The sequence below is a fragment of the Nitrospirota bacterium genome, from assembly GCA_015233895.1.
In the GTDB taxonomy this organism is placed as follows: Bacteria; Nitrospirota; Thermodesulfovibrionia; order Thermodesulfovibrionales; family Magnetobacteriaceae; genus Magnetomonas.
Genome location: JADFXG010000005.1, coordinates 57,672 through 115,342, shown reverse-complemented (window position 1 = coordinate 115,342; position 57,671 = coordinate 57,672). Strand labels below are relative to the sequence as shown.

The 57,671-nt window shown below is 42.1% G+C and carries 60 protein-coding genes (2 of these 60 cut by a window edge); 20 read left to right on the top strand and 40 right to left on the bottom strand.

From position 1 onward, the window contains the following. Positions 1-290: the 5' portion of a hypothetical protein gene (locus HQK88_06005; protein ID MBF0616356.1), read on the bottom strand. Its footprint begins 1,672 nt before the window's first position; only the first 290 of its 1,962 coding nucleotides appear in the window; it begins with the start codon at positions 288-290; its stop codon lies beyond the left edge, outside the window. 75 nt (positions 291-365) lie between these two features. Continuing rightward, entirely contained in the window at positions 366-2,870 is a 2,505-nt protein-coding gene (locus HQK88_06000; GenBank protein MBF0616355.1) for a glycogen/starch/alpha-glucan phosphorylase, read from the bottom strand. A 328-nt stretch (positions 2,871-3,198) separates the two neighbouring features. Between HQK88_06000 and hemG the strand changes: the two genes are divergently transcribed. From hemG to ilvD, 3 genes are read left to right on the top strand one after another with little or no spacing between them, the layout of a single operon-like run. Further along, a complete protein-coding gene (gene hemG / locus HQK88_05995; GenBank protein MBF0616354.1) occupies positions 3,199-4,557 on the top strand; it encodes a protoporphyrinogen oxidase in 1,359 nt (452 codons plus the stop codon). A 40-nt stretch (positions 4,558-4,597) separates the two neighbouring features. After that, positions 4,598-4,822, top strand: coding sequence for a YdcH family protein (locus HQK88_05990; GenBank protein MBF0616353.1), 225 nt, complete (start codon positions 4,598-4,600; stop codon positions 4,820-4,822). Positions 4,823-4,840: 18 nt separating this feature from the next. Continuing rightward, entirely contained in the window at positions 4,841-6,514 is a 1,674-nt protein-coding gene (gene ilvD / locus HQK88_05985; protein ID MBF0616352.1) for a dihydroxy-acid dehydratase, read from the top strand. 97 nt (positions 6,515-6,611) lie between these two features. Here the strand turns inward: ilvD and HQK88_05980 are convergent, their stop codons facing one another. The 9 genes from HQK88_05980 to HQK88_05940 form a co-directional block, all read right to left on the bottom strand. Beyond that, positions 6,612-6,986, bottom strand: a complete 375-nt coding sequence (locus HQK88_05980) for a hypothetical protein (protein MBF0616351.1) — start codon at positions 6,984-6,986, stop codon at positions 6,612-6,614. A 6-nt stretch (positions 6,987-6,992) separates the two neighbouring features. Next, on the bottom strand, positions 6,993-7,547 hold the full coding sequence (locus HQK88_05975) for a methyltransferase domain-containing protein (protein ID MBF0616350.1): 555 nt from the start codon (positions 7,545-7,547) through the stop codon (positions 6,993-6,995). A gap of 22 nt (positions 7,548-7,569) precedes the next feature. Next, positions 7,570-8,370 (bottom strand): 4-hydroxy-tetrahydrodipicolinate reductase, encoded by an 801-nt coding sequence (dapB, locus tag HQK88_05970; GenBank protein ID MBF0616349.1) that lies wholly within the window; start codon positions 8,368-8,370, stop codon positions 7,570-7,572. A 4-nt stretch (positions 8,371-8,374) separates the two neighbouring features. Further along, the gene (locus tag HQK88_05965; protein ID MBF0616348.1) at positions 8,375-8,560 is read right to left on the bottom strand and encodes a DNA gyrase inhibitor YacG; all 186 of its coding nucleotides are present in this window, start codon (positions 8,558-8,560) and stop codon (positions 8,375-8,377) included. Then, on the bottom strand, positions 8,560-9,081 hold the full coding sequence (locus tag HQK88_05960; protein MBF0616347.1) for a Gx transporter family protein: 522 nt from the start codon (positions 9,079-9,081) through the stop codon (positions 8,560-8,562). The genes HQK88_05965 and HQK88_05960 overlap by 1 nt, the downstream gene beginning before the upstream one ends. After that, positions 9,068-9,445: a NusG domain II-containing protein gene (locus HQK88_05955; GenBank protein MBF0616346.1), complete on the bottom strand. Its 378-nt coding sequence runs from the start codon at positions 9,443-9,445 to the stop codon at positions 9,068-9,070. The genes HQK88_05960 and HQK88_05955 overlap by 14 nt, the downstream gene beginning before the upstream one ends. Beyond that, the gene (locus HQK88_05950; protein MBF0616345.1) at positions 9,435-10,457 is read right to left on the bottom strand and encodes an FAD:protein FMN transferase; all 1,023 of its coding nucleotides are present in this window, start codon (positions 10,455-10,457) and stop codon (positions 9,435-9,437) included. The genes HQK88_05955 and HQK88_05950 overlap by 11 nt, the downstream gene beginning before the upstream one ends. Positions 10,458-10,597: 140 nt before the next feature. After that, positions 10,598-12,601: a hypothetical protein gene (locus tag HQK88_05945; protein ID MBF0616344.1), complete on the bottom strand. Its 2,004-nt coding sequence runs from the start codon at positions 12,599-12,601 to the stop codon at positions 10,598-10,600. Positions 12,602-12,624: 23 nt separating this feature from the next. Continuing rightward, positions 12,625-14,196, bottom strand: coding sequence for a hypothetical protein (locus HQK88_05940; protein MBF0616343.1), 1,572 nt, complete (start codon positions 14,194-14,196; stop codon positions 12,625-12,627). A 39-nt stretch (positions 14,197-14,235) separates the two neighbouring features. Between HQK88_05940 and HQK88_05935 the strand changes: the two genes are divergently transcribed. Then, positions 14,236-14,667 carry a hypothetical protein gene (locus HQK88_05935; GenBank protein ID MBF0616342.1) on the top strand — a complete coding sequence of 144 codons (432 nt, stop codon included), beginning with the start codon at positions 14,236-14,238 and terminating at the stop codon, positions 14,665-14,667. A gap of 3 nt (positions 14,668-14,670) precedes the next feature. On the opposite strand, the gene HQK88_05930 is transcribed toward HQK88_05935, so the two are convergent. Beyond that, positions 14,671-15,474 carry a hypothetical protein gene (locus HQK88_05930; protein ID MBF0616341.1) on the bottom strand — a complete coding sequence of 268 codons (804 nt, stop codon included), beginning with the start codon at positions 15,472-15,474 and terminating at the stop codon, positions 14,671-14,673. Between the two features lie 196 nt (positions 15,475-15,670). Between HQK88_05930 and HQK88_05925 the strand changes: the two genes are divergently transcribed. From HQK88_05925 to HQK88_05915, 3 genes are read left to right on the top strand one after another with little or no spacing between them, the layout of a single operon-like run. Next, complete coding sequence (locus tag HQK88_05925; GenBank protein ID MBF0616340.1) at positions 15,671-16,039, top strand: response regulator; 369 nt, start codon at positions 15,671-15,673, stop codon at positions 16,037-16,039. Then, on the top strand, positions 16,036-16,677 hold the full coding sequence (locus HQK88_05920) for a hypothetical protein (GenBank protein ID MBF0616339.1): 642 nt from the start codon (positions 16,036-16,038) through the stop codon (positions 16,675-16,677). The genes HQK88_05925 and HQK88_05920 overlap by 4 nt, the downstream gene beginning before the upstream one ends. Positions 16,678-16,701: 24 nt before the next feature. After that, positions 16,702-17,649, top strand: a complete 948-nt coding sequence (locus HQK88_05915) for a GGDEF domain-containing protein (protein ID MBF0616338.1) — start codon at positions 16,702-16,704, stop codon at positions 17,647-17,649. A 53-nt stretch (positions 17,650-17,702) separates the two neighbouring features. Here HQK88_05915 and HQK88_05910 read toward each other — a convergent pair whose 3' ends face one another. From HQK88_05910 to HQK88_05895, 4 genes are all read right to left on the bottom strand, one after another. Further along, positions 17,703-18,605, bottom strand: a complete 903-nt coding sequence (locus HQK88_05910; protein ID MBF0616337.1) for a P-loop NTPase — start codon at positions 18,603-18,605, stop codon at positions 17,703-17,705. A gap of 29 nt (positions 18,606-18,634) precedes the next feature. Further along, positions 18,635-19,057: a hypothetical protein gene (locus tag HQK88_05905; protein ID MBF0616336.1), complete on the bottom strand. Its 423-nt coding sequence runs from the start codon at positions 19,055-19,057 to the stop codon at positions 18,635-18,637. Between the two features lie 8 nt (positions 19,058-19,065). Further along, positions 19,066-20,130, bottom strand: coding sequence for a hypothetical protein (locus tag HQK88_05900; protein MBF0616335.1), 1,065 nt, complete (start codon positions 20,128-20,130; stop codon positions 19,066-19,068). A 333-nt stretch (positions 20,131-20,463) separates the two neighbouring features. After that, the gene (locus HQK88_05895) at positions 20,464-23,391 is read right to left on the bottom strand and encodes an NACHT domain-containing protein (GenBank protein ID MBF0616334.1); all 2,928 of its coding nucleotides are present in this window, start codon (positions 23,389-23,391) and stop codon (positions 20,464-20,466) included. Positions 23,392-24,131: 740 nt separating this feature from the next. Here HQK88_05895 and HQK88_05890 point away from each other — a divergent pair. The 3 genes from HQK88_05890 (at position 24,132) to HQK88_05880 (ending at position 27,344) form a co-directional block, all read left to right on the top strand. Continuing rightward, positions 24,132-24,890 (top strand): phosphate propanoyltransferase, encoded by a 759-nt coding sequence (locus tag HQK88_05890; protein ID MBF0616333.1) that lies wholly within the window; start codon positions 24,132-24,134, stop codon positions 24,888-24,890. 154 nt (positions 24,891-25,044) lie between these two features. Next, positions 25,045-25,545 carry a hypothetical protein gene (locus HQK88_05885; protein MBF0616332.1) on the top strand — a complete coding sequence of 167 codons (501 nt, stop codon included), beginning with the start codon at positions 25,045-25,047 and terminating at the stop codon, positions 25,543-25,545. 149 nt (positions 25,546-25,694) lie between these two features. Then, positions 25,695-27,344 carry a hypothetical protein gene (locus tag HQK88_05880; protein ID MBF0616331.1) on the top strand — a complete coding sequence of 550 codons (1,650 nt, stop codon included), beginning with the start codon at positions 25,695-25,697 and terminating at the stop codon, positions 27,342-27,344. 47 nt (positions 27,345-27,391) lie between these two features. Here the strand turns inward: HQK88_05880 and HQK88_05875 are convergent, their stop codons facing one another. The 22 genes from HQK88_05875 to HQK88_05770 all read right to left on the bottom strand — a co-directional run bounded on the left by HQK88_05875 (position 27,392) and on the right by HQK88_05770 (position 49,738). Beyond that, positions 27,392-28,912, bottom strand: a complete 1,521-nt coding sequence (locus HQK88_05875; protein MBF0616330.1) for a response regulator — start codon at positions 28,910-28,912, stop codon at positions 27,392-27,394. Positions 28,913-28,925: 13 nt separating this feature from the next. Next, on the bottom strand, positions 28,926-29,297 hold the full coding sequence (locus HQK88_05870) for a response regulator (protein ID MBF0616329.1): 372 nt from the start codon (positions 29,295-29,297) through the stop codon (positions 28,926-28,928). Positions 29,298-29,342: 45 nt separating this feature from the next. Continuing rightward, complete coding sequence (locus HQK88_05865; GenBank protein ID MBF0616328.1) at positions 29,343-30,926, bottom strand: HAMP domain-containing protein; 1,584 nt, start codon at positions 30,924-30,926, stop codon at positions 29,343-29,345. Positions 30,927-30,977: 51 nt separating this feature from the next. Beyond that, positions 30,978-31,838 (bottom strand): PD40 domain-containing protein, encoded by an 861-nt coding sequence (locus HQK88_05860; protein ID MBF0616327.1) that lies wholly within the window; start codon positions 31,836-31,838, stop codon positions 30,978-30,980. Positions 31,839-32,028: 190 nt separating this feature from the next. Next, positions 32,029-32,412 (bottom strand): hypothetical protein, encoded by a 384-nt coding sequence (locus tag HQK88_05855; protein ID MBF0616326.1) that lies wholly within the window; start codon positions 32,410-32,412, stop codon positions 32,029-32,031. A 16-nt stretch (positions 32,413-32,428) separates the two neighbouring features. Then, a complete protein-coding gene (locus HQK88_05850; GenBank protein MBF0616325.1) occupies positions 32,429-33,874 on the bottom strand; it encodes a PAS domain S-box protein in 1,446 nt (481 codons plus the stop codon). A gap of 187 nt (positions 33,875-34,061) precedes the next feature. Next, complete coding sequence (locus tag HQK88_05845; GenBank protein MBF0616324.1) at positions 34,062-34,538, bottom strand: nitrous oxide reductase accessory protein NosL; 477 nt, start codon at positions 34,536-34,538, stop codon at positions 34,062-34,064. A gap of 35 nt (positions 34,539-34,573) precedes the next feature. Then, positions 34,574-36,019, bottom strand: coding sequence for a c-type cytochrome (locus tag HQK88_05840; protein ID MBF0616323.1), 1,446 nt, complete (start codon positions 36,017-36,019; stop codon positions 34,574-34,576). A 22-nt stretch (positions 36,020-36,041) separates the two neighbouring features. After that, positions 36,042-36,842, bottom strand: coding sequence for a cytochrome c (locus tag HQK88_05835; protein MBF0616322.1), 801 nt, complete (start codon positions 36,840-36,842; stop codon positions 36,042-36,044). A gap of 5 nt (positions 36,843-36,847) precedes the next feature. Then, the gene (locus tag HQK88_05830; protein MBF0616321.1) at positions 36,848-37,372 is read right to left on the bottom strand and encodes a c-type cytochrome; all 525 of its coding nucleotides are present in this window, start codon (positions 37,370-37,372) and stop codon (positions 36,848-36,850) included. Then, positions 37,369-39,126: a cytochrome ubiquinol oxidase subunit I gene (locus HQK88_05825; protein MBF0616320.1), complete on the bottom strand. Its 1,758-nt coding sequence runs from the start codon at positions 39,124-39,126 to the stop codon at positions 37,369-37,371. The genes HQK88_05830 and HQK88_05825 overlap by 4 nt, the downstream gene beginning before the upstream one ends. 79 nt (positions 39,127-39,205) lie before the next feature. Then, entirely contained in the window at positions 39,206-39,937 is a 732-nt protein-coding gene (locus tag HQK88_05820) for a carboxypeptidase regulatory-like domain-containing protein (protein MBF0616319.1), read from the bottom strand. A gap of 162 nt (positions 39,938-40,099) precedes the next feature. Continuing rightward, positions 40,100-40,885, bottom strand: a complete 786-nt coding sequence (locus tag HQK88_05815) for a carboxypeptidase regulatory-like domain-containing protein (protein ID MBF0616318.1) — start codon at positions 40,883-40,885, stop codon at positions 40,100-40,102. Between the two features lie 22 nt (positions 40,886-40,907). Then, positions 40,908-41,738 (bottom strand): ABC transporter permease subunit, encoded by an 831-nt coding sequence (locus HQK88_05810; GenBank protein ID MBF0616317.1) that lies wholly within the window; start codon positions 41,736-41,738, stop codon positions 40,908-40,910. Then, positions 41,725-42,627 carry an ABC transporter ATP-binding protein gene (locus tag HQK88_05805; GenBank protein MBF0616316.1) on the bottom strand — a complete coding sequence of 301 codons (903 nt, stop codon included), beginning with the start codon at positions 42,625-42,627 and terminating at the stop codon, positions 41,725-41,727. Before HQK88_05805 ends, HQK88_05810 begins: the two co-directional genes overlap by 14 nt. Next, positions 42,624-43,943 (bottom strand): nitrous oxide reductase family maturation protein NosD, encoded by a 1,320-nt coding sequence (gene nosD / locus HQK88_05800; GenBank protein ID MBF0616315.1) that lies wholly within the window; start codon positions 43,941-43,943, stop codon positions 42,624-42,626. The genes HQK88_05805 and nosD overlap by 4 nt, the downstream gene beginning before the upstream one ends. After that, the gene (locus tag HQK88_05795) at positions 43,940-44,830 is read right to left on the bottom strand and encodes a 4Fe-4S binding protein (GenBank protein ID MBF0616314.1); all 891 of its coding nucleotides are present in this window, start codon (positions 44,828-44,830) and stop codon (positions 43,940-43,942) included. Before HQK88_05795 ends, nosD begins: the two co-directional genes overlap by 4 nt. Positions 44,831-44,833: 3 nt before the next feature. Then, complete coding sequence (locus tag HQK88_05790; protein ID MBF0616313.1) at positions 44,834-45,925, bottom strand: FMN-binding protein; 1,092 nt, start codon at positions 45,923-45,925, stop codon at positions 44,834-44,836. 74 nt (positions 45,926-45,999) lie between these two features. Next, positions 46,000-47,844: a nitrous-oxide reductase gene (locus HQK88_05785; protein ID MBF0616312.1), complete on the bottom strand. Its 1,845-nt coding sequence runs from the start codon at positions 47,842-47,844 to the stop codon at positions 46,000-46,002. A 21-nt stretch (positions 47,845-47,865) separates the two neighbouring features. Next, positions 47,866-48,654: a c-type cytochrome gene (locus tag HQK88_05780; protein MBF0616311.1), complete on the bottom strand. Its 789-nt coding sequence runs from the start codon at positions 48,652-48,654 to the stop codon at positions 47,866-47,868. A 374-nt stretch (positions 48,655-49,028) separates the two neighbouring features. After that, positions 49,029-49,427 carry a HEPN domain-containing protein gene (locus HQK88_05775; GenBank protein ID MBF0616310.1) on the bottom strand — a complete coding sequence of 133 codons (399 nt, stop codon included), beginning with the start codon at positions 49,425-49,427 and terminating at the stop codon, positions 49,029-49,031. Continuing rightward, entirely contained in the window at positions 49,424-49,738 is a 315-nt protein-coding gene (locus HQK88_05770) for a nucleotidyltransferase domain-containing protein (protein MBF0616309.1), read from the bottom strand. Before HQK88_05770 ends, HQK88_05775 begins: the two co-directional genes overlap by 4 nt. 372 nt (positions 49,739-50,110) lie before the next feature. Between HQK88_05770 and HQK88_05765 the strand changes: the two genes are divergently transcribed. From HQK88_05765 to HQK88_05720, 10 genes are all read left to right on the top strand, one after another. Then, positions 50,111-50,527 carry a transcriptional repressor gene (locus tag HQK88_05765; GenBank protein MBF0616308.1) on the top strand — a complete coding sequence of 139 codons (417 nt, stop codon included), beginning with the start codon at positions 50,111-50,113 and terminating at the stop codon, positions 50,525-50,527. Between the two features lie 35 nt (positions 50,528-50,562). Next, entirely contained in the window at positions 50,563-50,670 is a 108-nt protein-coding gene (locus tag HQK88_05760) for a rubredoxin (GenBank protein ID MBF0616307.1), read from the top strand. Between the two features lie 23 nt (positions 50,671-50,693). After that, positions 50,694-51,140 (top strand): hypothetical protein, encoded by a 447-nt coding sequence (locus HQK88_05755; protein ID MBF0616306.1) that lies wholly within the window; start codon positions 50,694-50,696, stop codon positions 51,138-51,140. After that, positions 51,121-51,282, top strand: coding sequence for a hypothetical protein (locus tag HQK88_05750; GenBank protein MBF0616305.1), 162 nt, complete (start codon positions 51,121-51,123; stop codon positions 51,280-51,282). The genes HQK88_05755 and HQK88_05750 overlap by 20 nt, the downstream gene beginning before the upstream one ends. 45 nt (positions 51,283-51,327) lie before the next feature. Continuing rightward, complete coding sequence (locus HQK88_05745) at positions 51,328-52,572, top strand: FprA family A-type flavoprotein (protein MBF0616304.1); 1,245 nt, start codon at positions 51,328-51,330, stop codon at positions 52,570-52,572. A gap of 26 nt (positions 52,573-52,598) precedes the next feature. Beyond that, positions 52,599-52,727: a rubredoxin gene (locus HQK88_05740; GenBank protein ID MBF0616303.1), complete on the top strand. Its 129-nt coding sequence runs from the start codon at positions 52,599-52,601 to the stop codon at positions 52,725-52,727. 252 nt (positions 52,728-52,979) lie between these two features. Next, a complete protein-coding gene (locus HQK88_05735; protein ID MBF0616302.1) occupies positions 52,980-53,609 on the top strand; it encodes a peroxiredoxin in 630 nt (209 codons plus the stop codon). 129 nt (positions 53,610-53,738) lie between these two features. Next, positions 53,739-54,314 carry a flavodoxin family protein gene (locus HQK88_05730; GenBank protein ID MBF0616301.1) on the top strand — a complete coding sequence of 192 codons (576 nt, stop codon included), beginning with the start codon at positions 53,739-53,741 and terminating at the stop codon, positions 54,312-54,314. A gap of 29 nt (positions 54,315-54,343) precedes the next feature. Beyond that, positions 54,344-54,610 (top strand): glutaredoxin family protein, encoded by a 267-nt coding sequence (locus HQK88_05725; GenBank protein MBF0616300.1) that lies wholly within the window; start codon positions 54,344-54,346, stop codon positions 54,608-54,610. A 46-nt stretch (positions 54,611-54,656) separates the two neighbouring features. Then, complete coding sequence (locus HQK88_05720; protein ID MBF0616299.1) at positions 54,657-55,871, top strand: beta-ketoacyl-[acyl-carrier-protein] synthase family protein; 1,215 nt, start codon at positions 54,657-54,659, stop codon at positions 55,869-55,871. Here HQK88_05720 and HQK88_05715 read toward each other — a convergent pair. Together HQK88_05715 and rfbH are read right to left on the bottom strand one after the other, a co-directional pair. Beyond that, positions 55,868-56,296 (bottom strand): response regulator, encoded by a 429-nt coding sequence (locus HQK88_05715; GenBank protein ID MBF0616298.1) that lies wholly within the window; start codon positions 56,294-56,296, stop codon positions 55,868-55,870. The two genes, HQK88_05720 and HQK88_05715, sit on opposite strands and share 4 nt — an antisense overlap. A gap of 118 nt (positions 56,297-56,414) precedes the next feature. Beyond that, a protein-coding gene (gene rfbH, locus HQK88_05710) for a lipopolysaccharide biosynthesis protein RfbH (GenBank protein MBF0616297.1) crosses the window boundary here: on the bottom strand, positions 56,415-57,671 show its 3' portion. It continues 387 nt past the right edge of the window; only the last 1,257 of its 1,644 coding nucleotides appear in the window; the start codon falls outside the window, past its right edge; its stop codon occupies positions 56,415-56,417.

Below are 57,671 nucleotides of genomic sequence, written 5' to 3'. Positions count from 1 at the left end.
GAAATCCTGTAAATCGTTGAGGGAACAACTGTCAGAGCCTGAGTAACCTGACTCTCTCCAGGTTCCACATTTTTTAGGGTTAGATAATACTTTTTCTCAAAAGGTGATACGTCAGACAGCCCAGGATACACGGCATTTGGCCTGTAATACCAGAAAAGAGCATTCCACGAGACAGGCCTTACATTTTTTATTTCCTCGAACCCGCCGTTTTTTAAGATATTTTCAGAAGCTTTCGAGTTTAATGGTGATAGCACAATAAAAAGCAGCGTTATTGTTACTATCCTTTTCAAGGTCTATACTGCGCAATACAAAAGTTTATTTCAAAGTCACAGAATTTAGTAAACAATCCTTTGTCTTATACTGCTTCAGATTTCAATATGGATGGCTTTTGTGCCCCATATATCTTTTACGTATTCCATAATTGTCCTGTCACTTGAGAAAAACCCTGTGTTGGCAACATTTAGTACGGAACGTTTGCTCCAAAGAGCCTGATTTTTATACACGTCTGACACCTGTTGTTGAGTTTTTTCATAAGAGGCAAAATCGGCAAGTAGTAAAAAATTGTCGCCGTGTTTAAGAAGTGAATCCACGATGGGTTTAAAAAGATCAGGATCCTCCGGTGAGAAAAACCCTGAATCTATCATATCAAGAGCTTTTTTAAGCACAGGGTTGTTTTCATAGTAGGCATGTGGATTGTAGCCGCCGGCTTTCAGTGCTTCAGCCTGTTTGTCTGTTAAACCAAACGCAAAGAAATTTTCCTTTCCGACTTCTTTTTGAATTTCTATATTTGCTCCATCCAGTGTGCCGATTGTCAGTGCGCCGTTAAGTGCAAATTTCATGTTGCCGGTCCCTGAGGCCTCTGTGCCTGCTGTGGAAATCTGCTCGGATAGATCGGCTGCCGGAAGAAGTGTCTCGGCAATCGAAACCGAATAGTTCTCGACAAAAATCACCCTTAGCTTGTCTCTAACGTCGGGGTCAAAGTTTATCTTCTGTGCTACGGAATTTATTAGTTTAATTATTAGCTTTGCCATAAAATAGCCCGGCGCCGCTTTTCCAGCAAATATAACACTGCGCGGAACCATATCCATTCCTGGATTTTCCTTCAGAGCGTTATAGAGTGTCACAGCATGAATAACATTAAGCAACTGGCGTTTATACTCATGTATCCGCTTAAACTGACAGTCAAACAAGGAATCAACATTAACGCTGATTCGGTTGTGGGCCTCGAAACACTTTGCCAGAGACAACTTGTTTGACCACTTAACCTCACGCCATTTTTCCAAAAAAGCAGAATCCTCAGCAAGCGGTATGAGTTTTTTAAGCTCTGTCAGGTCGCGCACCCACTTATCCCCGATACTTTCAGTGATAAGGGCAGAGAGAGCCGGATTACACAGTCTCAGCCATCTCCTTTGGGTTATGCCGTTTGTTTTGTTATTAAACTTCTTTGGCCACAAAGCATAGAAATCATTAAACAATGATTCCTTTAATATCTCCGTATGAAGAGCGCTCACTCCATTTACCGAGTGACTTCCTACTATGGCCAGATTTGCCATTCTTATGCGCTTTTCACCACCCTCGCCTATCAACGACATGGTTCTTAACTTATTGACATCGCCTCGAAAATGCTCTCTCACCAAATTCAGAAAACGAGAGTTTATCTCATAAATTATTTCAAGATGCCGCGGCAGCACTTTTTCAAAAAGAGACACCGTCCAGCGCTCAAGCGCCTCAGGCATTATTGTGTGGTTTGTATAACAAAATGTTGATGTCGTTATATTCCATGCAGTATCCCAGCCAAGACATTCCTCATCTATAAGAATCCGCATCAACTCTGCTATTGCTATAGCAGGATGTGTGTCATTTAACTGAATTGCCACCTTATCGGAAAAATTATTAAAATCCGCACGGTCAGGATGGTTTTTCTTATACCTTCTTATGATGTCTTGCAGTGTTGCCGAAACAAAGAAATACTCCTGCTTAAGGCGCAGCTCCTTGCCTTCAAATATGTTGTCATTTGGATAAAGCACCTTTGAGATTGTCTCAGTCTGAACCTTATCGCCCACTGCGCTTTCATAATCACCATGCTGAAAATACCCAAGCTCAAATTCACGTGTGGATTTAGCTGACCAAAGCCGCATATTTAACACCGTGTTGTTTTTGTACCCGGGGATAGGAGTGTCATACGCTACTGAGACAACATCCTGAGTGTTTACCCACTCGTGGTGTAATTTGCCTGCTCCATCGATATAGTTTTTCACATTGCCATAAAACTTAACAACATATAAGTACTCTGGCCGCTCTATCTCCCACGGATTACCGTATCTTAGCCAATTGTCCGGAGTTTCTAACTGATAACCGTTTCTTATCCGTTGGAAGAAAATCCCGTACTCATAACGAATCCCGTAACCGTAGGACGGGATTTCAAGCGAGGCGAGCGAATCCATAAAACATGCTGCAAGCCTCCCCAATCCTCCGTTACCTAGTCCCGGATCCCACTCATAGGTTTTTATTTCCTCAATGTCATAACCTATGTTGGACAACGCCTCACCTACTGCCTCCTCTATATCCAGATTAACCAGAGTATTACCCAAAGAGCGCCCAACAAGAAATTCTAATGAGAGATAATACACTCTCTTTGCGTCTTTTTCGTAGTATGTTTGCTGAGTTTTCAGCCACTTATCTATCAGATGGTCTCTTGCAACAAAGGCTATGCACTTATAGCAGTCCCGTTTAGTGGCTGTATACTCGTCTTTTCCCAGTGTGTATTTTAAGTGGTACAAAAAGGACGCCATTATAGCATCCACCTCGGTGCTTATTGTACATTCACTGAGTATGTTTAATTTGTCGTTTTTTAAGTTTTTTTCTGCCATAGTTTCGCCTTAGTTAACAGTCTCCTTAATATTATTTGTAAAACCATCTCAAACAATGGCCAAAACTATAATTCTGATGATAGCTTTGCCATTTTAGCATAAGTCCATAAGTAAAGCAAATATTTTTTTCGGTTTTTAGTACTCATCTTTGACTTTTTACTCTTTTAGATGTAATAATAATGTAACATGATAAGTGCAAATAATTTATACATTTTAGTTGATCTCTTTAGCAAAATTACTTTTTAATCAGGCAGCCCTCTGTGAGGGTTTTAGACGGTGTGATGCGGTGGAGTCTTAAGAGAGGATTTGTAAAGGGTTATGAAATAAGATGGATGTATTGATAGCGGGTGGTGGAATTTCGGGGTTGAGTCTTGCTTATTTGTTGCTAAGGAGCAGACCGGAGCTTGACGTTGCCGTTTATGAGTCAGAGACAAAAACAGGCGGTAAAATTTGGACTGAAAAACATGATGGCTACACGTTAGAGGGAGGGGTTAACGGCTTTTTGGATAACAGGCCTAATACCCTTGAGCTTGCCGATATGCTAAACCTCCAGCCGCTAAGCAGCAGCGACAAAGCCAGAAAACGTTACATCTATAAAGACGGCAAGCTGCGGCAAGTGATGGAATCTCCGCTTGGATTTATGACCTCTGATTTATTAAGCCTCTCAGGTAAACTCCGGCTGCTTTATGAGGCCGTTGCTCCACGTAACTGCCAGGACGATGAGACTCTGCGGGATTTCGCCGTCAGACGTCTGGGACGAGAAGCGTTTGAGACACTCATTGAGCCTATGGCCTCAGGCATTTATGCCGGTGATGCCTCTAAACTATCTCTGAAATCGTGTTTTCCTAAAATCAATAACCTTGAGCAAACATACGGCGGGCTCATACGCGGCATGGTCAGGATGAAGTGGGATGCAAGGAAAAGCAAGCGTGAGGTCTCAGCAGGTCCGGGCGGTAAATTAACATCATTTGAAGGCGGTATGGGCTCTCTTATCGCCGCACTTAAAGAAAACCTTGGCCAGAGGGTTAAAACCAGCACCAAAGTTGTCTCAATAGACAAAGCAGAAAGCGGCTACGTGGTTACGCTTGACAACGGCGAGACAGTAACAGCCGGCAGAGTTGTTTTATCAACTCCGGCATATGCTTCTGCTGAGATACTCAGAGATTTTGATGCCTCTATGACACGCGAACTTGCTCAAATACCGTATCCCAGCGTGGCCGTAGTGTGTATGGGATTTAAGGTGGAGAGTTTCACGCAAGTATTTGACGGATTTGGTTTTTTGGTCCCATCGGTAGCAAACAAGAGGATATTGGGCACGTTGTGTGACTCGTGTATATTTCCAGGCAGAGCGCCTGAGGGTTTTATTTTGCTACGTACCATGATAGGGGGCGCAAGGGCATCTGAGTCAGCCAATAAGAGTGACGCAGAGTTAACGACTCTGGTAATGGAGGAAATTTCCAGCGTAATGGGTATTCAGGGAGAGCCTGAGTTGGCAAGAATATACCGGCACCAGCGCGCCATTCCCCAGTACAATGTAGGACACGCAACAATTTTAGAGCGGCTTCAACAATTGCAGCGAAAGCATTCGGGGCTTTACTTGCACGGTAATTCGTACAAAGGAATAGGGGTAAACGACTGCATAGAAAGCTCCTTTAAGTTATCAGGCGAAATACTGAATTCCATGTAACAGTTAGAATTATTAACAGCATAAAAGGAGGTATTTATTAATGACTGAGCAGGAGATAGTAGATAAGCTAAGGACAGGTAATGAGGTGTTCAAAAAAATCGAGGATGAACACAGGACATTGGACAAACAGATTTATGAATACGACTCAAAGGTCTATCTTACTCTGGATGAGGACATGCACAGGAAGATGCTGCAAAAGGAAAAGCTACAGAGAAAGGACAAATTAGCAGAAATGATTCGGGAGTTCAAAAAGTTTGCAAATTAGTAACTGAAGGGGGTTAGAGTGAGAAGCGATCAGATAAAAAAGGGGCTTGAGCGAGTGCCTCACAGGAGCCTTTTATACGCTACAGGAATACCGCGCTCAGAGATGGATAAGCCGTTCATTGGAGTAGCTACGAGTTTTACAGACATAATACCCGGACATACCGGCATGAGAGACATGGAGCGTTTTATAGAAAAGGGTGTACACACAGGTGGCAGTTATCCGTTTTTCTTTGGAGTTCCGGGAATATGTGACGGGATAGCGATGGGACACAGAGGGATGCACTACTCGCTGCCATCGCGGGAACTGATAGCGGATATGGTAGAGGCTATTGCTAACGCTCATCAACTGGACGGTCTTGTGCTTTTAACCAACTGTGATAAGATAACTCCTGGAATGATTATGGCAGCAGCCCGGATTAATATTCCATCCATAGTGGTAACAGCAGGCCCTATGCACTCCGGTTACCTTAAAGGCAAACGCCTGTCAATGGTTAATGACACTTTTGAAGCCGTTGGAAAATATAAAAGAGGATTGTTAAACGATTCAGACTTACAATCGCTTGAGATGTGTGCCTGTCCGGGCACAGGCTCCTGCCAGGGCATGTACACGGCTAATACGATGGCCTGTGTGACAGAGGCTCTGGGGATGAGTTTACCCTTTTCGGCCACAGCATTAGCCATATCGGCAGAGAAACGGCGTATCGCATTTGAAAGCGGCGCCCGCATAACCGAACTTGTTAAGAAAAACATTACCCCCAGAAAGATAATGACTATGAAGGCTTTTGAAAACGCCATCAGAGTGGACACTGCTTTAGGCGGTTCAACTAACACGGTGCTTCACATACCGGCCATTGCTTACGAAGCCGGTGTAAAGCTCCCGCTTGAGATTTTTAACGCAATAAGCAAGACAACCCCGCACATAGCTAATATGCTCCCCGGCGGAACCAACTACCTTGAGGATCTTCACTACGCAGGAGGAATACCGGCGGTGTTTAAGCGCCTTAGCCACCTGATACACGATCTTCCGACAGTCTCCGGTAAACGCATAAGCGATATAATCCGTACGGCCTCGATCGAGGATGAGGAGGTTATAAGGCCAGTTGAAAAAGCCCATCACAAAGAGGGCGGAATAGCGATTTTAAAAGGCAACCTTGCTCCAGGCGGCGCAGTTGTGAAGCAATCGGCAATCATCGAAAATATGATGGTTTTTGAGGGCACAGCTCGAGTGTATGACTCTGAGGAGTCTGCAATGTGCTCCATTATGAATGGGGAAATCACACCCGGTGATGTTGTGGTGATTCGGTATGAAGGCCCAAAAGGAGGCCCTGGGATGCGTGAGATGCTCTCCTCAACCGCAACAATAGCCGGCATGGGACTAAGTGAATCCGTAGCGCTTATAACAGACGGGAGATTTTCCGGCGGCACACGCGGCCCCTGTATTGGCCACATTTCGCCTGAGGCCATGGAGGGAGGCACTATTGCAATTGTGGAAAACGGCGATAAAATAAAAATTAATATTCCGGAGCGCAGTATAGAACTCCTTGTTGATACAGCTGAGATAAAGCAGAGACTGAAAAAATGGAAAGCACCAGAGCCTAAAATCACAACCGGCTACCTGGTCAGATACGCCCAGATGGTAACATCAGCCGGCACTGGAGCCGTTATGGAGGGCGTTAAACACAAGCGGAAATAAGGTAAGGGATTATAAAAAAGTATTTAATCCGCAGATGACGCAGATAAACGCAGATAAAAAAGTACAAATCTGTGAAAATCTGTGCGAGCTGCGGATTTTACTTTTTTGACGGCAAATTGCTTTTATTAGCAGGGGCAACTGGTTGTGTATAAACGGACACCGACTCTTTGTGTTTGTTTGCAGGCGGGGCCGGGAAAACTGTGTATGTTCCTGGCTGCAAAGTCTTACCGATGATTTGACCCCCTGTGCAGAGAACCTCTTCTGAGTCCTCTGACTCCCGAGTCAGACAAAAACCATTCGGAGCTCCTTCTACTTTTAAGACCACATGCGGTGCGCTTAAATAGACAGATTTAGATATAATTTCCCCGTTTAAGCCATGTTCTCCCCGTACATATGTGCCGGTTATCTCTGCGGATGCCGCTTGATTTACAGCAAACATAAAAAATATGAATATAAAAAAAACTGCTTTCATCTGCCGCTATTTATTTAACACGAGCACTGCACTTTGGCTCAAAAATACTCTTGGAGTTTCCACCAAAGAAAACCCGTGTTCTTCGGCCGTTTCAATTGACGCTTCAAAATCTCGCTCTTTAACGTGCATTTTAGGTTCAGCTATAAACATTTTAGCTCCGGGATTTAACATAGAGCTGACTTGCCTGAATAACCCGCTTTGATCAGGGATTTCATGAACCATCCAAAAGGCAAGTACAAAATCCACCTTTTCACTAACCTCAAGACTGTCCTCCTTGCATCTCACCGGTGTTATACGGTTAGCGACTCCGTTGCGTTTTGCCCTTTTCATTAGCACTTCAAGCATTTTCTGCTGAAGATCAACCGATGTGACGTGTCCGCTGCCTCCGACAAGTTTTGCCATACCAATTGAGAAATACCCCATGCCGCAACCAATGTCCAACACTCTCATGCCGGCTTTCACGTACGGCATCAAGAGTCTTTCCGGCTTATGCACCAGATTTCTAAGCGGATTGTCAAACGTATAAGCCAAATACCACGGACATACGTGATGTTCTTTCAAAGTGTTCTCCTTCTACCTATTTCTATTTTAGTCCCAGTACATCCTGCATATCATAAAGCCCTGCCGGTTTGTTTTTGAGCCATAGAGCTGCCCTTAGCGCACCACGAGCAAAGGTATCACGGCTTGATGCCTTATGGGTTATCTCTATCCTTTCACCCATTCCTCCAAACATCACCGTGTGCTCACCGACGATGTCACCGGCTCTTACAGTCTGGATTCCAATTTCTTTTTTAGTACGCTCTCCAATTATTCCCTTACGCTCATATACTCCAACCTCGTTTAAATCCCTGCCCAGTGACTCTGCTATCACCTGAGCCATTTTAATCGCAGTTCCGCTTGGTGCGTCTTTTTTCAGCCTGTGATGCGCCTCCACTATCTCTATGTCATAGTCATCACCTAGCGTTGAGGCCACATCTTTAAGCACTCTCAGAAGAAGATTGACACCTACCGACATGTTAGGAGCAAACACGATTGGAATTGTCTTAGCAAACTGTTTAAGCTCCTCGATTTGTGCGGCACTAAGACCTGTTGTACCAATGACCGCTGGGATTTTGAGGGAGGCGTAGGTTTTTAAGTTTTCAAGGGTTGCCTCAGCCACAGTAAACTCAATGACCACATCAGCTCCGCGTAGAGCATCTGAAGAATTATTTATAAAAACTCCGGTTTTAGCGCCTCCTGCCACGTCGGCAAAGTCTTTGCCAATTGCACTGTGCCCTGACCTTTCAGACGCTCCGCTAAGGGTTATTTCAGGGTGTTCTGTTGCCAAAACGCCTATCCGTTGTCCCATCTTGCCGGATGCTCCGGCTACCACGACTTTTATCATTTTTTTATTCCTCCTCTATATCTTTGTTATAATCAGCGTTATCGTCATTGAGCGGGCTACCGGCAATCCTGTACTCATCTGCTGCCCACTTGCCCAGATCAGTTAATTTACACCTCTCTGAACAAAATGGCCTGAATGGATTACCATTCCATTCAACATCTTTACTACACATCGGACACTTTACCCTCATCAGGTATTGTGTACGTTATTCTGACTTTTTTTCAAGCGCTCAAGTACAACTGCTGTAACTATTCCGTTAGCCGCTCCCGTAAGTGTCCCTAAAAAGAGTATAATCGGCGTTATTATAAGCATTGCCCTCAAATTTTGAATAAATAAAAAATACGCAGATATTATTTGTCCTAAATTATGAAAGAGCGCTCCAATAAGGCTAAGTCCTATCGGGCTAAATACTCCTGGCATAACCTTATATAGGGCTCCCATAGAGAGCACACTTAACACGCTGCCGCTAAAACTCAGCACAAAAGCCGGTCCTAAAAATGTGCCTGTTATGATTGAGCCCCCTATCACTCTTATCAGTGAAACCGTAAAGGCCGCCTTAAATCCATACAGAATCAGCGTTATCAGTATGATGATATTGGCAAGTCCAAACCGTAACCACGGCACAGGAGTAGGTATAAACCTCTCAAAACCGGTAATCGCAACGGCAAACGCACTTAGCATAGCAAGTGTTAACTTATCACGTTGTTGCATCAACAACACCCCGCTTGTTTTGGCCGTTTTCCTCAACAGTTATAACGGTTCTGTTAGGAAGACAAATTATAGCTCCTCTGTCTATAAACCCCTGTTTGACACATAACTTATTTGGGCAGTCGGCATCTGTTACGGCAACCCGCCCGCCTTTTATCTCTATATCCATAAACTCAAGGTGAATTCGCCTGTCTTCATTAAGCGGATACCGGTAGAGGAGTTTGTTGTTTACCTCTATTTTTACTACCGCTCCTTTGGATACCCCGGCAGAAACATAAAAGAGAGCTGAAACCGAGGCGATTATAAGGAGTAAAAACAGTGCCACATCCGCGTAAGTCAGTGGCTTAATGAGAGTTTTAGCGCTCAAATTCCTCTTTCAGGTTGTCCGTTATATAGGTCGTGTTATCGCTGTATATCAGAAATGCCTTAAGATTATGTTTTTTTATAAATTCAAGACCCTTTTCTTTTCCCATCACAAAGACTGCATTGTCAAGGGAGTCGGTAATAAACCCCTCTGGGTTAACGATTGTTACGCTTTGGAACTCCGTTGCCGGATAGCCGGATTGAGGCACTAATATATGGTGGTAGCGGTGGTTTCCCTCAATAAAAAAGCGTTCATAGTCGCCTGCTGTTGATACAGCCAGGTCTTTGAGTTTTATAATTCCCACAAGATCTGAGGGAGTCCCGCGGGGGTTACGTATACCAATATACCACGGGCTGCCATCGGGCTTTGTGCCGAAGGTTTTAATATCTCCGGCTATTGCAACTATCCCTGAGGTTATTCCCTCCACTTTAAGCACCTCTGCAATCTTATTTGCAGTATATCCTTTGGCATTGCCCCCAAAATCAAGCATCATTCCCTTTAGTTTAAGCATAACTGAGGAGTTTGCCTCATTTATCATAATGTTTTTATAATTAACCAGTGGAATCCGTTTTTTTAATTCATCATCAGAGGGTTTAACTGCCCTCTTAAAATCCCAAAGCACCATAAATGCTCCAACTGTTGGATCAAAAGCTCCTCCGGTTAACTCTGAGATTTCCACAGTTTTTTTCACTAATTCAAAAGTATCCTTTGACACCTGCACGGGTTTAATGCCGGCATTTTTATTAATAAGTGAGACCTCGCTATCTGGCGAAAAGAAACTAAAAATATGGTCATAATACTCAATTTTCTTAAACGCCACATCTATGGCTTTCTCAGCCTTTTCCTGACTCTCTGAAACAACAGTAATCGTAATGGCGGTATCCATAGCGATTTTCGTTTTCTTATATATCTGCGTACCGCCCTTACCGTGATGCGTATGACTGACAAAAACAAACAAACCAGCCAAAGCCGTCGTAACTAAAAGCGCAAACACAATTTTTAATATAAGTTTCAAACAGGTCTCCTCTTTGAATTATACATTATCAGCTTGTGTTGTTGTATAGTGTGATATGAAGAAACCACGGTTTTTTGGTATTATAAAAAGATTCATAAAGTAAAAACAAAAAGATTACAAATGTAAATTCTCAGATTAAATTACCCTTTCGTTATGCCGACTGCTATCTTAGACTGCCAGTACGTGCCGCTCACGTTTAAATCGCTGCTGCTTTCATACTCTTTTGATTGATTGGTTCCGTATTTACTGTTTGTAAGGTTTTTATAACCAACCACACGCTTTTCCTGAGCTCCGCTTTCCACATTTACTACGCAGTATGTGTAAACCGCTATACCACGGTTTATCTGGCATGACACCTTGCTTATGTTGTTGCCCGTGTTTGTGGTTGTAAAAACAGCAGGGTTAGTGCTTGTCAATGTAATTGTCGCTGTTTTCGTTGCAAGCAATGTCTTTGTTTCTGAGTTGTCCGATTTAATATACAAATAATACTTAGTGCTGCTGACCTTAGAGTAAGCCGTGTCATATCCAACCTCGTTAACCTCTTCTGAGAGCGTTACCTCGGTCAACTCATAAAACAAGACGATATATTTGCTGCCCTGATAATTATCAAAGCCTAAAATGTGTAGCTCATTGCTGCCGCTCTCCGTACGGGTTGCTCCGGCTGGAATTGTTAAGACATCTACTTGTACACCGGGACGCCCGCCACTACAGTAATTCCCCTTGCGTACTGTAAAATCCGCATTCCATTTTCCAAAATCCTCACACTTTACCCCACCGCTAAAACTGTCCGTACATTGCCCATCCCAACCTGTACAGGAGCCATGGCAAAGGTCGGTTTCCGTATCTGATACTATCGGTGTGTTGAAAGGATAAATGCTTAAATCGTCAAATGACTCCTCAACTTTGATGTTATATGATAAGTTCTCAATTGTAATATCTCCAATTTCAAGAGTCTCATAATATGTTGTATTTTCTACTCTTACGCCGATTTGCTGTGAGCTATACCGATCTATTGTATGCGTTGTATGTATGCCATACCAAAACTGCCCGCCTACAAAACACTGGCCAATTGCATAACAGGGGCCATAAATGCTCAGGTTTTCAGAGCTTGCCACTGTCAGTGTCACAAGCCTTGAGATAAACCCGCTTTTGGTTTGCACTTTCCTTTTTGTTAACAGTAGTGCATTTGTTGGTGAAACAACTGCTATAACCCTGTGGTATTTCCATGTGTAGCCGTCCTGTTCAGGGTTGCCAGTTTCGTAGTCTGTCCAATATGTTGAACTGATTATATCTGCTCCGGTGACACTTTCCCTGTACTTTATCCACTGTGTTTGGAAACTGCGGTTAGTGGGATATGCTCCGATATAACACATACACGTGCCCAGCACATCTGTTTTGATTGCATAATAGCAGCTTGTTATTTCGTTATCATCATTAACGATATAGTTTCGCCGTGCCTTACGTGTGCTGCTCATTCCTTCATCAGGATTCCATGCGTTGTTAGCTCCGATTATATAAGTCTGTCCTTCGCCGCTTGAATACGTGCCGCCCCAGCCTTTTTCCATGCCGTCTATATCATCCCAACGCTCGGAAAATCCAAACTTATCCGCTACAGTAGCTATACTGTTGTTTTTATCTTCGCTGCCCTGAATTACAAGAGCCGTTCCGTTATGATATTTACTTACCTTAGCGCCAGGAGCCTCAAGCTCAAGCAGTGTAAAATCACTTCTTATGGTATATTGTTTAACAACATAAAACACAGAGCTACCCTCTTGGTATTGTGTGCTGTCATCAATTATAAGTAAAATTACAGACTCCCCACAGCTCTTAAGGCCGTCCAACCGGCCAATTATCTTTAAATTCGTTTTATCCTCATCACTAAGGTCATAGCTGACATATACCTGGTCGTTCTTTTCAAATGCCATAGAAGATCCCTCAAGAGCGCCATTAGAGCGCTTAGTCATATCGTCCTGACAGTTGTAATAAAAGATTATATTTTCAAATGTTTCATCGGTTTTGTTCTTGTCCTCATCGAGGATGGTTATATTAGCGGTGTCGTTATCGCTGTCTATAGAGTCAATTTGAGCCCAAAGAATGCGGAGGTTGCCCCAGTTGCTTGAGCCGGTGTAGGTTTCTAATTTCATATTGCTCAGTGCCTCGAATTATTTTAAAGTGTTACCTTAATAGGAAGAATGAAGTCAACCCCTCTGTCCAATGAGTACGCTACAGCACTGTCAGAAAGCGTATCGTCTTCTGGCTCCTGATTGCTCTCATCCACTATCCTGCATTTGTGCATCGTGATGTAGGCCTCAGTGTCCTCGGCTTTCAGCTTACTTGGGCCCCCTTTATGAATCAACACCCTGTCGCCGTTTTTCCATTTAACAAAATCAGAGCATTTTAACCAGAGTCTTTTCCCCTTATAAGTAACATACCAGTGGAGCTTGTTGCTGCCTTGCCATTCATTTTGAAACTCAAAGCCGTCACCTCCGGCATCAACTGTGGACTTTACATACTTATAGTCCACATACACAGCTTCTCCGCTTTTTAAATCCACAGAATTCTGTGATACCCTTATCAGTCCTGTTGCGGCGTCAAAATCATAGTTTCTTTTTACATATTTATACCACACTGTTACGAAATCATATTTCCACATGGAGCTCTTTGCCGGGACTGTTATCGTCCCTGAGGTTGTGTCAATACTGTAATCGCTTGCTGAAAATGAGTTTGAATCGCTCTGAACATACACGATAGCGCTTACGATGTCTTTGTGTTTCAGGGTTTGTTTGGATTTTACCTGTACAGTCTCAGTGGCAGAGTAGCTGTAGTTTGGAGCTACTTTTTTACCGGAGCTATCGTAAACCGTAACAGATTTTACATTGTTGTTGGATAGTGCCGTATATACCCCGCTCTGTAAATATATACGCTCCTTTGACACGCTTTTTGTCTCATCATTTATCAATCCGCATCCTCTCACGACCCCTGAGGTCAAACACTTTGTTTCAAAATATGTCCAGCCAATCAGAAGCGGATTGCATCTGCCGGAGTAATCCAGCAGATTAGCATATGCCACTATGTATTCACCTGGGAAAAAACAGAAAGACGTGCTCTTGTAATCAAATGTGATACTCCACTTTCCGTTATGTACCCAGAACCCCGCAGATGAGTCAGTTGGAATTTCACCTGTCACGCCTGCATAGTTGACTGAAGAGTAACAGCCCGATATCTCAGAATTTATATATACGCTCGTTAGACCGCACAGCGATGGTATTGTTACATTTAACGTTATGCTGTCAAGGTAGTTTCTCTTTTTTTGAGTTTTATATGTGCCTTTTTTAGAGTCATACTTCATAGATTGGCTTGTGTAATAGTCCTGAGACCATTTAATTTGCTTAATACATTCCGATATGCACTCGTAATCATTAAATGACTCTGGCAACCGTGTTATAGAGACAGAGCCATCGTCCTGGTCTTTAATCTCATCACAAGCGTCACAACAGTACAGGCAGTCTATAGGCTCCTTGCCAACTGGTAACAGATAAGCCACAACATTAGCCGTGGTACAGTCGGTGTTACCGCTTTCACACATTGAGGCTGTCAACGTTACCCCGTCAACGTTATCAGTTGAGGTGTTTACTATGTCTGTGGCGGTAACACTTTTAAGACACGATGGGGGATTACAAATACCAACGTATTCAAACTTTTTCTTTTCGATGTGTGCTGTAAGTTTAAATTTGCTCATAGGTTTGCCTTTTTTTTATTTTTTTGGTATATTAAAAATATGGACGACAAAAAAGTGATAAAAGAAGTTGTTATTGAGGCTCTGGAGCAGGTTATACCACAGTTGGTAGAAGCCATTGATAAGAGAGTTGCTATTAAGTTTGAGGCTTTTGAGGAAAAAGTAGATGCTAAGTTTGAGGCTTTTGATAAAAAAGTTGATGCTAAGTTCGAGGCTTTTGAGGAAAAAGTTGATAATAAGTTTGACGCTTTTGAGGAAAAAGTTGATGCTAAGTTTGACGCTTTTGAGGAAAAAGTTGATGCTAAGTTTGACGCTTTTGAGGAAAAAGTTGATGCCAAGTTTGAGGTTTTTGATAAAAAAGTAGATGCCAAGTTTGAGGCTTTTGAAGGTAGAGTGCGCCATATAGTACGTGAGGAACTTGATAACTCCTCTTTTTCAGTTGACCGTCCTTTTAAACTAACAAGAGTATCATAGTTTTTAACCACTGGTGGTGCTTTCCTCCGGCACTGTGAACTCATCGTTTTTAATGGTATCGCTCTCTGAGTCCTGATAACCAGTCTTTTTCATTTTCAATTTGTATTTTTTCTTAGTTATGAGGTCTCCGAGATATAGCTGTCCGCTTGAGTTGGTTGTTCCGATGAATTGATAACCGTCACCGTCGTTTTTATCAATATATACGCTGACGCTTTCAAGGATTTCTTTACTGCAGGCATCTTTTATAGTCAGATACGTTGCCCGCTGCGTGCCTGAACCTGTGAAATCTATTGTTTTGCTGCCTTTGCGGTCATCTGTTGAGGCGATAACCAGAACTTTCACTGTCTCTTTACACGTGATTTCAAGGGAATCGTACGTAGCCGTAAAGGAGCATTTAAGCACTCCGGTTGTCACTTTTGAAAAAGTGATGGTTTTACCGCTTACTGTAAAGGTGTCAGAGCCCTCATGGTTTCCCGACCACTCTGCACTTACCGTGCCTGATGGTTCTGAGCTTAATGAGGCAGTCTTACTTTTAACTACAGACACATACTCCTCAATATCCTCATTCACTGTTCCCTGATTTGAGACAGAACCCTCGTTGACCCAAAGAGACGGACTCTTTCCACCCGGATAGAGTTTGTAATATGCGGTATCATCAACGGGAACAAATGATACCTTTGTGCCGTTTTTAGTAGTGTCCGATTTAAACGTGAATTCATGGCTACCGGTGGTACCTCCAACTTTAAAATCTACCGAATGTGATGCTGTTTTCTCTGTTGATTTTGTATTATTTCCGTTTGTGCCCAATGTTTACTCCTCTTATAAAGTCTTTTACTCTTAATTAATTATCCGATATTTTGCTGGTATTTTTGTGATAAATCTGATAAAAGCGGCTAAAATTATTTCTTTAACAAGCAGTGGTACTGATTTTTTGTGATGGTTTTATGTTAACATAATCCACAAGAGTGTTAATAAACACGATGAGTGAGGGACGCAAGTGGGAATGTCTATAATTGTTGTGGATGATTCAAGAAGTGCAAGGAGAGTTCTGTGCAGAGAACTACAGGAATTGTTTCCCATAGAGGATATTACAATTGATGAGGCAGTAAACGGTTTAGAAGCACTTCAGTGTGCCCGCAGCGGTAAGTATGATCTTATGTTTTTGGATTTGACTATGCCTGTGATGGATGGGTTTGATGTATTAAGAACGATAAAAGCAGAAGGGATAAAGATAAAAGTCATCGTGCTCTCTGCTGATATTCAACCAAAGGCTCAAACGCTGGTCAGGGAACTGGGTGCTTTAGAGTTTATGTGCAAGCCACTTGATTGTGATGCCGTTTTAGAGGTCCTCCGTAAGAACAATTTTATATGAAACAGCTTGAATATAACGAGGATGAATACGACCTCTTAAAAGAATTGTTCAATGTGGCAATGGGACAAGCTGGACGGGGACTTGCTGTCCTCCTGAATTCCTTTGTAGAGCTATCCATACCGGATATAAAGATTGTACCTGCTGAAAAAATCATAGAGGCAATCACCGAAAGTTCCACCTACAATAAAGACGAGGTGGTGACTGCCATCAGGCAGAGTTTTTACAATGATAACCTAATTGAGGGCGAAACTATTGTTTTTTTTGCCGAAAACTCTTATTCCACAATAGCTGACATTCTTGGATACAGCAGCACTCTAAACATAGATCAACAAAACGAATTGCTTCTTGAAGTCTCCAATATAGTAAGCGGAGCAAGCATTAACGGATTTTCAAAACAATTATTTAAAAGTGAAATGACTTTTTCACAACCTTCTGTTTTAAATGAGAAGATGGAAATGAACAAACTCTTATACAGCATTTTTATGAGGCGGCAATTGCACTGGGATTATACTCTTTTTGTGAAAATTAATTTTAAGCTTCAAACTGATGGTTTTAAAAGTGACCTGCTTGCCTTTATGTCAGAGAAGTCCATTGAGACCATAAAAACCTTTTTAGACAAAAAACTTGAATTGATGTAATTTCCGGAGGTATGCACTCAAGGTATGGACAATAATGTTTTACGAATCATTGTGCAGGATATCAGTGTTGGGGTTGTTGTGCTTGATCAGGCATACACGGTAGTTGTCTGGAATAAGTTTATGGAAAAACACAGCAGGCTGAGTTCTGAGGAGATAATAGGACGTAACATATTTGATGCTTTTCCGTATTTGCCTAAGGAGTGGCTGGATTTAAAATTAAGAAGTGTTTTTCTGCTAAAGAATTTCTCCTTCACATCCTGGCGGCAGCGGCCATACTTGTTTAAGTTTACTCAAACCCACCCTATTACCGGTTCTGCAGAGTTTATGTTTCAGGACTGTGTGTTTTTACCTGTGCTGGACGCATCCTGTGAAAAAGACTATGCGACCATCGTAATTCAGGACATGACCAACGTTGCTCTTTATGAAAAACAGCTTGAGGAATTAAAAGAGATAAATTCCACTCTCGAGCAGTTAAGTCAATATGATGTGCTTACCTCAGCGTTTAACCGCAGGTATATGGAAAAACAATTGGAGCAGGAATTCAATAAGTCTAAAAGATACGGAAATATGTTTACCGTGGCAATGCTTGACATAGATTTCTTCAAAAAAGTAAACGATAACTATGGACATCAGGCTGGTGATGAAGTGCTGCGGCAGGTAACAAAAATCGTCACTGCTGAGCTGCGGTTGTCAGACGTACTGGCAAGGTACGGAGGGGAGGAGTTCCTGATAGTATTAACTGAAACAGATCTGCAAACAGCCGGTCTGGTTTGCGACAGAATAAGGCAGAAGGTGGAGGCAAGTTCGGTGGTGTTTAACGAAAACACTATAAAAGTTACTATAAGTCTTGGACTATCCTGCTACAAAGACTCGTTGGGTGATTACTTACAATTGGTTAACGAGGCCGACATTGCCCTTTACAGGTCAAAAAAAGAGGGTCGCAACAGACTTACCATATTTACCGGAGAGTAATTTTAATCCTCATCGCATCAAATATTCCGTCCCTTAATGTTCACTGATTGGTATTATGTGGTTAAAGCCGCAGCGATTTTAAGGATAGATTTTGAGAACTCCGACTGAGGGCTTGCTGCCATAACAGGTTTAAGTGTCAGTATTGCTTTTTTTACGGCCTCATCCTCAGGTATGTATGCTAAAACATTGCTCTCAATTCCAACATAGTCTTTAAGAAGTTTTGCAACCACAGTTCCTACCTGAGCGTCATTTTTACTCTGTACGCGGTTTATGACTATATCAGGAATGAAACTGCCAAGTTTCTTACGGGCTAAAACCACAGCTGCTGGGCTTATCTTTTCAGCCTCATTGAGCACGTTTTCAATTGACTTTAAATGAGGATTAGCCGAAACATCTTTTGCTCTCTCCACAATATCAAGCAGGTCAACCACCTTTGCATCCCTAAATATTACCGTCAATAATCTGAAAACTGCTGACTTTATAAACGTATAAACTTTCATCAGCGATGTGACCTCCGGAGTTGTCACAAGAAGATTGCGATTGGCTATAAATGCAAAATCCACAACATTGTATGATGAGCCAGCAGCAAGGTCTAAAATTACAACGTCACAATCAAGGCGCGCTATGTGGTTTATTAGCTTTACTTTTTGTTGGAACGATATGTTTGCTATATTATGAACATCAGTGCCTCCGCATATGACTCTGAGATTCTTAAAACCGGAATCTATCGCTGTCTCCTGAAGTGTCTTAACTTTCCGTAAAATTAAATCCTCAAGCGTATAACGAACCTCTTTTACTCCTAAAATCGCATGAAGATTTGCTCCGCCCAGGTCAAGGTCAACGGCTATCACCCGCTTGCCCATCTGAGCAAGTGAGATGGCCAGATTTGCCGATACATTGGACTTTCCAACGCCGCCCTTTGGCCCCAAAATTGAGCATATTGTTTTTTTATCCATCTGTTATATTAGAGTTACGCTGTTACTTTTTAATCCAGTCTAAGATACCTTTTTAACGTATCAATTAACGATTTTGATTGGCCTAAAGGTTCCTTTTTCTTTTCTGAGCCGATAAGTTTTATAGCCTCAGCAAATATCCCTTCAGGGTCAAAGGGATTTAACGGACAGTAAGCAGAGGCAAGGGTACTTAAAACACTGTCATCAGGTTCAGACAACAACACGATGTGCGCTTTTAAATCAGGCACTAATTTGCCCGCTAAACTCTCAAGCTCGGTGGGGAAAAAACTGCTTGTATCTAACACGATTACGTCAGGGTTTAATTGACCTGCCAAAGCATTAACGTCTGCTATTGCCTTATATAACAGACTTTCACAGCCACCTTTCCTAAATATCTTTGTTAAAACATTTCCACGTATCTCATCAGATGAGAAAATTATGACCGTAGCCGGCATTCAAAAAGCTACCGCTCCTCACTCATGGCCATGACAAGGGCTCCCTTAGATGTGGCATTTAAAGGATCCTTCGCCATTCTTACCTCTGCAACATCCACAGGCATTCGTATAGCGCTCAGTGCCTTTTCCACTCTTTCCCTTAACCCCTTAGGCATACACGTTCCGCCGCTTAGCACTATTGGAATGGGGGATGTGATTTTGGGTACCTTATCCGAGGAGGATATCACGTGCTGCAGGCTTTGTACAAGCGAGTTTATCACATCCATATAGTAAATGTGAAGGGACATTTCTACCTTGTTTGTGGGAAGGGATGAGAGGTCTAACGCCTCCTCTTTTATTACTTTTATTTTGGTTGCCGATTCATTTACATCTCTGCTAACCATCTCATCAATGTAATCTCCGCCTTTTTGGATACTGTATGTGATTACCGGTACGGACAGATATGACAAGCAAACGTTACACATGCCGCCACCCATGCTTATACCGATTCCTGTGAAATTATTGTCGGCAAGCTCAGACATGACCACTGCAAGCCCCTCGTTTATTGGCACTGGCGTAAATCCGAGAGATTCAAAAAACATCTTTAAAATTGATTGATGGCCTATCGAAAGCACAGTGCTGCCGACGGGATCGCCGGGCACGCTGTAACACAAAATCTCGCCAAACTTTTTCGGTTTTTGCACAACAGTTTTTATTATTGACTGCATGAGGATTATGCCCTCATTCTCACGGGAGCTAAGAAACCCTCTTTCCATAGGCCTTCTTGTATTGGAATTAAACATATTTGCGAAATTTTCTGCAGAGTAACCGATTATATAGTATTGCTTGTCAAATTCAATAAACGTTACATCATTTTTATTAAGAATTGACTTTGTAAATCTTGACTGCGGTATTGTAAAGAAAGCATTTACCTGTTTAACAATATGGATACTGTTTCCCTTGTTCTGCGCCAAAACGATATTACTTGTGCCGATATCCATTCCTATGGGACCAAATGGACTTTCGGAGGAGGCACCGGGCTCTCTGTCTGAGTTAACCGTAGTTTTTTCCGTTGTTCTGTAGGCAGATTCTATCCGTGCATCTGAAACAGGTTTGTCGTAGGATGGCGGGGGCGGCGCACTGAATGAAGGAGCAGGGGGGGGAGTTTGTGCATTTTGTGATTCCATATCACCCAGCCTTGATTTTAGCCTCTCTATCTCGTACTGAAGATCGTTTTCTTCTGACATTAAGTGCCTCCTTTTTCAACTAAGCAGTTGTTTTTCTGAGGTTTTCCCTCGTTATATTTATAATGACGGCGCAACGCCTATATAATATAGTAATGTTATCGGTAAAATCAAGTGATACTTTATGTTTTTTTTATAAAAATGGGGGTGTAGGCTGGCTAAATAAAAATATAACCAATAGGCCTATCTGTCCAGTTTAAGTTGCTTTTCCTCAAGTTGGGCCAAAAGAATACTTGCCTCGTCATTTTTATCGGGCATTATGCCATCAGGCCAAACACCGGTAAATTCGATATTTCTGTTTTTCAGTGTTTTTACGAATTGTGCTCTGCCTATTGTTGTCTTAAGCCTCTTAAGATATACGGCAATCTCCTCTCTTGCAATATTGTTATGAAACATAGACTTTCTTAATATTAAACTATCCTTGATTAGTTCTATTATATTGAGTCTGAACATAAAAAATATAGATAATATTGCAATAATTGTTATTGATGTTATTCTGTAATATACGCCTGTGTCGTACGGGATAAACAGATTCAATCTCGTAAAATATACATACAATACTGTTAAACCAACAGTATAAAGAATTATTGAACTAATCCTGGGAATTTCCTTTATCAGTTTCCAAAAATATATTGGCCTGATAATTATATATGAAAGGACAAAACTTAGAACAGTAAAATTGATATTATTTAGCAATGATATTTTATTAAAGATACCAGCAGGCTCTATCAAACCGGCAAAATGTATGGTGCTGAAATAATCGTTAAGTTTTTCGGAAATTAAGTTCTTTGTGCCATATTTCCCAAAAATATGAGATAGCAGCAACTGAATAGATGTACAGATTGAAAGAAGGCCAAAAGCTTCTCTAAAATTTTCATGGAACGTTAATTGAGAGGATTTTATAATCCTATATAGAGTAATCACAAAAACCGCAACTAAAGCAATTGCAATTATCATCAGCGACAACGGGAAATAACCGGCTGCTAACAAAATAATAATACCAATACCTGCGTAGTATTCAGCAATTCTTAGTACAAAAAGTTTTTTGATTTTTGCAAAGCCCACAGAAAGGCTTAGCGAAAAAAGGAGTTCTTTTTTTAATGGTATAAGATCTTGAAAACTAAAATTTTTAATATAATCCAATAATCTGTTTTCCAGGTTTTTGCTTAAATTCGGTAGGTGTCTGCAAGCTCTGAGCGCAGTTTCACTAATCCACCTGTTTTCAACCTCAAAGGCTCTTATAACAATTGCATCAATTTCAGTGTCATCAAGAAGTCCTGCTAATTCAACGGCTAATTTTTTTGACAGAAGGTCTGTGTGTGTTGACAGTTGTAACAAAATAAAATCTGAAAGTCTGCCTCTGAAAGACGACACTAGGTGTTTCCGTACATGGAAAGCATCATTTAAAAACCGAAGGCAGTGTATTGCCCGCATATACTGCGGTTGATTTCTCTTTATTTTATTTTCTATAACCGTCTTTATCTCTAACCAACAGAAATCCGCTATTTTTTGAACTTCTTTTTCATCACCAACTTCACAATAAAGAGCAAGCGCATCACGCCATCTGGAATCTGTGGGAATTGCATCCTCCGGCACATGGCTGGGATTATCTAAGAAATTGCTTATTAAGAAATATTCATTAAATCTTCTATGGGCAAAGCTAAAGTTTCTGTCATTTCCCTGTCCAACCCGTCCCAACCGTCCAAAGGTTAACACGTCCAGTATTTCTCCAACCGGATAGCTCTGCAGAGATTCTTTAAGCTTTTCCATTGGTGCTTCAAGGCCATACGTTGGTACTTCAAACATCAGGAGCGAAATCTCTGATGCACATTTTATAATTTGCTCAATTGAAAGTTTTTTCTTTGTTATTCTTTCCTGACAAGATTTAAGCATAAGCCGTTTATTTATATACGTTGAGTAGAGATCCGCTTGATTAGCTGGTAGATCGTTATTGTGGTCTTTTGCATAATTTAAGATCAGGGCGGCTGTAAACGGGTTTCTGGCTACCGGTATCAGTTCTCTTCTTTCTTTAAATAATTTATCAATCAACTTTTTATCGAAATAAAGACTCTTTTTCATGTTTTCAATGATTTTAACTTCTGTAAAAGGTCTGATCTCAAGTATTGTCTCTGCTTGATACTTCTCTGCCGGCCTTCTATAAAATCTTGAAGACAGAATTCCCCGTGTGTAAATACCGCTGTGAAGAAAATCATAAATTACCTCGGATAGTTTATCTATAAGCCACGACGACTCATTAACATCAAGAACCTGTGGGATTTCGTCAAATGAATCTAAAATAAAAAAAAGATAGCCGCCTTCAAACAATTTATCAAAGTAGTAATCTACAAAATCGCTGGAAAATACATTGCCGCTGCTTTTGATGTGTTCAATGATGAAATTGTGCAGATCAGATACGGTAGGGGGGTTATAATCGCTCCACGCCTTCTCTACAGTCCACTCCCTGAGGTTTACGTATATCGGAATGCGGTCAGTCTCTGCCACCTCATCAATGAGATCTATGCTTAGTTTTCTCAATGCTACGCTTTTACCTGAACCCGGATCGCCAAGAACTAAAAATGTCCTGCTTTTCTTGTCCCGCTTAATGGCATTTAAAAGATCGGTTATTTTTCTGGTGCTTCTCTTTGTCTCTCTTATTTCCACCTCAGCATCAAGCGGAGTGAAAACCTCCATACTCCAATTGGTCTCTTCATCAATTTTAATTAGGTTATTTTTCAAAGTTTTGCAAAAAGACAGTAATTTTTGTTTAAATTCAATAACGGGTATTTTTTTTTCTATCGGCCTGGGATGTTTTCTCATAGTTGTCGTATCGCCTCTTATAAAGGCAATTACCGTCAACAAGATAAAAAGTGAGATTAAAATGAGAATAAACATTAACTGCTCTGTCGCTGCATATTTACTCAGATATGGGTAGTGATTTGCCAGTGCTGTGTTTTTTGACCACAATAGCACTAATTCGACAGATGCCTTAAACACACCGTACGAAAGAGAAACAGACGTGATCGTTGCAATTGCGTTTATGGATAATTCTAGCTTAAGATTTTTGATAAAAACATTCCACAGTTCATCAAAAAACCATATCTTTCTTGTCATAAACAAAATTACTGAAAGAGAAAGAATGAAACATAACTTATGAAGAAATTTATCAGACGCATAACAAATCAGTAAAACAGAAGAAAGGCAAATTACAAGCGCTAATAAGAGCGACCGGACATTCTTTGAAAAACGTTTATATATTTGAAACATGACAATATAATAATAATAGCACTACAAATAAGGCAATTAGTACACAATATATGTCGTATATACCACATAGCAAAAGTTACATTTATCGGCAAAATTTGACTTAAAAGGTAGATTTTTCCCGTTAATATTTTCTAACTCCCTGTAATTAAAGGAATTTAATTTGGCACAGTCCTTGCAATTGTAATTATATGAACATCTGGAGACTATAATTAAAGTTTACAGGAGGGCTAAAGTTTTAAAGGCCGCTTAAGAAGATAATTTATCTGACGATTAAGTAATTAACAGATTAAGGAGGTGGCAAGATGAACGGAGGGTTAAACATAGGCAAGCTGAAAAGGTCACTTAAAGTTTGTTTTGAAAATGACCGTACATTTCCTCTTAAGGATCGTCTGGAGAGTATTTTATACATCTATAACGTTATATTTTTAATGAGGATGGGCTGCGTAATAAGTGAAATTGAGGACGTCTTAAATGGTAACGAAAAGTGTGTGATGGAAAACAAAACCGCAGAGGATATAGCGTTTGCAATCAAGGCGGCTGAGGGCAAAGATGAGGCTGCAAAAGCGGCATTATCCGGCTACTGCGATATGGCAAAGCAGTACATAAAATCGTATTTCAGCCTGTTTGGCAGCACAAACATAGAGGAGACCGTGCTTAACGGTTTTAGCGATGTACAGGGTGAAGGAGTTATCAGGGCAATAGAAGAGCTGCTCCCTGAGGAGGGCAAACCTGAGCCATGGAAAAATCCTTTCCCAATAAACGTATCAGCGCACCATGTGCATTTAAGCAGGGAGGACTTTCACGTGTTATTTAACGGCAAAGAGGATCTTACCCCAAAGGTTATGCTTAGCCAGCCCGGGCAATTTGCCGCTAACGAGTGTGTCAATCTGATAGGGCCTAAGGGGGTTGTTGAGAGAGTGCGAATTCTCGGGCCCTTCAGAAGCCACTCGCAAGTAGAGATTTCAAGAACCGAGGAGTTTAAACTTGGCGTGAACGCGCCTGTCAGAGACTCAGGCAATATTGAGGGAACTCCTGGGATAGTGCTTCAGGGCGACAGTGGTGAGCTTAAACTAAATAAGGGTGTAATTTGCGCCAGACGCCATATCCATATGTCCCCTCAACAGGCAACCACCTACAACGTTACAGACACAGACGTTGTAATGGTAAAGGTAAAGACCGGGCGTGAGCTGATTTTTGGAAACGTGGTGGTCAGAGTGCACAGGGATTTTAATCTTGATATGCACATTGATACAGACGAGGCAAATGCTGCAGAAATAGAAAGCGGCGCCATTGGTTTTCTTGAGGATATTACAGAGCGAAACGCTCTCAGAGCTGTACAGAACTGAATACCAATCAGCAGGGATGTGAGTGTCACATCCCTGCTGACAACTATAATAATCAATTATTTTATTTTGTGTACGAGGATTGCTGTCAGAGGTTCAGGTTTGTTTTTAACTCATAAGGAGACCGGCCACATTTGAAGATGAGTCAAAAAGACTAATGATAGAAGCAAAGTTTTTTGCACATGAGGGTAAAAGTATTGTCTATGCCGCTTTGTCTGTTGATGGACGAGGTTTAAAATCTTACGGCAATTTTACAATGAAATTAAAAGACGCTGCTATTTCTCAAAGGGCATCTCTTTTAGAGGACAATTCGTATTTCTTTTTTGCAAAAAGAGGTTTGACTGTCTATGAGTCTGACATACCGCATGGGTATCGTTCGACATGGGAAAACAGACATAAACTTGCCGTATCCAAATTGTCTGAAAAAATAAAAAACACTTCTGAAGATGAGTATGGTAAAATACTACTATCTGGAGATAGTGACAGAAATACCGATGATTTTATAGAGGTTCACATTTACGGTGGGTTTACTAATATGGCCATAGACTCGGTTTCAGGCTGTTCTAAGCGTGGGAAAAGGCATGAGAAGAGCCAGTTTTTGGTGATTAAGGATAAGTTAAAGAAGACAGGCAGAGAGTGGGTGGAAAGAGATGATTGAAGAGGCGTATCTGTCAGCTCAAATAGGGATGGCCATCTATTAAGGACAGCGATACGTACTTTCTTATAAAGGCTGATGATGACTATAAACCTGTAGAGTGTACAAATCATTATTTTTCGTTATTTTTTAATTTTTCACACGATTACGATGTGATAAATGATGCGGATTTAACACCTGAATCATTAAAAAAGACCCTGCAAACCAAAAACAACTTACACTTAACGCTCTCCTTTGTAATAAGCGGTATGGACACAGACTTGCAGGATGAAACCCGTAAGTCGGTACTGGAAAATGTGCAAGAGGATATACTTGATAATGAAACTTTAAATTTTGTCAGAGGGAGGCTATTAAGCCGCCTGTTACCTAAGGATGCCGACATACATTCAGCAATCACTCTGGCAGAGGAAATTTCAGCTTTTAACTTAGTGAAACTATACAAAGAGGTGCTGAACTCTCAACCAAATATCGAGGTTGTCCTGAAGTCATGGAATGAGATAAACTGGAGCGAATACAGAAATTATGGCGACAAAAATGAGGTTGAGAAGTTTTTAATTGACCACAGCGTTTTTACCTCAATGGTTTCCGCCTTTGCAAGTGATGACGTAAAAAAAGCAATCAATATGGCCGTTGTTAATTTTGGGATGTTACCTGCGTTAACAAAAACTTATCATGGCATGCCAAAACTCCTTAACGATTTTAAAGCAAAAATTCTAAAAAACTCAGAAGTTAAACCACTACAGAAAACTGAAACTATTGTTGAAGGGAAAGAACTCAAAACAGCTGCCAAATCGCGTGTTAAACAAAAGTCATATCCTGAAATGATAGATGAATTATTAGTATCAGTTGATGAATATAAAAAAGAACATAAAAGAGATCGTTCAAAAAAACTATTGGCGTTTGAGACAAAAACTGCTGCTGATAAACAAATAGCTGCGATAAAAGAAAATATCAAACAAGGAAATAAAATAGAAGTGCTTCGTTTTCTTCATGGCCTTGAGGTCTTTCACAGGGCTACGGGGAAAAAAGAACATATAGCAAAAACACTCTGTTCTCTTTCAACTTTTGCATTAGAATGTAATCAGCTTGATATTGCCGATGAACTTGTTCAATATGCCATTATGTTTAATGTCAACGATCCTGTTGTTTATAATCAACACGCCGAGGTTTTAAAGCACAAGGGAGATTTTGATGAGGCTCGTAGAATATATGAAGAAACTATTGTGAAGTTTCCTGAAAATGTAGTAGCAAGAAACGGACGCAATGTCATATACATGTTAATGGGCAAATTTGACGATGTGTTTCCTAATCTCAGAAATGATTATCCGATAACGAGTGATGATTTTATAGAATATCATGTCTCAGCTATGTATTATCTGAGAACTGGTAATATACAAGAAGCTATAAGACGACTGGAATATGGATTTGAGAATTCACCATCAAAAAGTAACAAAGAATACTTTGCAAATGCTCTTGCTGTTGCCAAAATAAGGGCAAGGGATTTTGAAAGCGCAGAAGAAATCCTTGATTGTAACGTAGTGGATTTATCCAAATATAAAAAGGAGCAATGCATTGTCATGCGTGCCCACTGCCTTGCAGGACGTGACAGAAAAGAAGAGGCAAAAAAATCTCTTGAGGAAATCTCCAAAACCGGCAGTCTTACACCAGAGCTGCTACAGCTTACGCAATTAATATCAAAGCGGTTTGGCCTTGAGGATGATGCCGCCTCCTCAGATATGCCTGTAGATACAGAATCTCTGGATAAAAACATTGATGATTTATACTTCAGACTTGTTGCTTAGTAACAGATAGATCGAGGTTATTCATCACACAGGCAAATTCAATGTAATCACTTTAATTCCTCATAAATCTGCTCGAACATCGAGGTGCTGTGTTTAAAGGCATCCAATACTTTGGGATCGAAATGACCTGGCATCACCCGTCCGTCACCCTCTGTAATTATCCTGTTGGTAGTGTCGCTGTCGAAAGCCGGTTTGTAAACGCGCGGATTTCTCAGGGCGTCATAGATGTCTGCTATGCTTATGATTCTTCCTTCTAATGGGATCTGCTCTCCTTTCAGCCCGTAAGGATAACCGCTGCCGTCCCATCGCTCATGGTGTGTTATGGTTATGTTGGCTGCTATTGTAAGCCTGAAGTGGTCTCCTATAATCTTAGCGCCATAAATGGTATGTTTTTGCATCTCCTTCCATTCCTCAGGGGTAAGTGTGCCCGGTTTTTTGAGGATTGCCGCAGGGGTGTGTATTTTACCCACGTCGTGGAGCGTTGCCTGGAGTTTAATCGCCCGTGTAAATTTATCGTCAAGCCCCATTTGTTTTGAAATGACACCGCAATAACTGCCCACCCTCAGGATATGATTACCCGTGTCCTCGTCGTTTGCCTCGGAGGCCCTTGCCAGTGCGTACACCAGGTAATCGAAGGCGTCCTCAGTTTCTTTAATCTGCGAGGATAATTGTTTAAAGAACAGGCTTTGCACAACGAAGTTATTCAGTACCGAGGCATCGTATGCGGAGACTTCATAACCATAGTTGAAGGCAAAAACGCAAAGCATACTGCTGGTATATGAAACCATGTTATCAATTACGGGATTATATTTATTTATCTCGCTTAAAAATGTGGACATGCCGGATTTTTCAAAGTCAACTGAATTTAAATACATCGTACCGGATTGCCCTTTTCCGGGAATAATTATAAAATGTTCAAGGGCATTTCCAACATATTCTTTTTTTGTTCCATTTTCCATAAATCTGTATATAGTCCATGTCCATTTATGTTCCTTTTCGTTAAAAATACCGACTACGAATATCTCCGGACGTTCATCCTTCTCGTGCTTCTGTCTTATAGCACGTGCCGCCATGTTGTCTATAGAGCCTTGCAGGTCAAAGACCAGGGGATTGAAAATCTGGATTGAGGATTCACCGTAGAGTGTCATATTTACGATATTATTGTAAGCCGAGTCAAGCCTGTCGTTAAGGTCTTTCATCTTAAGTAGCATCTTGACCCTGGCAAGCACCTCTGCAAAATTAAACGGTTTTGTCAGGAACTCTTCTGCCCCGGCCTCTATTCCTTTTATTCGTTCGTCTTTCTGGGTCAGGGAGGTTATCATTATAACTGGGATGTATCTGTTTACGCTGTTTTTAAGTGTCTTACATACCTCATAACCATCCATCCCAGGCATCATGACGTCTAAAAGTACAATGTCTATCCGTTCTTTTTGTATTATATTAAGCGCATCTATGCCGCTTGCGGAAAGAATAGTCTCGTACCCGGCAGGCTTTAGAATCGCCTCCAGCAACTGCAGATTCATAACCTCGTCATCTACGCATAGTACTTTCTTTTTTTTATTTATCATAAGCTGAATCCCCTCATTTTTTACTTATAAACTCTTCTATAATACTGGGCAGCTGTCTGGTATCTATGGGCTTTGGCACATAGCCGTCGAACCCTAAACTAAGTAAATTTTCCTTGTCTCCTTTCATTGCATTTGAGGTCACCGCTATTATCTTAATGTTTTTCGTAATAATGTCGTCTTTCAACATTTTTAATGCATCCATGCCATCCAGAACCGGCATCTGTATGTCCATAAGAATCAGATCCGGCACTATTTCCTTAGCCATTCTCACGCCCTCGTAACCATCCACAGCCTCTATTACCTCGTAACCATAATAAGTCAGGACGGACTTAAGAAGCAACATATTAGTCTCGTTGTCCTCGATTACGATAATCTTTGCCCCCATGCTGTACCCCCCGTAAAACATTACTAAACACACAACATTTAAAAATCATTGGGATTCGCTTTTAGTATTATACATCGTTACAGCGGGTATAGTAAAATAAAACCTGCTACCCTTACCAAACACGCTTTCCACTCCGATAGTTCCACCATGAAGCTCTACCAGTTTTTTTGAAAAAGCCAGACCAAGTCCGGATCCCTCGTATCTCTTCTTATACGAGGAGTCTAACTGGGTAAATTCGGTAAATAGTTTTGTTAAATCCTCTTCTTTAATGCCTATGCCTGTATCATTTACGGATATCTCTATGAAATTACCGGAACCCGGCGGAGATTTAACTATAGCGGTTATTTTAACGCTGCCCCCTGCCGGGGTAAACTTAACGGCATTGCTGAGCAGATTGAAAAGTACTTGTTTTAGCCTTCCATCATCTGCTAATATTTCCATATCCGCATCGGGAGCTATTTCCGTGGTTAAGCGTATGCTTTGCTTTAATGCCTTTTCTTTTAACATTATCACAGACATTTCTATTATATCCCTGACCCGGCAAAGGTTCTTTTCGAGTTCGACCTTGCCTGATTCGACTTTAGCCAAATCCAGTATCTCATTAATAAGTTTCAACAGATGGTCGCCGCTTTTTAAAATATTTTCAGTATACAGCCTCTGATTGTCATTAAGAGCTCCGTACAATCCGTCGATAAGCACCTGTGAAAAACCAATAATGGAGTTAAGTGGCGTGCGCAGTTCATGGCTCATATTGGCAAGAAAACTGGACTTAATCTTATTGGCCTGTTCTGCCTGTATTTTAGCGTATTCAAGTTCGTAAGTCCGTTCTTTGACCTTTTGCTCAAGATTGGAGGCAAAGTTTTCCAGTTCAGTAAATGACACCTTTAGAGCAGCTGCCATATTATTAAAATGTATGCCAAGTTCCCCTATTTCGTCGTTATTTTTTAATACGATTTCAGTATCGAAATTACCTTCTGATACCCGCCTGACTCCCTCTATCAACTTTAAGACGGGACGTAGTACAATTGTTCTCATAACAATAAATGACAGAAATGTCATAAGAAGAAAAAACGCAAGCATGTTATACTTGACTATATATAGATGCTTCAACCTGTTTCTATAATCCATTTGGATGTGATTAACGAATTTATCCAGAGTTTGAACGAAATCCCGCATGGTGCCGTCATTTTGTTTTATTGTTTTTATTGCTATTGTTGCGGAGGAGCCGACCATTTTATGGATGACAGATTTCATAGCCTCCCATTTGACAAAGACATCCTCGTAAAGAAGCAGGGTATCCTTATTTTTAAGAGGCGGCAGTCCCATAGTGTCGTCTCCTTCTTTTATGGCGTGAATTATCTTATCCAGCCGTTTTAAGTAGTTTTCTATGTTTTTCTCGGTATATTCGCCCAAAAGAAGGTCTCTCGACTCGCTGCTTTCCATTATAGACCACATTAATTCCAGCGCCTTCCATCTCAGTTCACTGGCTATATGCACTCTTTCGGATTCGCCGTTTATATAACTGATAGTCTTAAAATCATAGAGAAAACTCAGGCTCAAAATTATTATTACTACCAAAATGAAAACCACAAGTTTGATATTTAACGATATGTATTTATTTTTTTTCATAGTATTTAACAGATGTTATAATTCTTATGCTTAAATGAGTTAACTAAAAAATTACCGCTCCAGTTTTTCCCATCTTGCCGTAAGGTTCATGGATTTAAAGTGGGTAAGCTGTTTTATGTTTTTACCATCCGCATCAGATATAACCAAATTACTGTCATTGTCTCCAAACACTATATATACCAGACGATTACCGTCGGGGGACCAATAAGGATACACTGAGGCTTGAGCGCCTGATATCTTATGCAAATCCGTGCCATCGGCATTCATTATGTAAATACCATAATTGCCGTCCATGTCGGAATAAAAAGCTATTTTAGCACCGTCACGGGAGAATCTCGGCGCAAAGTTGTCGGAATGATTATCAGTGAGGTGAGTTTCGTTTTTGCCTTCACTGTCCATTACATATATGTTATAGTATTCGTCTTGCCGTTTTGAACAGAAAACAATCTTTTTACCATCGGGAGAATATGAAGGAGAACGGTCGTCGTAACTATTTTTTGTTAACCGTACCTGTTTTTGTCCATCGGAGTCCATTAGATATATCTGAAAGTTAGTACCGTCTCTGTTGGAGATGAAAAGAATATTTTTGCCATCAGGGCTAAAAGTTGGGTATCTGTTAAATCCCCGTAAAAAAGTGAGGCGCACTGATTTCTTATCACGGATATTTAGTTTATATATGTCGTCTTTACCGCTTTCCCTTGATATATAAGCAACGTCGCCGTTTTTGTAAATGGAGGGGTAATTATTGTCCCAATCGCTTTTGGTCAATTGTGTTAGTTTTTCCCCGTCAGGGGTGATTGCATATATATCGTAATTGCCATGCATATTAGATGAAAACACTATAAGCTCACCGTTTTTAGAACAACTAACGAGGCTTATCAGCAATAAGATTAATAATATATGTTTTTTCATATTGCATTATTACTCCTTTTAAAGTGATTTGTTAAAAAGCAGACCTTATTATATATGTAGTATAGCAATATGTCATGACAAATGCTTCAAATATTTTTGAGAAATGATCTTGAAACCCCACTCAATATCTATCCATTAAACGTATCGAAACCGGGAAAGAAAGCAGCAGATTATTTCTTATCTGTTTCGTTTAATGAAAACGGTGTGAATGTTTGGACAGAGTAATCCTTATAAGATCCGTATGATTTCTTGTTTTGGTGATTGCAAGGAGTCCCATGTTGAACTCTTCAAAATAAAAAAACGTTGCCAGCCGGTTATTTACAAAAAAACAACCGTGCCATAGTTGATATTTACTGACACGTAAAGACATAAATTCATCTATTTTTGCGTCTTTTACTACTACCTTTGATACGGCTGTAACGGTTTCCTTAATTTTATCGTTTATCTCCGGCTTTCCAAGCAGCCGGAACTCAGGGTCTTCGGTTAAATCAAGAAACGCGTTGTTAATATCGCCGAAATTATCGTTATGTATGAGAGTTTCTGTCAGTTGCTTTACTCTTTCGTCAACAGTCATAGTTTATAACTCCTGTTTAAATCCTCGGTTTGATTTTTATGTGAAAATCCGTCCCATTGCTGACATTTGTCTCTATGCTGCCGTGCATCTGTTTTATAAGGATATTTATGAGCTTAAGCCCCATTGTTTTGACTTTATCGAAATCTATCTTGGTTTGCATTCCAACGCCGTTATCTCTTACGGTTATGTGAATAATATCATCTGCTTTATGTGCCGTCACGCCTATCTCCCTGACATCACAATCGGTAAAGGCATATTTGTACGCGTTGGTAATCAGTTCGTTAATGACGATACCCAGGGGTATTGCCGTATCAATATCGAGCAATATACTATCCTCTATTTCTGTTATTATATCGACGGGTTTAGTATCGTAAGAATCTTTCAACGCTGGTATAATCTTTTTCAGGTATTCACTGAGATTAACGCTTTGCAAACTTTCCGATTTGTACAGGATTTCGTGAACGAGAGACATTGCCTTAATCCTGTCCTGGCATTCCAGCAATTTGCGTTTTGCCTTTTCGTCTTCGATGGTCATGGCCTGCAAACCTAAGATGCTCGATATCATCGTCATGTTGTTTTTTGAGCGATGGTGTAATTCCCTAAGCAATATCTCCTTTTCCGCAATAGATTCCCTTAGCTGATCCTCCATATTGATTCGAGTCGTAATGTCTTTAGCTAAATGTACAAATTTTGAAACTCTACCGTATAAGTCTAAAATGGGATAAACCGTGACCTCAGCATAGAGTTGTGTGCCGTCTGAATTGGTATGAATGTGTGTCGCAGTCATCAGCGTTCCCGTCTTGTTCCATTCAATTATAGGGCAAGGATACTTTGTGGTGCGGCATGAACATCCATGATGTCTTGTCATCTCAAAACATGACTTTCCAACTATCTCGCTCATTTGACAGGCATGTTTGTTCAATGTGGCATTATTAGCCCATAAGATTTTAAAATCATTGCTTAAAAGCATAATCTCATCGGTAATGCCATGGGCTATGCTTTCCAGTAATTGTCTGGATTGGTCATTGGTTATATCCTCGACTATTTCAAGAAAACGATATAATTCGCCATTTTCGTCATACTCAGGCACTACTGTCTTTCTCATATAAAAGTCTTTATATCTAAATTCGTAATTCAGCAGCCTTTTTTCTTTGGCGCTCTGTGCCAGCATGCAATAACTGCATATTTTATCTGTTCCCGTCCGTGAGTTATCGCGTGCATATTCGCCAATCATGTCGAAGCATTTATGGCCAGAGAGCTCTTCCTCGGAGAATCCAACATGCTTGCAAACGAATTTATTAACCTTTATTATGTTGTAATCCTTATCTATGTAGGCAATGCCGATTGGCAGATTGTCCAGTATAGCTTGCAGCTCCGCTAAGACCGAGCGCTGTTGTTCGGATTCCCCTATAAGCTTGCTGATGGATGTATTTGTTTTATTTGCAAAACTATCAGCTCCCAAAAACCCCACCTCTTAAAAGCATTTACCTTTCATAGTGAAATATCAACATTGTCCCTGCCCTATGGTTAAATAATACGATTAAATCCAAAGTAAAGTCAATTTTCTGGTATGCTTACAAAGGCAGGTGGCGATGAGCTTGCGACGTGTGCCTTCAAAGTTGGACGAGTGAAGGCTACCCGGTATTCTACTATTTTTTGTGGTGATCTGTCATAAAAGGCCGCAACATCTCCATGTTAATTTCATTAAAACCAACCAGCCTGCCGCGGTATTTTGCTATATAGTCATTCGCTTGCAATTGAGAGGAAAATGGAACCAGTATGTCTCCCATAGCGCCCCTGACCTCAGCTCCATAAACCAAAATTGCCGTCTTTGCATCTATCCAGTGCCCTGTTGGATTGCTCCAGTCCTCTTTCCCCATATCGTTTACGTAGATGGCAGCAATGTTTTTGGGGCTGTCAGGCTGCAGATAAAATGTAAACAGATCCAGTGTGCCACAAAAGAAGTCATGTCGGCCGTCTGTGTAAATTATTTGTGCCTTGGGGCCGGGAAATTCCAAAAGTGGCATTGCACAGACACTGCACACACTGTTTTTGTCTAATGGAAGGGGAGGATATTTTTTAGTATCCTCCCCTTTGGAACAACCAACTATAAACAACAGTGACACGGTTAACAACCAACTATTTAATGTTAAACCCTTCACTATTTTTTAGACCTTAAACTCCTGCTAAGCGACAACCCGCCAACAAACACGCAGAGCGCTACAAGAGGTGGAAACACATATACTCTTAGTGGTGTTGCTGGCTCAAGCATCAGGTAATACCATGCTGACACAGCGCCCTTTATGCCGCTTTCGCCATTTTGTCCGTCAAATGCCGCTATTGAAAACGGTACAAACTTGCCAGGCAGTACTTCGAAATCATCCTTAGTGCTTGTTTTCAGTGCTCTTTTATAGACCACCCTGTACAGGCCGTCGTTATAACCTGCTATTACAGTTACGTCCTGTTTTGGTAAATCCGCTACATTGTCATATCCCTTAGCTATCTGTTCTGTCACCTTACCAGTATCAGAGGCTTTCCAGTTCCAGAGATGCACGGGATGCTTTTTATCACCCATGAAGAAATAGGGCTTTTCCGCCTCCTCTGTTACTTTTTCCGGAAATTGAATCCACACACCGTCAGCAGGCTTACCATCAGCACCGGTGTTGGGCCTTTTGTCACTCCACTCCACCATAATTGCAAATTCCTTATCCGAATACAATCCTCTGACTCTGACGTTAGTGATAAGAGGCGTAAAATCACGTGGCTCAAACATGAGCTGCCCGCCCATAGGCAAATCCATATACTCTGTGCCATCCCACGCCGGATCATCCACTTTTGCAGGAATTGCAGCAGTTTTTTTGATCTTTATGGCAACTCCCAGTTTTCTCTGCTCCTGCAGCGACTTTATAAACACAGCCAGGGCCCACCTGTCCTCATCCTTAAGTGAATCCATATAAGAGGTCATAGGGGTTCCGCCCAATCCTACCGATATTGTCCTGTAAATATCTTCAACGGTTGAGCCGTTTCTTAACTCCCACGGATGAGTGTAATTGGCAGGGGTTATAGGGTCTCCCCAGTCGTTTTTAAAGTTTTCCTGCCAGCCCTTCTCTCCGTTACCACGCCCGGCCTTGCCGTGGCACTCCACACACTTGGCCTTGTTAAAGAGCTCCTTGCCCTTTGCTATTAGCGCAGCACTGGCCTTTGGAGGCGTTCCTATGGTTATGGGCTTACCGGCATCTTTAAATATGTCCGGAGCAAACGTCTTAACGTGAGCAACAATCGCCTTTACCTCATCATCGGTAAATCTAGTCCAGGGAGGCATCGATGTGCCAGGGTTACCATTTCTGACAATCTTTGTAATATCTGCATCAGTTGGTGGATCCCCAGACGGTGTTGATCTGAATTTATATGTACCCATGGTGAAATCCCTGGGTTTTGGTACAGAAAACTTATCCGTGTAGGACTTGGCATCGCCGTCATAACCGTGGCACTGTGCGCACCACCCGTTATAGAGTTTCTTGCCCTGACTGTCCTCAGCGCTTGCTGATAAATACCACGCCGAGCATAAAACCACAGTCAGTAGTATCGTTAAAAGAATTTTCTTCATTTTCCCACTCCTTCTGTGTTAGTTAACTTCTCGGCTTATTGCCCGTGGCTTCATAGATAAACAGTGTCACTTTCCAGATTTCATCCTCTGTCAGTAAATCCTCAAAAGACGGCATAGCAGAATTCCATGGAGTGCTACCTGCAGGCAGCCCTCTCCAGCCCTTAGCTATACGCCAAAAGACAAAGGACTCCGGTAACTGTGCTATAGTGTCAGTTCCCCGAAACGGGGGCGGAACCGGATTAAAGCCCAGCGCCAGATGCCCTCTGCCGTCAAGGTCGTCTCCGTGGCAATAAAAACAATTCTGATAGTAGATTTTCTTTCCAGCCTCAAGATTGCCAGCCATGTTGGCCGCATCTTTTCTGAGAGGATTTTCAAGCCCAATGATGGTAATTGGTTTTCCTCTGAATTCAATTGAGGAAACCGGCTCAGGATGCACTATTCTTGCCGATACGGGCGGTTCATAGTTAGGTTTTACCTTATCAAAAGTCAAATACCCGGCAAACAGCGGCAAGGCTATAAACACTATCAGCACTCTTAAAATCCGTTTGTTGTCATCGGCTAAGACCGCTCTTACCGGTTCAAGTAAAGCTTCAAATGTTGACTCCTGAATCGAAAAGTAAATAAACAGCGAAAACACCGACATAGCCATGTACATTGTCATAACCTGAGCCGGGAAGGGAGCTGTAATAAGTCCCACGCTTTTCAAAAGTCCGTATATCAGTGTAAGCAAACCAAGGAAATTAAAAAAGGGGGATTTCTTTAAGACTGAAACCACTGTTATTAAAAGCCCAATGGCAGCAATTATAGGATATATTTTCATCATTCCTATTATTTACCTCCTTTTTTGGCTTCTATATCTATTTGTTCTTTCAACACAGGGACTGACTCAGGATAGGAGACAGATACCTTTGCGCCTCTGCTTTGTAAATATGCAGCAACCGCTATCAACTCTCCATCGTTAAGCGATGTTGGAGGCTTGTGGATGGGAGGCATCATGTTTTCAAATCCCTTTTGAATGTATGCTGAGGGATTAACCAGCGCTTCAAAGACGTAGGACTCAAATTTCATATTTCTCTCTTTAGCGCTTTTTTCCATCTCAACACCGATTGTTGATATTGCAGGGGCCCGCATCCCAACCTCTGTTTTAACCGGATGGCACACCATACACTGTCCTTTGCTAAAGACTATCTGTTCACCGACTGCTATCAGATCGTCCTGAGAAATCCCCTTTTCTATCTTTGTCTCCTTAGGAGGGCGTGACTCAGACTGAGGGAGGAAATATAGTCCTATGTAGGCAAAGAATATGTTAAGCCCTACCACTACTGTCAATAACTTCAACACACCGCCTTTCATGTTTGAGCCCCTCCCTTGTCCGCTACCTTTTCAAGTTTCATAATGCTCCAAAACAAAAGCCCTATCAGCGCAAAGAATATCACCGTAACAATGGAGGAAACAACCGCTGCATAACCATGAGTCGGTAAGTAAGCATCCGGACTTGTGTCTTTAACGATTCCATACACGTGCCAAAACTGCCGTCCGCCGCTTCTCATATAGCCCATCATTGCCATGAGCCACGTAAATGTCACCGTTATCCCTATGAGTGCGTACTGCGACCGCTCCGGCATTTTGCCCCATCTGGGCTCCCCTATAACTATCGCCCCTTTGTACATCATAGTGTCAAGCACAAAGAGAATTATAATTGAGAGGAAAAATATCCCAAACTGAATCGGAGACAGCACTTTCACTCTCACCGCAGATGTCACCATATAACTGTAAATACCTATGGCGATGGCAGCGGCAGTAGAAAGCACTATTACGGCAGCTCTGATGGTATGCCCAAGCTTAGCCCAGCTCACTATCGGCTCTTTGTTACTTATTTTAAATATGGTAAAACTTAAAAATGTGGCCATATATGACACAACAACGGCAGTGTTTTTAGAGGCCATAACGCCAAGACTTCCCAACACAGGGTGATACGCTCCCATCCGTCTTGCCTCCTCAAGGCTAAGCGCTATGCTGTGCGGAGTAAGCCACACGGCATACCCCAGCAGGTTTACGATAAACAGATATTTAACGTATTTAAAATACCTTTCGCCCCCTGGCATCTTATTCAGGGAAATCCACAGGTAATAGTTAACAAACATAAGAATAGCTCCGATAAGAATTGCCTGCATAACCCAGAGCCATGCAAAAAACCCGCCCATAAGCTGAATTCCCATCTGTTCGTTAAAAGAGTAAATTTCCACACCAAGCAGATATCCGATTCCGGGCAGAATCAGTGAAAACCCGATAGAAATCATAGCTGATGTGTAACCCATCCAGTCGTAGTAGGCGCGCTGTTCGTCAGTCTCAGCGGTTATAAACCTGTAAGCTGCATAAGCTGCGGCAATACCTGCGCCAAAAACCACGTTAGCAAAAAGCCTGTGAAGTGAAAGAGGTATCCACATGTATGACTTAATGGCTTGCCATCTGTTAATTAGCTCGCCTGTTTCACTTACTCCGTGCGGATTGGGAGTTGTCATATACCCAACCCATGAGCTGGTTATCAGAAGCATGGTTATGCCCATGATATTAAGAAGACCGCCAATGGCTACATGCGTTCCCTTTTTACTGCCCTTCATCTGCTTCCATGAATAGAAGTAGTAGTAGCAGACAAGCGTTTCAATGTACATCACCAACACATAGACCCACCATGTGGGCCCAAGGATTTTCATCAAATGGTCTATAAACTTTGGATACAATACTGGTAAACTTATCATTAGTATCGTTCCAACAGCCGCCGTAAGCGTATAAGCCAAAGTAAAGAGTTTAGTAAAATCGTAGGCAATCCTGTCAAGCCTCTCATCATTACGCCTCCAGCTCATAAACTCCATTGAAACGGCAAAAATCGGAACCCCCAGGACAAAAGCGGCAAAATTAAGGTGAAGCTGCGCTATTATCCAAACCCACACGCGGCTCCCGATTACAGGGAAAAACCTGTAACCATCCTCCGTAGGCGCTGACAAAACTTTGTTTAGGATAAAAAGCACAGCAAAACCAACGCCCAAAAACAAGGTTAACTTTATAACCCCTTTTATCAGGCTTTTAGATGGGCTAACGTCTGCCATATTAATCTCCCTATGTAGTTTATATTAAAAAACCAACAGGTTCATCACATCTCAGCGATGAACCTGTTTCATACCAAATCTATTTCTTAGCAAATGTGTGGTCAAGTGTAGCTGTTGCGCCAGCCTTTACCTCTACATCCACTACCGCCTCGCCAAAGCCCTCATGCCAAAACTTCACTTTGTACTTGCCGGCAGGAATATCTTTTATCTCGAAGGAGCCCTTGTCGTCTGTGATTGCTGCATAAGGGTTTGGAGTTGCATAAACAAATGCACGCATCCATGAGTGGGCATCACAGGAGACACTCTCAAGTCCGGCTACTTTTACGGGTTTTTCTATTGTCTGGTCTTTGTTGGGAAGAGCTAAATTATACACGGTTCTTTTTTTGCCCGGTGCCAGTATTAAACCAATTGATGTGTTGTGAAATATCGGGTCGCTGTTTTTCATGATATACTTCTGCCCCATGTAAGCAATGCTTACCAACGGCTCAAAGGCACACTTGTGGTTATCTATAACCGTGTCTGTTTTTGGTGCGGCCTTACCCTTGGTTATATCCTCTACTGCTACGATAACGTTCTTTACTCCACCGCCGGCTCCTACCACATACATTCCGGCAGGGTGAGACTTACCGCAGTACTCTGTGTCCTTATTGATGTCAAGAACCGGATCAGCAGGCGCACCTGAGGTTTTCACTATTCCCTTTATACTCCCACCATCTTTTACATCCACCACCTCATACTTATCGGCTGCAAACGCCACAGCACTCACACAAAGAAACATAACCATACACATCAGAGCAACTAACTTCTTCATCTACTTTACCTCCACTTAAACCGCTTTAAAGTTTTTCAATTATCTTGAAAATCAAGATTCTGCCAAATATGTTTTATTCCAATGAATTATCCTTTATCTGTTACAGTTCTTTCAGTAACTAAAGTAACTTTAGAATCGTTACTGTGTTATGCCAAACGTTCTTTACCTGGTGTCAGATTTGTTGCTTAAGTCAACATCAAGGGTTTTGGTTTCCCCTTCTGATACAACGACTGTTTTTTCCACCTCGCCAAATCCCTCATGCCAAAACCTCAGAGTGTATTTGCCGGACATAAGCCCTGTTATCTCATACTCTCCTTTTTCGTTAGAAACTGCGGCGTACGGGTGATCAAAGACAAACACAATGCCTCTTAGCCACGGATGGGCGTTTGACTTAACGCGAATGTAGCCTGTGTCTTTAGTAAATCTGTGGAAATCCCGTATTGGTTTTCTAAGTTCCATCCCCTGTGTGGGAAAGGCAAGATTTAAGATAGTGGAACCGTCCTCAAGTGGCCGCTTTGAGATCTCCTTTTGGTAGTCAAGCCCAAGTTTTAGCTGAACAGTGTGTAAAATTGGATCATTATTTTTAATTACATATTCGCTGCCCGTAAAGCCCAAAGAAACATGCGGCAGCACCCTGCATTTATCTATCGTAATTTCCACATTTTTTTTAGGCAGCGCCATTCCTTTTTTAACATCTGTGACAAATACAACAACATTTTTTACCTTTGAATCAGAAATCAAATATTTGCCGGCATTGATTGTTTTACCACAGACTGATTGATCCTCTGTCACATTGATGACCTCATCGGCGGGGACTGCACCACTGTTTTTAATGACCCCTTTAATTGTAGCACCGTTTTTAACATCAACAGTGTCGTAGCCGTAAGCACTCCCGCCTAACACTATAAACACAAAAACCGTTAAGAAACCCCATGTTTTTAAACGCATTTTAGTAATCCTCCGATACATTTTATTTTAGATATTTTCTTTTAAACACAAAGTAGCTAATCAAAAGCGGAGAAACAATCCAAAACAGATTAACCACCCACAGGACATACCTGTTCATAAAGCCGGGAAGCTCCACAGAGGCAAGCCCTAAAATTACCGAAAACTGCCCTATTGTGATAAAATTAAGTATCCTATAGACATCCACAGGGTTAAGCATCAGAAGGAGAGAAAATATTTTAGGGCTAAGCACCCCTTTTGTGATAATCAGCACCCCTACCAGAGCCAAATCATAAAGGATTGTAAACAAAAGCCACAAAAACACCGTAAACGCTATAGACTTGCTTCTTTCCACTATGAGTACGGATACCAGAAAGGAAATGCTTAAAAACATGATTCCTAAAAAAATGGAATTAACAACAAACATCAAAAATCCGGCAAGTGACCCTGAGCCTGCCTTAAAGATAAGCACAAATCCCGGAAGACAAAACCCGGCAATGATTGGAATAGTCAGTGAGGCGGCAAGCCCTATAAATTTCCCTGCTAAAAATTCAAACACAGAAATTGGCGACGCTAAATATAAATCAAGCGTTTGTCTGTCTCTTTCATCGGCAATGATTCCTCCTCCAAGGGTTAGAGCAAGAATCGGAATAAAATAAACTGCAAGGCTTGTCAGACTTGCTATGGTGGCACTCATGTTTGTAAAAGATACCACCCCTGAAGATACTGAGCCAAAATAGGCGATTATCAAAGTAAAAACCGCAAACACAATCGTAATTACAATGACCCATTTGCTTTTTAGTTTATCCGATAACTCCTTAACAGCCATCGCTCTAAGCGCATCAGTGAATACCAAAGAACACCTCCTCAAGACTTGGCTCCCGCACCGTGAAATCTGAAAACGAATCCTTATGCTCTAAGATGCAGCTAAGTACTCTCATTTTTTTATCCCTCGGTAAGTCTGTAACAAGGGAGCCGTCTTTGACAGCAATATTGTCCAAACCCTCTGCCTTCAGAAGTTCCACAATCCGCTTGTCACCATCCTCCCTGAGCATCACAACCAACCTAAGGGGAAGATTAAACCCTCGATAAAGCTCCTCAAGTGAGCCTGTTGCTTTAATATTTCCCTCTTTCATAATTCCCACTCTCTGCACTTTTTCCTCTATCTCAGCCAGAATATGAGAAGACAGCACTATGGTCATATTCCTGACACTCTTTAACTCATCCAGTATCCCGTAAAGTTCCCGCACACCCACAGGGTCAAGCCCCGACGTTGGCTCATCCAGCACAAGCAGAGCGGGATTATTAAGAAGTGCCTGAGCAAGGTTAATCCGCTGCCTCATCCCCTTTGAATACCCTCCAACCCTTCTTCTAAGTGCCTCATCGGCGAGAATCTTTCCGAGCACGTCTTTAATGTTACTGACGCCTCCGCCCTTTATCCGGGCAAAGTGCTGCAGTGTCTCAAACCCCGTCAGGTTGTCATAAAACGACACCCGCTCAGGCATATACCCAATCTGCCGTCTTATCTCTATCCAGCCTTTTTCATCCAACGATACACCGTCAAAAAGCACACTGCCCTCAGTTGGCTTAATTATGCCAAGCAGCAGCCTCATCAGAGTTGACTTACCGGAGCCATTTGGCCCCACAAGTCCAAACGTCTCGCCATGCGCTATCTCAAGAGTCACTTTCTCAAGAGCAACAACGTCTCCGTAACGTTTTGTCACTTCATTAAAGGTAATTTTCAATAGATGCCTCCTGTGTTGGAGAGTTTCTGTATGTCCACATGATAACGGGCTGGCTGGTAGTTTGCGTATTTAGCCTTAAGCAGCCTCCAGTTTTTATGAAGAGGCGCCATAGAGGGAGTTCTGTCTGTCACCTTGGGGACTTTCAGTATAGGGAACTGTTTTTCTATTATTTTTAAAACATGAATTGCCGGGCTGCTGTAGAGAAGCTTAGCCAGAGGGTAACGCCAGAAAATATGGTCGACCACCGTGTTTGACTCATAGGGCATATCCCCACTACCCTTTCCGGTCATGTCCCAGCCCAGATAGTCGCTCCAGTAGTTTCCGTTCCACTCCTGATCTTTAGCCGCCACATACTTTACCTGCACCTCGTTATCAATCAGCGAATTGCCTGTTATCTTGTTTTCCTCAGAGCCCCCCCAGCTGTGAATCCCAATGTTGTTGTTCATTACGAGATTAGATTTAACCTCATTTTCTATGGAATTATACAGAAAGATTCCCTTTGTGTTGCCGATAGATATATTTTCATTTATTTCACTTCTTATAGTTTGATTTATTAAAAGCCCGTGTGTTTTATTTCCAACGGCGATGTTTCTGTTTGCAACGGTGTGTTTGGTGTACATGATGGCCATCCCTACAAGATTGTCAATTACAATATTGTCGCAGAAGTTACCCGAATCAACCCACATCGTGTGTATTGCATAACGGGAATTTGTTACCTCGTTATCTGTCACTGTTGCGTAGTGGGAGACCTCCATATAGATGCCATCCCGGCAGCTTGTAATCTTATTGCCGCTAACCTCAAGGTTTAGGGTGCCAACTGCAGTTATACACGTTCCCCTTGTGTTCTCATCTTTATCCTCTATGCCCTCTACCGTATTGTCAACAATAGCGGTATCCAGACTCTCTACAACCTTTATCCCAAACATAACGTTTTTTAAAACATTCTTTTTTATCAGTACCCCTTGCGATCCATTGTGGACAAGAATTGCGACATCGTCTGCAGCGTGTTTCCCCTCGTATTTTATAGTAAAGCCCTCGACTGTTACGCCGGAACTTGTTATATCAATAACATAGCCGCCTTTTGAGGTTATAACGGGATTGTTGATTCCTTTAATGTGTATTTTTTTATTTAATTTAAGAGTCTCAGAATACGTGCCGCCAACAACCTCTATCGTGTCGCCGGGTTTTGCCTTACTGAGAGCCTCATTAATAGTCTTAACGCCGCCATCGCCGACTTTTAATACGGCTGCAGCTCCGGTTGTTGCTGATACCATAAAAATGGCAAAAAACAATGAAATCAAACGGCAACTATTCACTTGTTTTTGCCTAATAGCCCTGTACATCTGTGTGTGTCATGGTAAATCATCTGGCAGTCAAGGCACTGCATACACTCGGCGTAATTAATGTCGCCAGTAGTACTGATTGCAGCGCTGTTACAGGATTTGGCGCATACTTTGCAACTGGCGCAGAGCGCTCTTCTTTTAAGTGTGCTCATAGGCAGAAAGTTTTTTAAAATTGAAGGAATTGATATTGCTGCCCCCAAAGGACAGAGGAAGCGGCAAAAGGCACGGTAAACAACCACCGACAGAAGTGTCAGCACAATAAAGTACGCTACAAAATACCATTGCCTGTTAAGTTTTAGCACAAAGGTTTTAAATGGCTCAACCTCCGTCAAAAACTCCGAAAGCATGAAGTTATACCATGCAAGGCCAACAATTGCGGCAAGGGCTATGTATTTTAGTTTCAACAATACTCTGTGTGCCCCCTGAGGAACTCTGAGATTTATCCATGGAGATTTTATCTTACCGGCAATTGAGTTTAATAACTCAAGCATCGCACCGTAAGGGCACAACCATCCGCAATAAGCCCCCCTGCCCCATATAACCGCACTTATAGCAATAAAGGCAAAAGACAGAAAAATAAACGGCTCCATAAGAAACAATTCCATAGGGAAATTGCCGTCTTTAGCGGCACTTATAGCTATGGCAATGTTTGTGGTGGTTGGCTGGGCTTTTAAATACAACCCTGCATAGAAAAAAGAAACCACTAAAATGCCGTAGCGGATTACCTTAAAAACTAATGGCCGCTTTGACAAACGGTCTCTAAAAAGAAACACCACAGCTATGGCAACAATCAAGGCAGCAAAAAGAACGATGTGCACTATCTTTTGAGTCCATATGATTTTCCACAATGCGGTTTCCATCCGTTACTCTGTGAACCTGTCGGCAAGGGCATAATCTGCCGCTGTTGCATGGAACTTCTTTGTTGCTCCCTCTCTTAAAGACACCATGAGTTTAAGTTTAAAAGGAACGGTTGGGTCAAAATCTTTGGCTCTTATGATAAACACTCCGCCCTCTTTAATGGCCGGAGCTCCTTTGGCCGATAGCTCAGTAAGAATACTATAATCCTTGTCGGTAAACACATAGGTTCTGCTTCCTTGCTCTATGCTGAATCTCTCAAACACTCCACCACGTACAAAACCGGAGCCCTTAAACGATCCCTGTCCACGGGACACTATAAATATGGGTGTCTCACCCTCCTTTAACGTTGACATTACCTCATTAAACGTCTTCTCACCCAGTATATTTTTACCAATTGTGGGGGCCGACACGACTCCGAAATATAAATCCAGATACGCTTCTTTACTCTCAATACCCATATCCTTAGAGGTTATGATAAGGTTTTTAACGCCGCCTGATGCCACAAGCTCACTAAAGCCCATAGCCTCAAATTTTTGGCTAATCTTCTTACCTTTTTTGTCACTATATTTAATCAAACCGGCTGCCGCGGCAACCTTCTTTGCCGATTCCAATATTATTGCGTTTTCTACCTCAGCGGTAACGGTGGCTCCGGTTAGCGCATCCATCTTTATATCGTTGCCAAGAGATAAGCCCTTTATAACGCTCTTACCGGCATACTGGGCTATAAAATTATTTAAGTTATCCTCTTTCAGCCCTATCAGCACTATAGGCTCAGAGTGATAAAGCACCTTAACACCAGTCAGATTTCCCGCCGTATCCATTCCTACCAGGGTTTCAATGTGCTTGCCGGAGTACCCAACGTGGTTAGAAGCCCAGTCCTTTGAGTTAATCACATAACCCACAAGTTTACCGCTCAAAAATCCTTCAAGGTAGCGGTCTTTTTGTACAAATCTATCTGCCTTTAATACATCGCCGGGCTTAGATTCATACCTGTGCTCTAAATATGACCAACTCCCTGGATACGCCACCGAATATGAAAAAACCATTATAAACACTGCCATTGCTGCCGCTTTTTTTCTAACTTGTTTGACTTTCACTGTTAAACCCCTTTATTTATAATCTCAGGCGGTATATGCCGCCTGAGATTACTCTTGTTATAGGTTATATGTTTCTAAGTAATTATAAACCTCATTCTCATCTCAAGGTGAAGTGCATGGCAGAAATTCGTACAGTATGCCCAATAGACGCCCGGCTTATCAGCTTTAAATGTTACTGATTTGGTCTGAAACGGAGCCACGCTAAAGTTGATGTTGTGGTCAGACAGTGCAAACCCATGTCCAAGGTCGGCAATTTCGTCATTGTTTGTAACAATGACTGTCACCTCGTCACCCTTTTTGAGTTTAACCTCCTGCAGACCATACACAGGCGCATTTGCCGTAACCTTTACAGTGACCTTGTTTCCTTTTCTTTCCACACCGCTTTTTGTTACAGCAAGCGGATGCTCAGACATGTTGTATCTGTCTTTTACGGCTTTTTCCACTATGTCTCTTCTTACGATTATACAGTCATGGGGCTCTATGTAGGCTGAAGAGTCATGGACAAGTCTCAGCTTTTCACCTGATATATCAACAAGCTGTTCACACTCGTTTTTAGCAGGCCCTACGTTTAGGAATCTGTCTTTTGAAAACTTATTCAAAGACACGAGCCATTTACCGTCAGCCTCTTTTGTTTCAGCCATCGAGGCCTCTATGTGTCCCACCTGGTAGTGCACGTCAAGGACGTCAACGATGTGTGCGTTTTTCTTTTTTTCCTCAGCGCCCTTCTTCTCTGCCTCAATTGCCTTCTGGATGTTCCACTTGACGTTTGTGCTGTCTATAAACACGGAGGTGATGGCATTCCCTCTGCCGTCAAATGTGGTGTGAAGCGGCCCAAGCCCAATGTAGGGCTGAGCAACGACACACTCCTCCGGTTTGATTTTACCGTTAAACGCATCATCCAGCTTAGCTATGTCTATAACCGAACACGTGGGCGATACTTTTCCAGAGCATATGGCATACTTACCGTCAGGGGTGACATTTACGCCGTGAGGATTCTTAGGAATCGGAATGCGTAGCACTATGTCGGACTTGCCCCTTCTGCCGTCTATTACCTTCACTCCGTTAATAGTCTTGTACTTGCCGGCACTCAGTGCTTTACGGATTCTGTCCCAGTTAAAGACTAAAAGAGCGTCATTGTCGGCAGAGAGCATTTCAGAGATTGTAACGCCTCTTTCCACGTTATAGGATGTAGCCAGTGAGTACTTTCCGGCATAGTCGGTGGCTGCCAAATCCATGTTTTCCTCTGTCATAATCTGGCATACGACCTCCATTTTCTCAGCGTCTATTATTGCATGAATACCGTAGTAGTTATTGGGGTCAGTGGATGAAGCGTTAGGCACCGGCACCTGAAACTCGCCGTTACACACCACCCACTCGGTTTTTGGAGCCCTCTGTGTGAAAAGACCGTGCATTCCCTGAATATTGGGAACATCCACAATCTTATCCACCTCCATGTAGTCCATCCTGATACGTGCCACACGGTTGTTGAGTTTGTCGTTCACAAAGAGATACTTGGCAACGTATGTGCCATCTTTATATGTCCCGTGGACATGGTGGGTATCTCCGCAGAACCGTCCGCGCAGGAGTGCCTTACTTTCGTTGGTTATACCATAGCCTGAGCCTACATCTACATTAAACACGGGTATTCTTTTTAGTTCTCTCATTGAGGGCAGACCAAGGATTCTAACCTCGCCGGAATGGCCGCCGCTCCAGAAACCATAGTATGAATCCAACTCACCGGGTTTTACCTCATTACTCTGAGTGCCTACATTTTTAGTCTCAGCATGTGCCTCAGTTGTACTTAAAAGTGTATTTTGGACACTATCTTTCGTTATGTTTTCAAGAGCAACGATGCCTGCACCAACGCTTGCGCCTGCCACTCCCAAATACTTAAGAAAGCTTCTTCTATCAAAAGACATATCTCTACCTCCTCTTTTCTGCTAAAGCCTTCCCATTAGTTTTAATGTATAGGAAACCAAATGCCATCTGTCCTCTTCTTTTATAGAATCTGCATACGAGGGCATACCTGTGCCGTCAAGCCCTGTGGTGTAAGCGGCATAAACGTTTTCCGGAGCAAAACCCATCTTTGTAGCACCAGATGTAAAGTCAAATGGCAGCACTTTGTCGCCCCAGTCGTCCTTTAAACTGTCCGCCTTCGTACCGTCTCCTTTGCCCTCTTTGCCGTGGCATTCCCAGCATTTCATGTTTTCCCATATTTTCTCACCCTTTGCCACCGACTCAGGTGTGCCGACAAAGGCAGGTTTCTTTATAGTGATACTGCTGCAAGCCTGTTCCTCTTGCCAACGCTTGGAAAAAGTCTTTATATACGCAATGACACCCTTTACGTCCTCCCTGGATAAATCAGCACTCGATGGCATATACGCTCTGGGTATGCCGCCGGTTATCACTCTGGCAAGGTCTGCATCTGTGGGCAGACAACCGGTCGGAGTTGTCCTGAACTTAAACACTCCCGACGTGAAATCCCGTGGAAACACAGTCCACACCATACCCTTCTTTTCGTTACGGTGCACAACGTCCATTAATCCTTTGCCGTCACCTTTGGGACCATGGCAAATTACACAGCGGCTTTCAAACACCTTTTTACCATGGACAGCATCGTCGGCAGCACTGGCTTGATTAACACTTAGCCAGACTGATATTAATCCTGTACTTAGAAAAACCGGCAAAAACACAAGCAGCTTACTCACTATTACGGCATTTTTTACCATTTTTTACCCTCCCAATTCCTGTCCTGATGTCTCCTTGTAGCGGTTTGAAAATAACTGTAGTGTAAAGCTCATAGTGTCAGCACTACCAAATGGAGACATTTGTTAAAATGATACTCTTTAAAATTCCACAATCTTTTAGTACGTCAACCTCCTTTTTTATATAAAATAAAAAAATGGACGTTACAAGAGCCCGCAATGCAGAACCCTTTTGTCCCAACAAAATCTTTATACACGCTGCCATGAAATGATAAGACATTTAAACACGTCTAAATACCTCTCAACAATAACTAAAGTCACTGTACGCTTAAGTCACAAGATCGCATGTCTTGCAATTGCTGTGTGTACAATCATAATATAGGGGTTAAATTGTGGTGTTATATGAGGGGAATATTTATTATCAAAACGGTAATGTGCGCCACAAACTGCTTACCGGTTTCAACGGCTGCTGACGCACGTTCCAAAGAAATCCCGGAGCTGGGACCGGTTTCATAATCGGCTATGGCCTTAAGATTGTAAGCCTGAGACAAAAAAATCCGAAGTTCAGCCGGAACATGCGGATAATCTTTGGTCAGACGTAAAAACTCCATTTGAACACCTTTATGAGTTTTGAATGTCTTTCCCAAACGCTCAAAGATAAAAGCCTGAGCTGCATGAAATCCGGCAAGATAAGCAGTACGCCCGGCATCATCGTTGAGTCCAACGTTGAGCATTGTGTCGGCACGCACAAGAAGCTGCCGGGCTTTTTCGAGAAAGCGCTCTGCCTCCGGCGTCACAGGTCAAGCCCATCCTCTCTGATCTCGTGCATGAGAGGCGAGCGCTTTTGATAATCAGTGGCTGAATAGGGCCATGCATCAAAAAAAGCACCCGTGTCATCAATGAAACTGACACGAAGCACTGCCAACTTATCCAGCTCAGCCCACCTGTCGGAAAGTGATTTCAGAAACACGGCAATGTCATAATCAGAATCCTCCCGCCCATCGCCGCGGGCTCGCGAACCGAACAACACTACACGGTCAATACGGTCGCCGTAAATTTCATCAAGCGCCGCACGAAATCGCGCAAGAACAGGATCATATACCTTCATAATATAATTTTAGCACAAATTCGGTTATTTCGTTCTAATAACCACGCAATGACAGCAAGCAATAACCACCCTCCAACGGCTGGTAACCACTTGCTCTTAACTAGTTTTAGTTATATAACAGGCATATTTTCCCCAACAACCTGCCAACAGTCCTTATCTATGAACATGCTACCCCCCACCCATCTTTTTGAATTTTGAATACAGCAACAATTCTGTTGTTTTTTTATAGGTATTCTACCAGGCAATAACCAGCACAATCAATACAACAATATACAAAAAAATTCTCTTGACAAAACAATTCTAATGTGATAATATTTACTATCTTGTAATCATTACATATTAGTATTTCGCAGGGGGAATATAACAATTACAATGATGAGCATTGCTAAGTACAGACAAGCAGGATTAAAGCTGACGCCTCAGCGGATGGCGATTCTGGATTATCTGAAAGAAAACAGGCAGCATCCGTCGGCTGAGGAGATTTTTAAATACGTTTCACGGAAGTTTCCTACTATGTCTTTTGCTACGGTTTATAACACCCTTGAAACTCTTGAGCGCCAGGGTTCTCTGATGGTACTGATAATAGACCCAAACAGAAAACGCTATGACACGGTCACGGCCCCTCATCACCATCTGTTTTGCACAAGCTGCAAAAAGATTGCCGACTTAGAAAGAGATTATGAGCTTGAAATACCGGAGGACGAACGGTTAGGATTTAAAATCTTCGGTAATCGGATAGAGTTTTATGGTCTTTGCCCTCAGTGTAAAGACAATGCAGCGGATACTTAACAGTTAGAATAATAAAAAGGAGGGACTTCTGAAAAATGGCGGTGTTTAAATGCGAAAAATGCGGTGCCGAAAAAGACGGCAAATGTAAGCCACAAAAATGCCCAGCCTGCGGCGATAAGGGCACAATGAAAAAACAAGAGTAATAAGGGAGGGAAATAACATGTGTATGGACCACTCATTTAAATGTAACTGCGGCTCAGAGGAGGTTAGTATAACTCTTAAAAATGAAATCCTGCCCCCTGAGACACTGCTTGCCGTTTATTGCCCTAAGTGCTCAAAAGGCGTTGACTTTAATCCTGCCACTATGGTCAGAGACAATGGCTGGATACTTGAGTATGAAATGGAGGTGGCATCTTTGCTTGCTGCCGGCATGCCCACAGAACATAAGAGAAATCTATCTCCGGAGCTGATTTTTGACGAGGACTACTGCTCATGGCGCGGAGTGTATCCGGGAGACCATATAGACAGCATTAAAGAGCGGGAGCAGATTCTGGCTCTTGCCAAAGTTGACCCCAAAAAATACCTCTCTGAGATGAAAACCTGGGCTAACAGCAGAATGGAAAAACTAAGGCAACAGGGATGGAGAAAGGCCAATGACAGAGTCTCGGTTTAAGGAAAAACCGGCTTGCAGCATAAAAACTGTAGTGCCTCACACTGTCGTGTGTGCTGGTTGCAGCTATGAAAACGAGGTGTGGAGCGATGAGGATGGCCCTGTCTGCATGAAGTGCGGAAAACCTCTAAGGAGCGCACAATAAAATGGAGGCGTTCTGTAAAAATAACCTACACGAGGATATTGCACAATGAATGTTATTGAAATAAAGCCCCGCATATTCTGGACTGGTGCCGTTGACTGGGCAGTCAGAGATTTTCACGGTTACGTTACCCCAAGCGGAACAACCTATAATAACTATCTCATTATGGATGACGAACTGACACTTGTTGACACTGTTAAGCACGATTTTGTAGAGGTTGGGGTATCAAACATCAGAAGCCTTGTTGATCCGTCCAGGATAAAAAATATCGTGATTAACCACATCGAAAATGATCACCTCGGCTCTTTGGACAGAATCATGGAGCTTGCCCCTTCTGCCACAATTTATACTACAAAAAGGGGCAAGCAGGGTATGGACAGGTTTTTCGATATTGCCTCATGGAACATTAAAGAGGTCAAAACCGGTGATACCCTAAAGACCGGTAAATATACCCTGAGGTTTGTTGAAACTCCAATGATACACTGGCCTGATTCCATGATGACTTACGTTGACGGAGCAAAACTGCTGATTTCGCAGGACGCATTTGGCCAGCACCTTGCCTCTACAACGCGGTTTGACGATGAGTTTATAGCCTCAGCTTCGCAAACCGAACTTGAGGACTCAGTGGTTGACTACTATGCCAATATTCTAATGCCCTTTGGCAAATTAATAAAATCCAAGATATCTGAAGTAAAGGACATGGGGCTGGATATTGACATGATAGCTCCCGACCACGGAATTATATGGCGTAAAGACCCCGGCAAAGTCCTCGACATGTACTTAGATATGGCAGAGGGTAAGGCAAGGCTTCAGATTGCTATAATATATGATACCATGTGGCACAGCACTGAGCACATGACGCTTCCCATCATGCGCGGAATAATAGATGAGGGAGTGCAGTGTAAGGTAATAAAGCTGCGGGCAACCCCTATGAGTGTGGCCATTAAGGAGTTTTGGAAATCGAGGGCTTGTCTGGTAGGCTCCCCCACGTTAAATAACGAGGTGTTTCCCTCTGTGGCGGAGTTTATGGTGCACCTTAAGGGATTAAGGCCATCGGACAGATTAATGGGCGCTTTTGGCAGTTACGGATGGGGAGGCGGTGCCGTTAAATGGCTCTATGATACCTTTAAGAGCATGAAACTTCCTGTAATAGAGCCAGGCATACAGATTCAGTACCGGCTAAAAAATGAAGAACATGAAAAATGTTACGAATATGGCCGTACTTTTGCCAAAGCAGTCAGAGAGTTTCACGAAAAAAACTACAGTGCAGCTAATTCGGCTTGCATGAAGTAGTATAAATAAACAAAGGAGGAACGTTTATGCACAGATGCACGGTGTGCGGTTGGATTTATGATGATGAAAAAGAGGGCACCCCTTTTGACAAGCAGCCGGATGACTATACCTGTCCGGTGTGTAATGCACCGAAGGAGGCTTTTGAAGAGGTCTGATACCAAGCTGCCTTCAATCGCCTAACTTTGTTGGCTTTGTCGCAAGCTCCTCAACGTCTCCCCTAAAGGGGAATCCCCTATAAGGGGAAACGTCGCTTGCTTCTCGCCGCCTCGTTATGCATCTGAACGCAACTTGGTATGATATGTGTGGGAAAAATATCTTTTGGTGAAACAATTATAGTAAAGGCAGGAAGCCGTTGGCTTTCAGCCGATAAGTAGGTTAAAAACATTTTTCAAAAGGAGGGTTTAACTATGACGCAAGAGGATATATTGGATGCGGTGTGTTGCGGATTAAAAACAGGACAGCTTGTGCCGGATTTTACGGTGGAGACATTTGAGCCGTCAAAGGGCGATTTTGGCGAGGTATCTCTGGAAAAACTCAAAGCTGCCGGTAAGTGGACAGTGATAGTGTTTTACCCTGCGGATTTCACTTTTGTATGCGCTACCGAGTTTGCGGCGCTTGCCGACCTTTATGAAGAGTTTAAAAAGGAGGGGGCAGAGGTTATCACTGTCAGCACTGACACTAAATTTGTGCATCTGGCGTGGCAAAGAGACGAAAAATCCCTGGCCAATGTTAAATACCCGATGGGTTCTGACCCAACCGGTAATATATCAAGATTATTTGGCGTCTATAACGAGGAAAACGGACTTGATCTCAGGGGCAGCTTCATAATAAGCCCGGAGGGTACGCTTTTAAATTCAGAGATAAACTTCTACAATCTTGGCAGGAACATGGATGAGCTTTTAAGGAAACTCAAAGCCAACATATACCTGTCCAAACACGGAGCGGAAACGTGTCCGTCTAAGTGGAAAAAAGAGGGAGATAAGACTCTAAAGCCAGGCGCTGCCTTAGTAGGCAAGGTGTTTGAAGCGTTAAGCTGATAAGTAGTTAATGTATAAATCCATTGAGGGGCGGTGGTAGTTGAAAAAAACTGCCGCCCCTTAAAAAACTACAGCTGCCGAGGATAATGTTAATACTTATAAGCGGTTACACTGTAAGAGAAGAAGAAAATGAAAGTAACAGCGTTTTTAGGCAGTCCACGATTTGGGGGCAACACGGAGATTCTTCTGGATGAGGCATTACGTGCGATAAAGGACAGAGGACACACTGTGACACTGTTTCGCCCCTCGGAGATGAACATATCGCCGTGCATAAATTGCGGCGGATGTGATCAAACCGGACAGTGTGTCATATTAGATGACATGGCGGACGTTTACAAAGCCATATATGAATCGGAGAGGTTTATACTTGCCTCACCGATTTTCTTTTTTAGTTTGACGGCTCAGATTAAAGCCTTAATTGACAGAGCACAAGCGCTGTGGTGTGAAAAGTATCTGCTTAACCAACCAATAGTGAGCGGGCCTCCTGGCAGGAAAGGGCTTTTGATTATGGTCGGAGGCATGAAAAAAGAGATCGGTTTCAAAAGTGGTGAGGCCACAGCCAAAGCTTTTTTTAGAACGATAAGCGTACCAGTCCATGAAACAATTTATTTTGACGGCATTGATAAAAAGGGTGCAATAAAAGAGCATACAACGGCATTAAGCGAAGTCTATGAGGCTGCAGTGCGCCTGATTGCCGCAGATTAATAATAAAAACTTCAAAGGATGATGCTACTATGGAACAGAAGAGCAAAATAGTTCTCTTTGCACTAAGCACATGTCAGGCTTGCAAAAAAACTAAGACGTACTTAAACGATAAAGGGTTAGAATATATACTGGTTGAACTGGACACGGTTGATACTGACTCAAGAGAGAAACTGTTAAAAGAATTAAGAAAGTACAATCCAAGAGAAACCTTTCCAACAGTGGTAGTGGATGGAGGGGCCAAGGTAATGGTTGGATATGATGAACAGGTAATAAACGGCTTTTTCAACCAACTGTAGAATCAGGCGATATTTTGAATGTGATATCCTGCACAGGTTTTAGGCAATGACACGTGTGGTTATAACCGGTATTGGGGCGGTAACCCCCATTGGGAGCACATTTTGTGAGTCATGGGGGAATTTATTATCCGGAGTGAGTGGAATAAGTTTTTTCCGTGACGATTTTACAGGTACTGTAAATGCAGCGGGTAAACTACGGGGATTTTCGCCCTCTGCGTATTTAACTGAGAGGGAAATGCTGCGTCTTGATCCTTTTATTCATTATGCTTTGGCCTCGGCAGGGATGGCTATTAATGATGCCGGATTAAACGGCAACATAAGTGATGGATCTCTTGAAAATTGCGGAGTTGTAATAGGCTCAAGCCGTGGCGGGATAACGACTTTGGATCAGGCTTTGAGCAAACTTCACGCTGGCAGCGCAAAAAAATTATCCCCATACCTGATGGCAAAAACAACTGTGAGTATGGCAGCATCCTGCATTTCAGAAAGATTTAAAATGTCAGGACAGACTCTGGGTATCTCTAATGCCTGCTCATCCGGGGCAACGGCTATTGGCGAGGCATTTCGGCTGGTACGCCATGGTTATACAGATATTGCATTAGCAGGAGGCACAGAGGCGCCGCTTTGCAGGTTATGTTTTATGGGATATGCCTCATCCGGAGCGCTTTCAAAATCAGCTCTGCCAAACGCTTCAATGCCATTTGGTAAAACCCGGCACGGCTTTGTACTTTCTGAGGGAGCTACCGTTATGGTCATAGAATCATACGAAAGGGCTATAGCCCGAAGAGCGTATATGTATGCTGAAATCATCGGCTACGGAAATGTCTCTGACGCCTTTCATATTGTAAAGCCAAATCCTGATGGGGAGGCTAAGGCTATGGAACTGGCTATTAAGGATGCTAATATAACCACTGATGATATAGACTTTATAAATGTGCATGCAACCGGCACCCGTGAGGGTGATTATGCAGAGGCAATGGCAATTAACAAAGTATTCGGTAAAAGGCCAATACCCGTCACAGCAAATAAATCCATAACAGGGCATATGCTCGGAGCCTCAGGCGCATTTGAGGCAGCAGTTACCGCAATGGCTTTAAGTAAAGGAATTCTGCCGCCTACAATTAACGTTAACCAACAGGACGAAAACTGCCACGTTAATCTCACAAGGTCACAATTAAAAGGCTCATTTCGCTACGGTTTAACTAATAGCTTCGGCTTTGGCGGTGTTAATACAGTTTTAGTATTAGACGCGCTAAACTAATAAGAGGTATAATTATTTTCATACCATTTGTTGATTTTTGTCAGCTGTTTTATCTTTTCATATTTATCTAATGCTATTTCTATAGCCGAATAGAGTTCCTTATCTGTATATGGTTTAATAAGATAACCAAAGGGTTCAGTTTCTATAGCCTTCTCTATTATATCATTACCAGTGTATGCTGTCACAAAAATCACAGGTATGCCATAATTGCTGTAGATTTCCTTTGCCGCATCAATTCCACTGAGTTCACCTGACAACATTATATCCATTAAAACAACATCTATGGGTGTGGTTTTAACTATAGCGACAGCATCCTGACCGTTATTTGCCATACCCGCTACTGCATAACCTAACGACATAACAGTCATCTTTAAATCCGCAGCTATTATGTATTCATCCTCAACGATTAAGATACTCTTCCGCATGATGCCGCCCCCCAGCCTTAAATTGCCTTAGCACAGCCTAACTTATATGTCTTACTATTTAGCCTATTAGAACACAAACCATATCAAAAATGCAAACTTATTTTCTACTACTTTGTATTTAGTTCATTTGTCTTATTTTGCTAATCATAAAATCAAGCATTTCTTTGTTAATTCCCGGATATACTCCGACCCAAAAGGTGTTATCCATGACAATGTCAGTGTTTTTAAGCTCTCCATAAACCCTGTACTGAAAATCACCGTTTGTAAAAGCTGGCTGCTTTAACATGTTTCCGGCAAAGATTGTTCTGGTTTGTATCAAATTCTTCTCAAGAAATGACGTCAGCTCTTTCCGCTTAAGAACGGAGTTTTCTCTTATCGTAAGAGCAAAGCCAAAAGGTGAGGGCACAGAGTTTTCGGGATATGAGGGCAAAATGAAAGAATCCTCAAGGTCTTTTAGCCCCTCATACAAAGCAAGCCAGTTTTCCCTTCTGCTTTTAACAAAAGCCGGCAGCTTGTCAAGTTGAGCCAGTCCTATAGCTGCCTGCATTTCCGTTATCTTAAGGTTATAACCCAGATGTGAATATATATACTTATGGTCATATCCGTCAGGCAGGTCTCCCATATTCCACTGAAACCTTCTGCCGCAGGTGTTGTCACTGCCGGGTTCACACCAACAATCCCGTCCCCAGTCTCTCAGGGAAAGCATAATTCTGTACAAATTATCATCCGAGGTGTAAACCGCTCCGCCTTCACCCATTGTGATATGGTGCGCCGGATAGAAGCTGGATGTCCCGATGTGTCCAAACGTGCCGGTTTTCATAGTTCCGGATAAAGTTTTACCCGCTATGAGATTATACTGCCCTGTGAGAGTATATTGAGCGCCAATGGCGTCACAGTTATCCTCGATAAGCCATAGTCCATGTTTTTGAGCTATTGTGGCAATCTGCTCAACGTCAAATGGAATACCAAGTGTATGGGAGATAAAAATAGCCTTGGTTTTTTCTGAAATTGCATCTTCTATCAGCTCTGGGTCTATATTATAAGTCGAAAGTTTAATATCTACAAAGACTGGAACCAAATTGTTTTGAATTATCGGTGTTATTGTGGTAGGAAAGCCGGCTGCAACAGTTATGACCTCATCACCTTTATGAAGCCTGAATTTTCCGAGTTTGTATGAAGTAAGAGCCGTAATGGCAAGCAAATTGGCAGAGGAGCCGGAATTCGCCGTTAAAACACGCTTTGGTTTATTGTGCCCCATAGTTAAAAATTCAGACAGCTTATTACAAAACGCTTTGTCATAGCGGCTTGCAGTCAAATAAAATTCAAGTGCTGCATCAACCACATTTACCATCTCGTCTTTATTAAAAATTCTGCC

What these genes read in the sequence shown, in the direction of transcription:
- HQK88_06000 (MBF0616355.1), bottom strand. Translation starts at nt 2,870, where the DNA reads ATGGCAGAAAAAAACTTAAAAAACGACAAATTAAACATACTCAGTGAA.
- hemG (MBF0616354.1), top strand. Translation starts at nt 3,199, where the DNA reads ATGGATGTATTGATAGCGGGTGGTGGAATTTCGGGGTTGAGTCTTGCT.
- HQK88_05990 (MBF0616353.1), top strand. Translation starts at nt 4,598, where the DNA reads ATGACTGAGCAGGAGATAGTAGATAAGCTAAGGACAGGTAATGAGGTG.
- HQK88_05980 (MBF0616351.1), bottom strand. Translation starts at nt 6,986, where the DNA reads ATGAAAGCAGTTTTTTTTATATTCATATTTTTTATGTTTGCTGTAAAT.
- dapB (MBF0616349.1), bottom strand. Translation starts at nt 8,370, where the DNA reads ATGATAAAAGTCGTGGTAGCCGGAGCATCCGGCAAGATGGGACAACGG.
- HQK88_05965 (MBF0616348.1), bottom strand. Translation starts at nt 8,560, where the DNA reads ATGAGGGTAAAGTGTCCGATGTGTAGTAAAGATGTTGAATGGAATGGT.
- HQK88_05960 (MBF0616347.1), bottom strand. Translation starts at nt 9,081, where the DNA reads ATGCAACAACGTGATAAGTTAACACTTGCTATGCTAAGTGCGTTTGCC.
- HQK88_05945 (MBF0616344.1), bottom strand. Translation starts at nt 12,601, where the DNA reads ATGAAATTAGAAACCTACACCGGCTCAAGCAACTGGGGCAACCTCCGC.
- HQK88_05940 (MBF0616343.1), bottom strand. Translation starts at nt 14,196, where the DNA reads ATGAGCAAATTTAAACTTACAGCACACATCGAAAAGAAAAAGTTTGAA.
- HQK88_05935 (MBF0616342.1), top strand. Translation starts at nt 14,236, where the DNA reads ATGGACGACAAAAAAGTGATAAAAGAAGTTGTTATTGAGGCTCTGGAG.
- HQK88_05925 (MBF0616340.1), top strand. Translation starts at nt 15,671, where the DNA reads ATGTCTATAATTGTTGTGGATGATTCAAGAAGTGCAAGGAGAGTTCTG.
- HQK88_05920 (MBF0616339.1), top strand. Translation starts at nt 16,036, where the DNA reads ATGAAACAGCTTGAATATAACGAGGATGAATACGACCTCTTAAAAGAA.
- HQK88_05915 (MBF0616338.1), top strand. Translation starts at nt 16,702, where the DNA reads ATGGACAATAATGTTTTACGAATCATTGTGCAGGATATCAGTGTTGGG.
- HQK88_05910 (MBF0616337.1), bottom strand. Translation starts at nt 18,605, where the DNA reads ATGGATAAAAAAACAATATGCTCAATTTTGGGGCCAAAGGGCGGCGTT.
- HQK88_05905 (MBF0616336.1), bottom strand. Translation starts at nt 19,057, where the DNA reads ATGCCGGCTACGGTCATAATTTTCTCATCTGATGAGATACGTGGAAAT.
- HQK88_05895 (MBF0616334.1), bottom strand. Translation starts at nt 23,391, where the DNA reads ATGACAAGAAAGATATGGTTTTTTGATGAACTGTGGAATGTTTTTATC.
- HQK88_05890 (MBF0616333.1), top strand. Translation starts at nt 24,132, where the DNA reads ATGGCAAAGCAGTACATAAAATCGTATTTCAGCCTGTTTGGCAGCACA.
- HQK88_05885 (MBF0616332.1), top strand. Translation starts at nt 25,045, where the DNA reads ATGATAGAAGCAAAGTTTTTTGCACATGAGGGTAAAAGTATTGTCTAT.
- HQK88_05875 (MBF0616330.1), bottom strand. Translation starts at nt 28,912, where the DNA reads ATGATAAATAAAAAAAAGAAAGTACTATGCGTAGATGACGAGGTTATG.
- HQK88_05870 (MBF0616329.1), bottom strand. Translation starts at nt 29,297, where the DNA reads ATGGGGGCAAAGATTATCGTAATCGAGGACAACGAGACTAATATGTTG.
- HQK88_05865 (MBF0616328.1), bottom strand. Translation starts at nt 30,926, where the DNA reads ATGAAAAAAAATAAATACATATCGTTAAATATCAAACTTGTGGTTTTC.
- HQK88_05860 (MBF0616327.1), bottom strand. Translation starts at nt 31,838, where the DNA reads ATGAAAAAACATATATTATTAATCTTATTGCTGATAAGCCTCGTTAGT.
- HQK88_05855 (MBF0616326.1), bottom strand. Translation starts at nt 32,412, where the DNA reads ATGACTGTTGACGAAAGAGTAAAGCAACTGACAGAAACTCTCATACAT.
- HQK88_05840 (MBF0616323.1), bottom strand. Translation starts at nt 36,019, where the DNA reads ATGAAGAAAATTCTTTTAACGATACTACTGACTGTGGTTTTATGCTCG.
- HQK88_05835 (MBF0616322.1), bottom strand. Translation starts at nt 36,842, where the DNA reads ATGATGAAAATATATCCTATAATTGCTGCCATTGGGCTTTTAATAACA.
- HQK88_05830 (MBF0616321.1), bottom strand. Translation starts at nt 37,372, where the DNA reads ATGAAAGGCGGTGTGTTGAAGTTATTGACAGTAGTGGTAGGGCTTAAC.
- HQK88_05825 (MBF0616320.1), bottom strand. Translation starts at nt 39,126, where the DNA reads ATGGCAGACGTTAGCCCATCTAAAAGCCTGATAAAAGGGGTTATAAAG.
- HQK88_05820 (MBF0616319.1), bottom strand. Translation starts at nt 39,937, where the DNA reads ATGAAGAAGTTAGTTGCTCTGATGTGTATGGTTATGTTTCTTTGTGTG.
- HQK88_05815 (MBF0616318.1), bottom strand. Translation starts at nt 40,885, where the DNA reads ATGCGTTTAAAAACATGGGGTTTCTTAACGGTTTTTGTGTTTATAGTG.
- HQK88_05795 (MBF0616314.1), bottom strand. Translation starts at nt 44,830, where the DNA reads ATGGAAACCGCATTGTGGAAAATCATATGGACTCAAAAGATAGTGCAC.
- HQK88_05785 (MBF0616312.1), bottom strand. Translation starts at nt 47,844, where the DNA reads ATGTCTTTTGATAGAAGAAGCTTTCTTAAGTATTTGGGAGTGGCAGGC.
- HQK88_05780 (MBF0616311.1), bottom strand. Translation starts at nt 48,654, where the DNA reads ATGGTAAAAAATGCCGTAATAGTGAGTAAGCTGCTTGTGTTTTTGCCG.
- HQK88_05770 (MBF0616309.1), bottom strand. Translation starts at nt 49,738, where the DNA reads ATGAAGGTATATGATCCTGTTCTTGCGCGATTTCGTGCGGCGCTTGAT.
- HQK88_05765 (MBF0616308.1), top strand. Translation starts at nt 50,111, where the DNA reads ATGATGAGCATTGCTAAGTACAGACAAGCAGGATTAAAGCTGACGCCT.
- HQK88_05760 (MBF0616307.1), top strand. Translation starts at nt 50,563, where the DNA reads ATGGCGGTGTTTAAATGCGAAAAATGCGGTGCCGAAAAAGACGGCAAA.
- HQK88_05755 (MBF0616306.1), top strand. Translation starts at nt 50,694, where the DNA reads ATGGACCACTCATTTAAATGTAACTGCGGCTCAGAGGAGGTTAGTATA.
- HQK88_05750 (MBF0616305.1), top strand. Translation starts at nt 51,121, where the DNA reads ATGACAGAGTCTCGGTTTAAGGAAAAACCGGCTTGCAGCATAAAAACT.
- HQK88_05745 (MBF0616304.1), top strand. Translation starts at nt 51,328, where the DNA reads ATGAATGTTATTGAAATAAAGCCCCGCATATTCTGGACTGGTGCCGTT.
- HQK88_05740 (MBF0616303.1), top strand. Translation starts at nt 52,599, where the DNA reads ATGCACAGATGCACGGTGTGCGGTTGGATTTATGATGATGAAAAAGAG.
- HQK88_05735 (MBF0616302.1), top strand. Translation starts at nt 52,980, where the DNA reads ATGACGCAAGAGGATATATTGGATGCGGTGTGTTGCGGATTAAAAACA.
- HQK88_05730 (MBF0616301.1), top strand. Translation starts at nt 53,739, where the DNA reads ATGAAAGTAACAGCGTTTTTAGGCAGTCCACGATTTGGGGGCAACACG.
- HQK88_05725 (MBF0616300.1), top strand. Translation starts at nt 54,344, where the DNA reads ATGGAACAGAAGAGCAAAATAGTTCTCTTTGCACTAAGCACATGTCAG.
- HQK88_05720 (MBF0616299.1), top strand. Translation starts at nt 54,657, where the DNA reads ATGACACGTGTGGTTATAACCGGTATTGGGGCGGTAACCCCCATTGGG.
- HQK88_05715 (MBF0616298.1), bottom strand. Translation starts at nt 56,296, where the DNA reads ATGCGGAAGAGTATCTTAATCGTTGAGGATGAATACATAATAGCTGCG.